The sequence below is a fragment of the Caldovatus aquaticus genome (assembly GCF_019458025.1).
In the GTDB taxonomy this organism is placed as follows: Bacteria; Pseudomonadota; Alphaproteobacteria; order Acetobacterales; family Acetobacteraceae; genus Caldovatus; species Caldovatus aquaticus.
This window is the reverse complement of record NZ_JAHZUY010000002.1, coordinates 1-53835: the sequence shown is the minus strand read 5'-3', so window position 1 is coordinate 53835 and position 53835 is coordinate 1. Positions and strand designations below refer to the sequence as shown.

Genomic DNA, 53835 nt, shown 5'->3' with positions numbered 1-53835 from the left:
GGTGCCAAACAGGGCGCGGGACGACCGGAGCGGAGAGGAGGGGCGCATGGCCTCCTACGACCTTGTGCTGCGCGGCGGGCAATGCGTGCTGCCCTGGGGCATCGAGGAGCTCGACGTCGGTGTGCGCGACGGCCGCATCGCCGCGCTCGGCGACCTCGGCGCCGCCGCGGCGGCCGAGGTGCTCGACTGCCGCGGCCTGCACGTGCTGCCCGGCCTGATGGATCCGCACGTGCACCTGCGCGATCCCGGCGACCCCGCGGTGGAGACGATCGCGACCGGCACCCGCGCCGCCGTGCTCGGCGGCCTCACCGCGGTGTTCGACATGCCGAACACCACGCCGCCGGTTGACGGGCGCGAGCGGCTCGACCGGAAGCGCGATTACGTGCGGGGCCGCGCCTTCTGCGACATCGGCCTCTATGTCGGCGCCACCCGGACCAACATCAACGCGCTCGCCGAGCTCGAGCTCCAGCCCAATGTCTGCGCGATCAAGGTCTTTGCCGGCTCCTCCACCGGCGATTTGCTGGTCGCGGACGACGAGAGCCTGGAGCGCGTGATGCGCGCCGGCCGGCGGCGCATCTGCTACCACTCCGAGGACGAGTACCGCCTGCAGGCGCGGCGCACGCTCTTCACCCCCGGCATGCCGCACCGCAACCACATGGCCTGGCGCGACGTCGAGACCGCCTTCCTCGGCACCCGCCGCCTGATGGCGCTCGCCCGCAAGACCGGACGCCCCGCGCACATCCTGCACGTCAGCACCGCGGAGGAGCTGGAGTATCTCAAGGACTTCCGCGACATCGCCACCGTCGAGGTGCTGATCAACCACCTCAGCCAGACCGACGAGGCCTACGAGCGGCTCGGCGGCTACGCGGTGATGAACCCGCCGATCCGCGACGCGCGCCACCGGGAGGCCGCGTGGGCCGCGGTGCGCGACGGCACGGTGGACTGCATCGGTTCCGACCACGCGCCGCATTCCCGCGCCGCCAAGGAGCGGCCCTGGCCCGACACCGCGGCGGGGCTGACCGGCGTGCAGACGCTGGTGCCGCTGATGCTCGACCACGTGAACGCCGGGCGGCTGTCGCTGACGCGGCTCGTCGACCTGATGTGCGCCGGCCCGGCGCGGGTCTATGGCGTGGTCGGCAAGGGGCGGCTCGCCGCCGGCTACGACGCGGACTTCACCGTCGTGGACCTGAAGAGGAGGCGCGTGATCGAGGAGAGCTGGATCGTCTCGCCCTGCGGCTGGACGCCCTTCGCCGGGCAGGAATGCACCGGCTGGCCGGTGATGACGATCGTGCGCGGGCAGGTGGTGATGCGCGAGGACGAGGTGCTGGGCCCGCCGCGCGGCGGCCTGGTGCGCTTCGCCGAGGCGCGGGGCTTCTGATGGCGCCGGACTCGCTCGCCCCGGCGTCCGCCGCGCCGGCCGGCGCGGTCGCCGCGGTCGAGGCGGCGATCGCCGGACGCCGCTCGATCCGCGCCTTCCTGCCCACCCCCGTCCCGCGCGAGCTGGTCGAGCGCCTGCTCGACCTCGCCGCGCGCGCGCCCTCGGGGAGCAACATGCAGCCCTGGCGCGCCTACGTGCTGACCGGCGAGCCCAAGCGCCGCCTCTCGGAAGCCCTGGTCGCCGAGCACCTCTCCGGCGCCCCGGAGGAGGCGGAATATCCCTACTACCCGGAGGAGTTCTTCGAGCCCTACCTCTCGCGCCGGCGCAAGGTCGGCTGGGACCTCTACGGCCTGCTCGGCATCAAGCGGGGCGAGAGCGAGCGCATGCGCCGCCAGCACGCGCGCAATTTCGCGTTCTTCGGCGCGCCGGTCGGCATCGTCTTCACCATCGACCGGCGCCTCGCCATCGGCTCCTGGCTCGACTACGGCATGTTCCTGCAGAACCTGATGGTGGCGGCGCGCGCGCACGGGCTCGACACCTGTCCGCAGGCGGCCTTCGCGCGGCGCCACCGGACGATCCGCAGGCATCTGCCGATCCCCGACACGGAAGCCGTGGTGTGCGGGATGTCGCTCGGCTACGCCGATCCGGACGCGCCGGAGAACGCGCTGGTCACGGAGCGCGCACCGGCGCGGGAGTTCGCCGCCTTCCTCGGCTGGGCGTAGGATGGCCGCGCCCGCGATCCGCTTCACCGAGGCGCCGGCGACGCTGCCGCGCGGACGGCGCGTCTACGCGGTGGGCGACGTGCACGGCTGCGCCGCGCGGCTGGCCCGGCTGCACGCGATGATCGCCGAGGACCTGGCGCGCCGCCCCGTCGCCGCGCCGCTGCTGCTGCACATCGGCGACTACGTGGACAAGGGCGAGGACAGCGCCGGCGTGATCCGCCGGCTGCTCGGCGGCCCGATCCCGGGCGTTCCCACCGTCAACCTGCTCGGCAACCACGAGCGGATGATGCGCCAGGCGCTCGCGGGCGACCCCGGCGCGCGCGCCGACTGGCTGTGGTGCGGCGGGCGCGAGACGCTCGCGAGCTACCGCCTCGACCCCGAGGCGCCGGGCGCGGCCTGGGCGGCGGCGCTGCCGCCCGCGCACCGGGCCTTCCTCGAGCGCGGCCTCGCCCTGCATCACCGCGAGGGCGGCTATCTCTTCGTCCACGCCGGCCTGCGCCCCGGCATTCCGCTCGCGGCGCAGAGCGAGGACGACCTGCTTTGCATCCGCCACGACTTCCTGCTCTCCGAGGCCGACCATGGCGTCGTCGTCGTGCACGGCCACACCGCGCGTTTCGCGCCGGAGGTGCGGGAGAACCGCATCAACCTCGACACCGCCGCCTGGTCGGGCGGGCCCTTGACCTGCGCCGTGCTGGAGGGCGACCGGCTCGGCTTCCTGTTCGCGTGAGGCGCTTCCCGCCGCGGCGTTCCGCCGGCGGGTCCGGGGCGCCGGCGCGGCCGGTCGCCGGTCACCTTCCGCGGTCGAGGGAGCGCGCCCGGCGGGCGAGGGCCCAGCAGCAGGCGGCGGCGATGCCGAGCAGCGCCTCGCCGCCATCGCTCGCCGATCGCCCGGACTCGGCGATGACGCGGAGAAATCCTTGCGCCGCCGCGAGTCCCGCCCCGCCGTCGCGCGCGGCCGGAGCGAGCTCGGCCAGAGCCGTCCCGAGCGCCTGCCACAGCATCCCCACCGAGAAGGTGCAGAGCGCGCAGCGGGCGAGGTCCCTCGCGAGCATGGACGACGTCCTCCTGTCGTGTCCCGCTCAAGGGATAAGGTCGCATCGCTTGCCAGCGGGTTAGCGCCGCGTGCGCACGGCGGGAGCCGTCCGGCGCGCCGCTCGCCGTGACCGCCGCCCCACGAGAGCCGCGGAGACGAGCCCCTGCCGCGCAGGCCTGCGCGGCGCGGAGGCGAGGAGGCACGTCCGGCCCGCTCTCGCGCCGGAGGGGTAGAGGACCCGGGAACGCGCACGGCACCGGAACCGCGAACCTCCCGGTCCGCGATCCGGACATGCCCCGGCTGCTGCACGATGATCCCGCGACCGGCGAGCGGGCGACGCTGCGCGAGGTGGCGCGCCGGTGGGTGGCGCTCGACGTGGACGGCCTGCCGCTGCCCGAGGGCACCGACCCGCGCGACCTCGCCGCCTGCGCGCGCGCCGTGCTGCCGCGCCTGCCGCCGGCCTTCCGCGCCGCGCGTTGCCTCATCCAGGCGACCGCCTCGCACGGCATCAAGCCCGGCGCGCGGCTGCGGCTCTGGTTCTGGTTGGACCGCCCGGCGCGCGGCGTCGAGTTGGCGACGTGGCTTGCCGGCGCCCCGGTGGATGCGAGCGTGTTCCGCCCCGCGCAACCGATCTACACGGCGGCGCCGCTGTTCGAGGGGCGGCGCGATCCGCTGCCCGCGCGGCTGGCGCTGCTTGATGGCGCCGAGCCGGCGGTGCGGGTGCCGCCGGCGGCGTTGCTGACACCGACGCCGCCCCCACCGCGCGCGCCGCGCCCGCACGCGGCGGACGATGATGCCGGCGCCCGCGCGCTCGCCTGGGCGCGCGCGCACATTGCGGCGCAGCGCGAGGGGGCACGGCACGACACGGCGCTCAGCGTCGCGGGGTGGCTTGCGGCGCTGGCGCGGCGCGGCGAGGTGGCGCCGGAGGCCATCGCGCGCGCGGTGGCCGACGGTCTGGCGGAGGCGGGGAAGGACCGCGCCGAGGGCGAGCGCATCGCCGCCTTCGCGCTGGCGAAGGAGGGCCTGGCGCGATGACCGACGCGACCCTTCTCCCCGATGCCGAGGCGCCGGACGCCGAGGCGACCGAGGCCACCCGCAGCGCCGACGCGCCCGCCCTGCCGAGCGGCTTCGCCATGCGCCGCGATGGGCTCTACTGGTTCCCGCCCGAGGATGACGCGCCGCCGCTGCAAGTGTGCGGCCCGCTGACGGTGGCGGCGCTGACGCATGACGGCGAAGGGCGCGACTGGGGCGCCCTGCTGCAATGGTTGGACGGCGACGGGCGCGCGCACGAATGGGCGATGCCGCGCGCGATGCTGGCCGGCGACGGCACCGAGCTGCGCGCGCATCTGCTCTCGCGCGGCCTGTTCGTCGCGCCCGGGCGCAGGGCGCGCGAGCGGCTGGCCGAGTATCTGATGCGCTCGGCGCCGGCCGCGCGGGTGCGCGTGGTGGGGCGGCTCGGCTGGCACGTCGGCGCCGACGGCCGCCGCGTGTTCGTGCTGCCGGACGAAACGCTCGGGCCGCCGGGCGCCGAGCGGGTGATGGTGCAGACCGAGCGGCCGGAGGCGCTGCCGCCGCTGCGGCGCGCCGGCGCGCTTGCGGACTGGCAGCGCGCGGTGGCGGCGCCGGCGGTGGGCAACTCGCGCCTCGCCTTCGCCATCGGTGTCGCCCTCGCGGCGCCGCTGCTCGGGCTGCTCGACGCCGAGGGCGGCGGCTTCCACCTGCGCGGCCCCTCTTCGTCGGGGAAGTCCACGGCGCTGCACGCCGCCGGCTCGGTCTGGGGCGGCGGCGGGCTGCGCGGCTGGGCGCGGTCCTGGCGCTCCACCGACAACGCGCTTGAGGCGGTGGCGGCGGCGCACAACGATCTGCTGCTTTGCCTCGATGAGCTTGGCGAGTGCGAGCCGGAGGCGGCGGCGGCGGCGGCCTACATGCTCGCCAACGGCTGCGGCAAGGGCCGCGCGGCGCGCGATGGCGGGGCGCGGCGCGCCGCCGAGTGGCGCACGTTGTTCCTGTCCTCGGGCGAAGTCGGCTTGGGCGACCGGCTGGCCGAGGCGCGCGGCGGGCCCCGGCGGCTGCGCGCCGGGCAGGAGGTGCGCGTGCTCGACATTCCCGCCGAGGCCGGGCCGCACGGCCTGTTCGAGACGCTGCACGGGCACGCCAGCGGCGCGGCGCTGGCGGATGCGCTGCGCGAGGCGACGCGGCGCTGCTACGGCACGGCCGGCCGCGCGTGGCTTGCGGTGCTGGCCGCCGACCCGGAGGGCAGCGCGGCGCAGGCGCGCGGGGTGGTGGACGCCTTCCTGCGCAAATACCTGCCGGCCAAGGCTGGCGGGCAGGCGCGGCGCGCGGCGGGGCGCTTCGCGCTGGTCGCGGCGGCGGGCGAGCTTGCCATCGGCGCCGGCATCCTGCCCTGGCCGCCGGGCGAGGCGAGCGGGGCGGCGGCGGCCTGCTTCAAGGCGTGGGTCGCCGCGCGCGAGGCGGGCGCCGGCAGCGCCGAGGACGCGCAGGCGCTGGCGCGGGTGCGGCAGTTCCTGATCGCGCACGGCGCCTCGCGGTTCGAGACGGTGGGCGAGGGCGGCGAGCCCTCGGGCGAGCGCATCGTCAACCGCGCCGGGTGGCGGAAGCGCGGCGACGATGGGCAGTGGCGCTTCTGGATCGCAACCGAGACATGGCGGGGCGAAGTCTGCGCCGGGCTTGATCCGCAGGCGGCGGCGCGGGCGCTGCTCCGGCGCGGGTTCATCGTCGCCGGCGAGGGCGGGCGCTTGACACAGAAGCCGCGCATCCCGGGCCTTGGCCCGACCCGGGTTTACGTGGTGCGCGCCGACATTCTGGCCGAGTGATCGGCGGCGGCATGACCATTCCGCGCGGGGACGGCGGGGACAGCGGGGACACGGCGCTTTCTCCGGGGTTTGGCGTGTCCCCGGCGGCGGGGACACGGCGGGGACAGCGGGGACACGGCGCGTGGGGACGGAATGCTTGTCCCCGGTGTCCCCGCCCGTCCCCCGGGCGCGGGGACGCGGGATTGCGGCCTATGTCTAGGCCGTCCCCGGTGTCCCCGGTGTCCCCGCCGAAAACAACATGGGCTTCACACGATGGCACCGGCGGCGCGTGACCTACTCGCCGGCTGGCGGGCATGGCGGGCGGCCGAGGCGGCGGCCGAGGGGGCCGCGCGGGCGCCCGGGGCGGCGGCGCTGCTCGCGGCGGCCGAGGCGGCGGCCGAGGCGCTGGCGGCCGGGCCGGGCGAGGGGACGCACGATGCCGCCGAGCGCGCGGCGCTGGCGGCGCACTACGCCGAGGCGCCGGCATCGGCGCCCCACCGACCGGGCGATCCGGACCCGCTGCGGGAAGAGCTTCTGCGCATGGCCCGTATCGACGGTAAATCTTCCCGCGAATCCGCGCGAGAAGGCGAAATCGTCCTCTGGCCCTGGCAACGCTGCCTCGCCTGCGGCGGCCATCGCTGGCGGCGCCCGGCGCGCCCGGGCGCCCGCTGGCGCTGCCTCGGCTGCGGCGCGGCGGGCGGCGGATGACCGCCGCGCCCGCCCTGCGCGCCCTCGCCGGGCGCGTCGCGCGGCTCGCGCCCGATTGGCAGCGCCCGGAGCGATTCTACGAGCAGCGCAGCGCGCTGGCGGGCGCCCTGCGCGCCCTGGCCGAGCAGGCGCCGCCCTGCGCCTGCCCGGCGGAGGGGCTGCGGCGGCGGGCGGTGGCGCTGCGCCAGGCGCTGGCGGCGGCGGAAGCCGAGCGCGACCGGCTGGCGCGGCTGCTCGCCTCCGCCCGCCCCCCGGCGCGCCGGCGGCGCGGCGCCGATCCGCGACAACCGCCGCTGCCGTTCTGAGGCGCCGCCGTTTCTGAGGCGGCGGGGAGGCGCGGGTCCTTCCCGGCGGGCGCGAGATGCGGTCGGCGAAGGCGCGACGGTCGGCTAGGCCGAGCTCCCGCCTAGGAAGCTACCGCCTAGGGAGCTACCGCCTAGGGTGGCATCAGCCCCGCTGCCGTTCTGACGTGCGGCCGTTTCTGAGACCGCTGGTCGGTTTTTCTGGGCGTGGGCGAGGGGCGGGACGCGCCTCCTCGATGGGGGAGAACCAGCGTGGGGCGCCCAAGGCTGTCTTGGCGGGTCCGCTAGGGGTCCGCGGCGGGGAAAAGGTCTGTGGAAAAGTCCGCTAAGTGCTGGTGCCGACACCCGGATTTGAACCGGGGGCCTACTGATTACGAATCAGTTGCTCTACCGCTGAGCTATGTCGGCACGCATCCGCCTAGATAGCCGCGCCGCGGCCCGCCGGCAACGCCCTCGCCCCCGTCGCGCCCGGCGGGCGCCCCCGTGCTACATCCAACCATCGCCCGGGGCGCACCATGCTTCGCTTCCTCCTCCCTCTCCTGGTTCTCGCCCTCGCCGGCGCCGCCCTTGCCTGGTGGCATGCGCTTCCTCCGGCCGTGACCATCGCGCTCGCCACCCAGGGGCCGGCCGTCGAGGCGGCCTACGCCACCGGCAGCGTCGAGCCCGTGCACTGGGCCAAGGTCGGTCCCGTCCTGCGCGCGCGCGTCGCCGAGGTGCTGGTCGAGGAGGGGGCCACCGTCGCGGCCGGCCAGGTCATGGCCCGGCTCGACGACCAGGAGGCGCGCGCCCGCCTCGAGGAGGCCAACGCCCGCGCCGCCCTCGCCGCCGAGGAGCTCGCCCGCGTCCGCCCCCTGGTCGCGAGCGGCGCCGTCTCGCGCGCCGAGCTCGACCGCCGCGAGAGCGAGGCCCGCGCCGCGCGCGCCGTCGCCGAGGCCGCCGCCCGCCGGCTCGAGGACTACACGGTGCGCGCCCCCGCGGCGGGCGTCGTGCTCCGCCGCGACGTCGAGGCGGGGGAGGTGGTGGACACCGCCGCCGCCCTGTTCTGGGTCGGCGCGCCGCGCCCGCTCCGCGTCACCGCCGAGGTGGACGAGGAGGACATCGCCCGCGTCGCCCCCGGCCAGCGCGCGCTGCTGCGCGCCGACGCCTTCCCCGGCCGGGTGCTGGAGGCACGGGTGGCGCAGATCACGCCGATGGGCGACACCACGCGCAAGTCCTACCGCGTGCGCCTCGCCCTTCCCGACGACACGCCGCTGCTGATCGGCATGACCGTGGAGGCCAACATCGTGCTCCGCGAGGACCCCGAGGCGGTGCTGGTCCCGCCCGGCGCCGTCGCCGAGGGCGGCCGCGTCTTCGTCGTCGAGAAGGAGACCGTGCGCCTCCGCCGCATCGAGCGCGGCGTGGAGGGGCCGCGCGCGACCGAGGTCCGTCGCGGCCTCGCCGCGGGCGAGGCGGTGGTGCTCGCCCCGCCCCGCGGCCTGCGCGACGGTCAGCCCGTCCGCCTGGCGCCGTGAGGCTGCTGCTCGATCTCGCCCGCGGCATGCTGGCGCGGCGGCGCCGGCAGACGCTGGTCTCGGTGCTCGGGGTCGCGCTCGGCGTCGCCTTCTTCATCGCCACCGCGGCGCTGATGCGGGGCTTCCAGACCTACTTCGTCAGCCAGATCATCGACGTCGCGCCGCACATCACGATCAAGGACGAGCTGCGCGACCCGCTGCCGCAGGCCGCCACGCTCGCCCATCCTGAAGGGGCGGTGGCGGTCGCCGGCGTGCGGCCGCAGGACCGCGTGCGCGGCATCCGCGCCGCCGGCGACAAGCTCGCCATGCTCGAGGCGATGGAGGGCGTTGCCGCGGCGCCGGTCCTCACCGGCCAGGCGCTGCTCCGCTACGGCTCGCGCGACGTGCCGGTGACGATCGTCGGCATAGATCCGGCGCGGCACGCGCGCGTCTCCAACATCCAGAAGGACATGACGCAGGGGCGGCTCGAGGACCTGCGCGCCACCGCCAACGGCCTGATCATCGGCGAGCCGCTGGCGCGGCGGCTCGGCGTCTCGCTGGGCGACACCATCGCCGCGGTCTCGCCGCGCGGGGTCGCGCTCTCGATGAAGGTCGTCGGCCTGTTCCGCACCGGCATCCAGACGCTCGACCAGCAGCAGGGCTACGCGCTGCTCAAGGTCAACCAGGTCCTGCAGGACCGGCCGAACGTGGTCAACCAGATCCAGATCCGCCTGCGCGACGTGACGCGGGCCGAGCCGCTGGCGCGCGCGATCGAGGCCCGCTTCGGCGACCGCACCGAGAGCTGGGAGGAGCAGAACAAGAACTTCCTCACCGTCTTCGTCATCCAGAACGCGGTGATGTACAGCGTGACCGGCGCGATCCTCCTGGTCGCGGCCTTCGGCATCTTCAACATCATCTCGACCGTGGTGTTCGAGAAGACGCGCGACATCGCGATCCTGAAGTCCCTCGGCTTCACCGAGCGCGACATCCAGCTCCTGTTCCTGCTGCAGGGGCTGTTCGCCGGCCTGCTCGGCGCGGTCCTCGGCTGCGTGCTGGGCGCCCTGATGATCGAGGGCCTGGCGCAGGTGCGCTTCGGGGTGGAGGCGCCCTCCGGCACCGACCGCTTCATCCTGGCCCGCGACTGGCGGATCTATGTGCTGGCCTCGGTCTTCGCGATGCTCGCCGCGGGGATCGCGGCGGTGATCCCGGCCCGGCGCGCGGCGCGGCTCGACCCGGTGCAGATCGTGCGCGGGGCGGCGTGAGCGCGGCCGCCCCGGAGGCCCCGCCGCCGCCGCTCCTCGCCGCGGAGCGGGTGACGCGCGTCCTGCCCGAGGGCGTGACGCTGGTCGCCGACATCACGCTCCGCTTCGCGCCGGGCGAGTTCGTCGCCATCACGGGCCCCTCCGGCTCCGGCAAGTCGAGCCTGCTCTACCTGCTCGGCCTGCTCGACCGCCCGACCGGGGGGCGGGTGCTGATCGAGGGCCGCGACACGGCGGCGCTCTCCGCCGAGGAGCTCGCCGCGCTGCGCCTCGCGCGGATCGGCTTCGTCTTCCAGTTCCACTTCCTGCTGCCGGAGTTCAGCACCCTCGACAACGTGCTGATCCCGATGCGCCGGCTCGGCCGCCTCGGCATGGCGGCCGCGCGCGAGAGGGCGATGGGGCTCCTCGCCGCGCTCGGCCTCGAGGCGGCGGCGACGAAGCTGCCGGAGCAGCTCTCGGGCGGCATGCGCCAGCGCGCCGCGATCGCCCGCGCCCTCGCCAACGACCCGGCGCTGCTGCTGGCCGACGAGCCGACCGGCAATCTCGACACGCGGAACGCCGCGGCGGTGTTCGACATCTTCGAGCGGCTGGCGCGCGAGGAGGGGCGCACCGTCATCGTCGTCACCCACGACCTCGACCTCGCCCGTCGTGCCGCGCGGCGCGTGCATCTGCTGGACGGGCGCGTGGTCAGGGACGGCCCCGCCGCGGCCTGAGAGCGGACCGCGGACGGCGGGATACGGCCGGGCGCGTGAGTCCGCGCGGCAGACGACGCGCTCGAGCCGTTGCCGCACGCCCCGCCGGGCGGAAACGGCGCGAGGCGCGCACCACCGCCGGGCCGCGAGCGCACGGACGCGACCGGGGGACGCCGGCCGCCCGCCCGCGCGGCGGGATCCCCTCAGTAGCCGTAGTAGTAGTAGTAGTAGCGCGGCCTCGGGTAGTAGTATCGCGGGGGCGGCGGCGGATAGTAGGCCGGACCGCCGTAATAGCCGTAGTAGCTCCGCCGCTGGTTCTCGGCGGCGATCGCGCCGCCGGCGAGCCCGGCCGCCGCACCGATGCCGGCGCCGAGCAGCGCCGTGCGCGCCGGGTCCACGCGCCCGTAGGGATCGGTGCAGCCCGCCGCCAGCACCGCGCCCGCGAGGGCGGCGACGGTCATCAGCCTGCGCATCGGGCTCCAACGCATCGGTTCGTCCTCCTCGTCCTCCCTGCCAGATGGCCGGGCCGCCGGGCGTTCCGGCGGCACGATGGTGTCGGATTCGGGGCAGCCTCGGGACGCCCGCCCGCGCTCCTTGCCGCTCAATTGCCGGTACCGACCTCGGGCGTGCCACGCTGCTGGAGATAGCGGCGGATATAGGTGTCCCCGCTCACCGTAGGCGGGGCGTGCGCCTGGGGCGGCGGACCAGGCCGGATGCCCGGCGGCGGCCGCATCGCGGCGGCGGGGGGAGCCGGGGGAGGCGCGAACGGCCGCCCACCGCCCGGACCGGCCACGGCGGGCGGTGGCGCCGGGGGGCGCCGGCGTGGCGCGGCGATGCCCGGCGGCGGGGGAGGCAGGTAGCGATAGGACGGCGGCCCGTAGCGGTAGGGCGGCACGGCGAAGTCGTAGGGGCGGTCGTAGAAGCGGCCGCCATACGGCAGGTAGCCCGGTCCGTAGCGGTAGCCGCCATAGTCGCCGTAGTAGCCGCCGTCGTCATAGACCTCGGCGCAGCCGCCGGCGGCGAGCGCCAGCCCGCTGGCGAGCGTCAGCCGGACGAGATGTCGCATGGACGGATCCTCGGGCGGCTACAGCCCCGGTGTCCCGCGGGGTTCCGTGCGCGGGGCGCGGGCGCCGGCGGTCAGCCGCGTCCGCCGGAGAAGGCGTTGAAGGTCTGCAGCGTGTAGGTGTCCTTCACCCCCGGCACGGTCTGCAGCCGCTCGACGACGAACAGGCCGATGTCCCGGTCCGGCTCGAGGTAGAACTTGCCGATCAGGTCGTACTGGCCGGAGATGGAGTGCATCTCCGACAGCTCCTCGATCGTGTCGGCCATCTCGCGCGCCACGCGATAGGCCTGCCCCATCTCGCATTTGATCATGACGAATATCGGTCGCATGGTTTTCTGGCCGCTTCGCTTGTGATCGGCTCGCTTCTTCCCTCGCGCCTCCCCGCTGCCCGCGCGGGCCGTCCTGGGCAGTCGGCGGCGGGAGCCGGGGTCCGGCCTGCTCCCGCGGGCGCCGGGCGTTGCGGGAGGCCGGCCCGCATCGCGGCGCGGTCATCCGGGCACGCCGGGGCGAGCCTAGGCGGGACCGGGCGGGCGCCGCAACAGCGTCGGCGGGGCGCCGGACGGACGGCAGCGTGCCGGCACCGGCGCCACCGAGGCTTCCCGTCGTGCCGCGGCGGCCGGCGCCCGCCGGGCGGAAGCGCCACCGCGTCAGCGCCCAATCCCGCCGAGCGCCGTGCGCAGGCGCCCGATCCAGGCGGCGTCCCTGGCGCCGACCGCCAGCACGGCGCGCGCGCCGTCGCCCGCCACCGCCAGCGCGGCGACGGTATCGGGCGGGGCGGTGCGCGTCAGGCGCCGGGCCAGCCGGTCGAGCATCGGCGCGAGGGCCTCCCCCGCCCTGGTCCGCTCGACGGAGAGGACGACAAGGTGCCAGCCCGCGGCCCTGGGCAGGGCGGCCAGCGCGCCGCGCTTGAGGAAGGCCGTGAGGTCCGCGCCCTCCGGTGCCCGGTGGATCGCCTTCGCGTCGTAGTGGGCGCGGCCCCGATAGACCCGGACACGGACGGCGCGGCTGTCGTCCGGTTCGCCGCCAGGGGTGTGCATCGCGGAAGCTTACCCCGACGGCGGCGCGCGGCGATGCGGAATCGCGCGGCCGGCCGCCGGTCGTCCCGGAGCTGCAGGGCCGGCGCGCCCCGCCCGACGCATGTCGCCGAAGCGCAACACCGTGGCGGGAATGGCACGAAACGGCATCGTGCCGGCTGTCCTGCCGGGCCGGGAAGGGCCACTCTGTGGTGCGCAATCCACTGCGCGACGGCACTGCGCGGCGCCGGCCGGGAGAGCGGGCCTGGAGACCCCCGGCGGAAGGCGGCTGCGCGCCTGGCGCGCCACGAGGGGCGGGTCATGGGCAACGGGGAACTGGCACGGCTGCGGACGGCGCTGCGGCGGCTCTGGGCCTGGCTGACAGGCTCCGGCTACCGGCCGGAGCGCCGCTACATGCGCGGCGGGGCGCGCCGCGGGCAGCCCTCCTGACGGCGTCCCGGCGGGCCGCCCCGGCCGCCGAGGCATCCCGGCCGGTGGCGTACCGATCGCGCGCCGGCGTATCCTCTCGCGCTGTCGCGCCCCGTCCGGAAGGCGCAGGGGGCGCCGGCCCGTCCAGGGAGGAGACCGATGTCCGAGCCGACGTCCGGGAAGAAGGGCGCCGCAGACCCGTTGCCCGCCGCGCCGCGGTCGCGCCGCGCGGCGCTCCTCGCCTGGGCCGGGGCCGCCGTCGCGCCGTTCGGCGCCAGGCCGGCGCTCGGGCAGGGGACGACCGCGGCGCCCTGGCCCTCCCAGCCGGTGCGCTACATCAACCCCTATCCGGCCGGCGGGCCGACCGACACGCTCTCGCGCCTCTGGTGCGCCAGGATGAGCGCCCTGACAGGCCAGCAATTCGTCGTGGACAACCGCTCCGGCTCGGCCGGCAACGTCGGCGCGACCGTCATCGCGCGCGCCGCGCCGGACGGCTACACCATCGGCCTCGGCGGCATCGCCACCCACGCCATCGCGCCGACGCTCTACGCCGCGCTCCCCTTCGACCCGGCGAAGGACTTCACCTTCCTCTCGGGCCTCTGGCGGCTGCCCAACCTGCTCGTCATCAACAACGACCTGCCGGCGCGCAGCGTGCCGGAACTGATCGCGCTGCTGCGCGCCAATCCGGGACGCTACTCCTACGGCTCGGCCGGCTCCGGGACGACCATCCACCTCTCGGGCGAGCTGTTCAAGAAGCTCGCGGGCGTGGACGTGATCCACGTGCCCTATCGCGGCACCGCGCCGGCGATGGTGGACCTCATCGCCGGGCGCATCCACATGATCTTCGACAACATCCCGACGGCGCTCGCGCAGGCGCGCGAGGGCAAGGTGCGCCCGCTCGCCGTCACCACCGCGCAGCGCAGCCCGGTGGTGCCCGACATCCCGACCATGGCCGAGTTCCTGCCCGGCTACGAGATGACCTCCTGGACCTGCGTCTGCGGCCCGGCCGGACTGCCGGCGCCGGTGGTCGCGCGGATCTCGGCCCTGGCGCGGCAGGCGCTGGAGAGCGAGGATCTCCGGCGCGCCTTCGCCGGGCACGGCGCGACGGCCTGGTGGACCTCGCCGGAGGACATCGCCGCCCACCGCGCCGCGGAGCAGGAGCGTCTGGCGCCGCTGATCCGCGCCATCGGCGCGCGCGTGGATTAGGCCGTCACCGCCGCCGCCCTGGCGGCGGCGCCTGCGCGCCGTCGGCGCGCGCCTGGATTGGGCCGCGACGCCCCGCGGCGCCGCATCACGAAACGCGGCGCGACATGATGGCGCAACGCACCCTTCCTAGAGTGGCTCCCGGCATCCCCCGACACCGGCAGGGGGATGGCCGCGAGACCGGCCGGGCCTGAGGCCGCCGCGCTTGGCGGGCGGGCGGCCGCTCGCAACGCCGCGCCCTGGGAGGAGCCCCTCATGGACGACGCCGCCTGCACGCCCCGCCGGCGCGGCCGCACGCGCCTCTTCCTGGCCGCGACGGTCCTCGGCGCCGGTGCCGCTCTGGCCGCGGCGCTCGGCGCCGCCGCGCAGCAGGGGGCGGGCGGGAGCCACGCCGCGCCGCAGCACCGGACCTCCCTGCCGATGCGCGCGCCGGAGCTGCCGCCCGAACTGGCGGCGGTGCGCGATGCCCTGCGCAAGTACGAGGACCCGGTCGTCGCCGTGCGCGACGGCTACTTCTCGACGCTCGGCTGCGTCGAGTACGCCGAGGGCGGCATGGGGGTGCATTTCCTGAACGCCGCGCTGCTCGGTCCGACCCCGGATCCCATGCGCCCGCAGATCCTGGTGTACGAGCCGGCCGGGAACGGCCACCTGCGCCTGGTCGCGGCGGAGTGGTTCGTGCCCCTCGCCACCGGCGTCGCGGAGCGCCCGAGCCTCTTCGGCCGGCCCTTCGACGGGCCGATGGAGGGGCACGAGCCGCTGATGCCGCGCGCGCTGCACCACTACGACCTGCACGTCTGGCTGTTCAAGGAGAACCCGGCCGGGCTGTTCCACGCGGTGAACCCCACCGTGGGCTGCGCCGGCCATGCCTATGCGCAGATGGAGGAGCCGCCTCCGGCCGTGCCGCACCATCCCCGGCGCTAGCGCGGATCGCGGACGGCGGGAAACGGCCGGGCGCGCGACTCGGCCCGACAGACGACGCGCCGGGGCCCCTGCCGCGGGCGCGGGCACGGCCGGGCGCAGGCGGCCCTGGGTGTTCGCGCGTCAGGCCGGCGGCGCCCTCAGGCCGCCGCCATCCCCGCGATCGCGCCGGCCGCCAGCGCCCACAGCGGGCTCCAGCGCGTCAGCCAGACGAACAGCGTGGTGCCGAGCGCGAGCGCCAGCGTGACCGCGCCCTGGTGCGCCGCCTGCGCCAGCACCACACCGCTCGCGAGATTGAGGCCGAGCGCGATCGGGATCAGCCCGGCCTGCGTCACCCGCACCCAGGCGAGGCCGGCGAAGCGCGCCCTGAGCCGCCCGAGCGCCAGCGCCAGCAGCGCCGGCGGCCCGACCATGGCGAGCGTCGCCACCGCAAGCCCGGCGAGGCCCGCGACCTGCCAGCCGATCAGGCTCACCACCATCATGTTCGGCCCCGGCGCCGCCTGGGCGAGGGCGAACAGGTCCATGAAGGCGTCCGCCGCGACCCAGCCGCGCACCTCCACCACCTGGCGCCGGATCTCGGGCAGCACCGCGATCGCCCCGCCGATCGCGACCAGCGACAGCGGCGCGAAGGTGAGGGCAAGCTGGACCAGCAGCGCGAGGGTGCCGCCCGTCATCGCCCCGGCCCCCGCTGCGGCGCCGCCCAGGCGGCGAGGATGCCGAGCGGCGCGAGCGCCAGCACCACCGCGAGCAGCGGCAGGCGCAGCAGGCCGACGGCGGCGAAGGCGCAGGCGCCGACCGCGGCGAGGGCGAGGCTCGGCCGCAGCCGGGTGGCGATCTTCAGCGCCGTGCCGATCGTCATGCCGGCGGCGGCGGCGGCGAGGCCGTCGAGCGCGCCGACGACCAGCGGCTCCGACCCGTAGCGCGCGTAGAGCCCGGCGATGCCGAGCAGCGGCACCAGCGGTCCGCCGAGGATGCCGAGCAGGGCGAGCGCCGCCCCGGCCGCGCCGTGGAAGCGGTCGCCGACCATCACCGCGCAGTTGAGCGCGTTCGGGCCCGGGAGGATCTGCGCGAGACCGAGATACTCCGCGTATTCCTGCTCGCTCAGCCAGCCGCGCTCCTCGACCAGCACGCGGCGCGCCCAGGCGTTGGCGCCGCCGAAGCCGGACAGGCCGATCTGGAGGTAGGCGAGGAAGAAGGCGAGGCGGCCGGGGGCGGGGCGGGGCGGGCGGTCGGGGCGGTCGTGTCCCTCGGGGTGCCGGTCCGGCAATGGTGCGGTCATCGGGGTCCCTCGCGGCTCGCGGCCGAGAGGACACGGACGCGCGGCGCGCGGCAAGGGCGGCGCGGCGCGGCCGGCCATCGCGGCCTGGAGCCCTTTCGCTCGGCTCCACGCGCGGCGGCTCCGGCCCGTGCCGGTCGGGCCGACCCGCGCGCGGCTGTCACCCCGCACCCGTGCCCGGCGGCGGAGGGCACGAGGGCGCGACCGGGCCGGCGGCGGCCCCCGCCCGTTGCCTGCCAAGCCGCTCCGCGCCCGCCGTCGCCTTCCGCCGTCCGCGCCCGGCTCCCGGCCCTAGCCGCCGTCGGGCGGCGCCGGCGGGTCGTCCGGCCGCGGCGCCGCCGCGCGCGCCAGGCGGTCGTTGACGGCGAGGCCCAGCCCGTGCGCGGGGATCGGCATCACGGCGATGCGCTTGAGGCCGCGCCGCGCGCCCTCGGCGTCCAGCCAGCGCAGCCCGGCGAACAGCCGCGCCGCCGCCTCGCGCAGGTCGCCCGAGTCGCTCAGCGACCACACCGCCCCGGCGCCGGGCAGCGGCGGGCCGAAGGCGAGCAGCGCCTCGTCCGGCGCCACGGAGGTGGCGTTCAGCCGCAGCGGCAGCGACGGCGCGTAGTGCGAGGCGAGCAGCCCGGGCGCGCGCCGCGCCGCCGCGCCGGCTTCGGGGGGCGGGGCGCGGCCGACCGGCCCGATCACCGACTCGATCGCCTCCAGCGGCACGCCGCCGGGGCGGAGCAGGACCGCGCCGTTCCCGCTCAGGTCGAGCACGGTGGATTCCAGCCCGACCGGGCAGGGCCCGCCGTCGAGCACCGCGGCGATCCGGCCGCCCAGCTCCTCGAGCACCGCCTCGGCCGTGGTCGGGCTGACGCGGCCGGAGCGGTTGGCCGAGGGGGCCGCCACCGGCCGGTCCACGCGCCGCAGCAGGTCGAGCGCCAGCGGATGCGCCGGCACGCGCACCGCGAGCGTGTCGAGCCCGGCGCTGGCGAGGAGGTCCACGCGGCATTCCGCGCGGCGCGGCAGCACCAGGCTGAGCGGACCCGGCCAGAACGTCGCCGCCAGCGCGCGCGCGCGGGCGTCGGGCCGGACGTCGGCGAAGGCGGCGTCGGCGCTCGCGTAATGGCAGATCAGCGGGTTGAAGTGCGGGCGGCCCTTGGCCTCGAACACCGCGGCCACCGCCCGGCCGTTGCACGCGTCGGCGCCGAGGCCATAGACCGTCTCGGTGGGGAAGGCGACCAGCGCGCCCGCGCGGAGCAGCGCGGCGGCGCGCGCGGTCTCCTCGGGCCGCAGCCGCTCGGTCATCGCGCCGCCGCCGGATCGGCGCCGGTGCAGACGAAGGCCGGATTCTCCCAGCCGGGCTTGCCGTAGAGCAGGGGGCCGCCCGCGTCCTCCAGCCGCCGCACCGTGCCGCCCGCCGCCTCCAGCACCGCCTGCGGCGCCGCGGTGTCCCACTCGCTGGTCGGGCCGAAGCGCGGATAGAGGTCGGCCGCGCCCTCGGCGATGCGGCAGAACTTCACCGCCGAGCCGATGTGCACCACGCGCGCCACGTGCCGGCCGGCGAGGAAGGCGGGAAGGCGCGGGTCGTCGGCGTAGTGCCGGCTCGCCATCACGGTCAGGCCCTCGGGCGGCGGGGAGCGCACCGCGATCGGGCGGCGCGGGCCGCCCGCCTCCTCCTTCCAGGCGCCGCGGCCGACGATGCCGCCGAACAGCTCGCCCGTCGCCGGCACCGCCACCGCGCCGAGCACGGCGCGGCGCGCCGCGACGAGGCCGATGTTGACGGTGAAGGCCTCGCGCCCGGCGGCGAATTCGCGCGTGCCGTCGAGCGGGTCCACGAGCCAGAAGCGCGCCCCCGCCGCGTCCGGGGTGGGCGCGGTGCCGGCCTCGACCTCCTCCTCCGCGACCACGGGGATATCCGGCGTGGCGGCGCGCAGGCCCTCGACGACCAGGGCCTCGGCGATGCGGTCGGCCTCGGTGACGGGGCTGCGGTCGGCCTTGCGCGCGACGGCGAAGCCGGCGGCGCGCACGGCCATGATCGCGGCCGCCGCGCGCCGGGCGAGATCGGCGGCGAGTTCGAGCAGGGCGGCCTCGGTGTCGGCGGTCGCGGTCATGGCGCGACGCTCATGGCGGGGATGGCGCCGTGCGGCAAGGCCGGGGCCGCGGGAGGGGAAGGGAGCCCGCCGCCGGCCGCGGCGCCCCGGCCGCCCCTGCGCCGCACGGCCCGCCCGCGTGCGCGCGCGCACGTCCCGTGCGGGAGGGGCGCGCGCGGCGACGCGGTTGCCCCCCGCGCGCCGCGAATCTTGCGGCAGGTCAACGTTGCGCTGGCGGCGGCCGCCTTAGCAGTCCCGCGGTGGCACGTGCCACCTGGAACGGATGCCAGCGAGATGATGTGGAAGACGATCGGAGCGGTCGCCGCGGCGGGGATGCTCGCCCTGGCGGCGGGTGCCACGCCGGCGGCGGCGCAGGAGGCGGTGCGCGGCAAGCGCGCGGGCGACCTCGTCCTCGGCCTCGGCGTGATCGGGGTGCTGCCGGAGAGCGGCGGCAGCGTCGCCGCCATCGGCGGCACGCCGGAGGCGTCGGACTCCGCCACGGCGCAGCTCGACCTCACCTACTTCCTCACGCCGAACATCGCCCTGAACCTGATCGCGGCGACCACGCGGCACGACGTGGAGGTGCGGAACTCGGCGGTCGGCACGGTGGACCTCGGCCATGTCTGGGTGCTGCCGCCGACCCTGACCCTGCAGTACCACCCGCTGCCGCGCTCGCGCGTCAGCCCCTATCTCGGCCTCGGCGTGAACTACACGGTGTTCTACGGCGAGGGCGGCGGGCGGCACCCCGCGGTCACCGGCGTGGACATCCGCAACGGCTGGGCGCTCGCGCTGAATGCCGGGCTGGACGTGGAGATCGCGCCGAACTGGCTGTTCAACCTCGACGTGAAGCGGCTGCAGTTCCTCGAGCCCGACGTGCGGGTGAACACCGTGGTCGGCCGCATCGACGCGAATGCCGAGCTGAACCCCTGGGTGATCGGCGCTGGCGTGCGCTACCGCTTCTGAGCGAGGGCGTCCGGGCCGGGCGGCGGCCGGGGGCATCCCCGCGCCCGCCGCCCGCCCCGGCGTCGCCACGATTCCTACCCCGCAAGACCCCGGTCCGACCCCGCCTCCGCCACGATCGCCGCGCAGACTCCGCGCCGCGGGCACGGAGAAGCGGTTTCCCGTCCCCGGCAGGAGGATCCGCCATGATCCGCACGTCCTTCGGCAAGCGTCTCGGCCTGGCCGGGCTGCTCGGCATCGGGCTCGTGTCCCTCGGCGGGGCGGTGGCGCCGCTGCCGGCCGCCGCGGGCGACTGGCACCGCCCTGGCTATGGCTCCGGCTACGGCTCCGGCTACGGCTATGGCTATGACCGGCCGCGGCCGCCCTACGGGCCGGGCTGGGGGCACGCCGCGACGCCCGGGCTCGACCGCCACCGCTGGCGGCAGGAGCAGTGGCAGCGCTACGGCGAGGCGACCGGCCGCATCGCGCCGTGGGAGTCCCGGCGCATCGACCGCGCCCAGGCCGGTCTCGCCCGCCACGAGGCCTGGGCCCGGGCGGACGGCATCGTGACGCCGCACGAGCGCTGGGAGCTGCGCGAGCACGCGCGCCGGGTGGACGATCTCATCGCGCGGTCCATGCGCAACGGCTACGGCTACCGCCACGGCTGGTAGGCGGGGCGATCGCCGGCGGCGCCGGCCGGTTCCGCGGACGCCGCCGCTGGCCCCCGGCGCGCGGCCTGTTAGAGTGCGGCCCCTCTTCGGCACCGAACCCCCGCTTGCCGTACGGAGCCCGCATGCTCGAGATCGTCTTCGTCAAGCCCGACGCCCTGCCGCGGAGCGGCGCCCTCGTGCTGCCCCTCGCGGAAGCGGAAGGCGCCGCCGCCGCGCCGCCGCCGGGAGGACTGCGCCAGCGCGCCGAGGAGGCGACCGGCGGCGCCATCGGGCGCGCGCTGGAGGCGGCCGCCTTCAAGGGCCGCAAGGGCCAGACCGCGACGGTCTGGGCCCCCGGCGCGGGGCTTTCCCGGGTGGTCGCGGTCGGCCTCGGCAAGGCCGCCGAGCTGTCGGCCGAGGCGGCGGAGGCCGCCGGCGCCGCGCTGCAGCCCGCGGTCGCGAACGAGGCCGAGGCCGTCGTCGCGGCCGAGCATCTCCCGCCCGCGCTTGCCGTCGCGCTGGCGATGGGCGCCGTGCTGCGCGCCTACCGCTTCGACCGCTACCGCACGAAGGAGCAGGAGGAGGACAAGCCGAAGCTGCGGCGCCTCGCGATCGCGACCGCCGACCCCGACGCGGCCAGGGCGGCCTGGGCGGGGCAGGAGGCGGTGGCGAAGGGCGTCTATCTCGCGCGCGATCTCGTCTCCGAGCCGGGGAATGTGCTCACTCCGGCAGAGATGGCGGAGCGCTGCCGGCAGCTCGAGCCGCTCGGCGTCGAGGTCGAGATCCTCGGGCCGAAGGAGATGAGGAAGCTCGGCTTCGGCGCCCTGCTCGGCGTGGCGCAGGGCTCGGCGAACGAGCCGCGCACGGTGGTGATGCGCTGGCTGGGCCGCTCGGGCGCCGGCAAGGGCGGGAGCAACGGCGCCGCCGCCGCGGAGAAGCCGCTCGCCTTCCTCGGCAAGGGCGTCACCTTCGACTCCGGCGGCATCTCCATCAAGCCCGCGCAGAGCATGGAGGAGATGAAGTGGGACATGGCCGGCGCCGGCGCGGTGGTCGGCCTGATGGCCGCGCTTGCCGGACGCAAGGCCAGGGCGGACGTGGTCGGCCTCGTCGGCCTGGTCGAGAACATGCCCTCCGGCACCGCGCAGCGGCCCGGCGACGTGGTGAGGAGCTACTCCGGCCAGACCATCGAGGTGATCAACACCGACGCGGAGGGGCGGCTCGTCCTCGCCGACCTGCTCTGGTACTGCCAGGAGAAGTACGAGCCGCGCTTCATGGTGGACCTCGCCACCCTGACCGGCGCGATCATCATCTCGCTCGGGCACGAGCACGCCGGGCTGTTCAGCAACGACGACGAGCTGGCGCAGCGCATCCTCGCCGCCGGCAAGGCGGTGGGCGAGAATTGCTGGCGCATGCCGCTCGGCGAGGCCTACGACAAGCAGCTCAAGTCCGACATCGCCGACATGAAGAACGTGGGCGGGCGGCCCGCCGGCTCGATCACCGCGGCGCAGTTCCTGCAGCGCTTCGTCAACGGCAAGCCGTGGGCGCATCTCGACATCGCGGGCACCGCCTGGGCGAGCAAGGAGAAGGGCAGCACGCCGAAGGGTGCGAGCGGATTCGGGGTGCGGCTGCTGGAGCGGCTGGTCGCCGAGCACTACGAGGGGTGAGGGCGGCGGCACGGGCGGCGGCCGCGCCCGGCCGGCAGGGGACGCCAGGGGCGGGATGCTGAAGGTCCGGCTGCACCGCGCGCCGCCCGAGGGCGCGGCGCTCCGCGTCCTGCCGCTGGCCGAGGGCGCCGCCGTGCCGGAGCCGTTCCGCGCCGCGGCCGCCGCCGCGCGCTTCACCGGCCGCGCCGGGCAGGCGCTGCACTGCCTCGTCCCCGAGCGCGCCCTCCTCGTCGGCGCCGGCCCCGCCGCCGCGCCGCTCGACTTCGCGCGGGCGGGCGGCGGGGCGGTCGCGCAGGCGGACGAGGAGACGCGGGCGCTCGCGCTCGATGCGCGCGGCCTGCCGCCCGAGGCCGCGGCCGCGCTCGCCGCCGGCGCCTGCCTGCGCGCCTGGCGCTGCGACCGCTACCGCACCAAGGACGTGAAGCCGGGCCTCGAGCGGCTCGACCTGGTCGTGGACCGGCCGCACGCCGTCGCGCCGGCGTGGGAGCGCGCCGCGGCGGCGGTGCGCGGCTGCCTGCTCGCGCGCGACCTGGTGGCGGAGCCCGCGAACCACCTCACCCCGGCGCTGTTCGCCGAGCGGATGGAGCGGCTCGCGGAAGATGGCCTCGCGGTGGAGGTGCTGGGGCCGAAGCGGCTCGCGAAGCTCGGCTTCGGCGCGCTGCTCGCGGTCGGCGGCGGGTCGGCGAACCCGCCCCGCCTCGTCGTGCTGCGGTGGAAGGGGGCGGGCGGCGCGGCGCCGGTCGCCTTCGTCGGCAAGGGGATCTGCTTCGACACCGGCGGCCTTGCGCTCAAGCCCGCCGAGGGGATGGAGGAGATGCGCGCCGACATGGCCGGCGCGGCCGCCTGCGCGGGGGCGATGCTGGCGCTCGCCCTGCGCCGCTCGCCGGCGCCGGCGGTCGCGGTGCTGGCGCTCGCCGAGAACGCGATCGGCGCGGCGAGCTACCGGCCGGGCGACGTGCTGCGCACGCTCTCCGGCCGCACGGTGGAGGTGCTGGACACCGACGCGGAAGGGCGGCTCGTGCTCGCCGACGCGCTGCACTACGCGGCGACGCGGCTCGCGCCGCGGGCGATCGTGGACCTGGCGACGCTGACCGGGGCGATCGTCACCGCGCTCGGCCACCACCGCGCCGGGCTGTTCGCGACCGACGCCGCCCTCGCCGCGCAGGTCGCCGCCGCCGGAGAGGCGGTGGGCGAGCCGGTCTGGCCGATGCCGATCGGCGAGCGCCATCGCGAGGACCTGCGGAGCGACATCGCCGACCTGCGGCAGTGCGCGCCGCACGGCAGCGGCGCCTGGGGCGGGCGGTTCCTGCCGGACGCCTGCCACGCCGCCGCCTTCCTGCGCGCGTTCGCCGAGGGCGTGCCCTGGGCGCATCTCGACATCGCGGGCGTCGCGCTGCGCAAGGAGGCGGACGCCCTCGGCCCCGAGGGCGCGAGCGGCTTCGGCGCGCGGCTTCTGGATGCGCTGGTGGCGATGCGCTTCGAGGAGGGGAAAGGCTGACGCGCGGCGCCGCGGGCTGGTATTCTGGACTGCCCCCGGATGGGGATCGCACAGGGAAGGAAGGGACCGAGCCTCCGATGCGCGTGCGCCTCGTCCTCGCCGCTGCCGCCAGCGTGGCCGCCGCGTCCCTCGCGCCGGCCGCCGCGGGGCGGGCGCAGGCGAGCGGCCCCTGCGTGCGGCTCGGCGGCGAGAGCGCGCCCGGCGCGATCGAGGCGGCAGGCTGCGCGGTGCGGTGCGAGCAGGGCCGGGGCGCCGCGACCGCGCTGCGCCTGGCGGATGGCCGGGACTCGACCGCCCTGTTCCTGCCCGCGCGCGACCTGCCCGGGCGCTCGCTGCGGCGCGCCATCGTCGCGCGGGACACGCCGCCGCCCTCCTTCGGCGCCGTGGCCAGCCACGCGACCGCCGAGCCCGGCGGGACCGTGCCGGTCGAGACCCGGGTGCGCCTGACCGGCCTGCCGGCCCGCGAGCCGCCGCTGCCCGCCTGGTGCCGGCCGCGCTGCGACGGCACGGCGCCGGCGCCCGATGGGGGCGGCCCGGGCCGCCCCCGCCCCTAGCGGCCGCGCCCTCCGCCGCATCGCCCATGGCCGAGATCGGCTTCTACCACCTCACCCGCACCACGCTGGAGCAGGCCCTGCCGAAGCTGCTCGGCCGCGTGCTCGCCCTGGGCGGGCGGGCGGTGGTGCTGTGCGGGGAGGAGGAGCGGCTGCGCGCGCTCGATGCCGCGCTCTGGCTCTGCGCCGATCCCGACTGGCTGCCGCACGGCACGAAGGAGACGGGCCATGCGGAGCTGCAGCCGATCTGGCTGACCGCGGAGGACGCGCCGGCGCCGAACGGGGCGCGCTTCCTGTTCCTGGTCGAGGGCGCCGAGAGCGCGCGGCTGCACGAGTACGACCGCGTGCTGGACCTGTTCGACGGCACGGACGAGGCGGCGGTGGCCGCGGCGCGGCGGCGCTGGGCGGCGGCGAAGGCCGCGGGCCACGCGCTGACCTACTGGCAGCAGGGCCCGGGCGGCTGGGAACGGAAGGGCTGAGGCGAGGCGCCGCGGCGCGCGCCGGGCCGGGTCAGGTCAGGTCAGTCGTCGGCCCCCATCGCCCCGGCGCCGCCCGTCGCGGCGGGCGCGGCGCCGCCGGTCCCGGACGGGCGCTGCGCGGCGGTTGCGCGAACGCGCGGCCGGCCGGCGACGGGCGCGATCAGCGCGCGGCGCTCCTCGAGGCCCGTCGCGTCCCAGTGCCGCCGGGCCTCCTCCGGCGTGTCGGCGCGCGGCGGGCGGGCGCGCCGCAGCCGCTGCGCCACGCGCGCCTGCTGCGGCGGCGTCAGCTCGTCGAAATGGTGCGCGAGCCAGGGGTTGCGGCGCACCACCTCCGCGGTCGGCGGCGGCGCCGGGGGCGGCGGCGCGTGGCGCGCGCAGGCGGCGAGCGGCGCGGCGGCGCGGGTCGCCGCGCGGCCGCGGCGCATCGCCGTCGGGCCTCAGCGCCCGACCGCGTAGCCCTGCATGCCGCGCGGATTGGCCCCGGCGAGGATCTGCCCGTCCGGCTCGCGCCGCGCGCCGGTGAGGCGCCCCTCGGACCACTCGCCGCCCATCTCGGCGCGATGCCCGCGCGCCTGCAGCTCCGCCAGCACCTCCGGCGGGTAGCGGCCCTCGATCACGACCTTGCCGGGCCTGGCGCCGCGCGGCCAGAAGCTGCTGATCCAGTGCTCGCAGTGGAAGCTCGGCAGGTCGATCGCCTGCTGGATGCCGAGGCCGTGGTGCAGCATCCGCAGCAGCATCGTGGCCTGCCACTGGTCCTGCTGCTCGCCGCCCGGCGTGCCGTAGCTCATCCACGGCCTGCCGTCGCGCAGCACCAGCGAGGGCGAGAGGGTGGTGCGCGGGCGCTTGCCCGGCTGCAGGCCGTTGGGGAGCGACTCGTCGAGCCAGAACATCTGGCAGCGCGTGCCGAGACAGAAGCCGAGCTCCGGGATCGCCGGCGAGGACTGCAGCCAGCCCGCGGAGGGCGTGGCGCTGACCATGTTCCCCCAGCGGTCGATCACGTCCACGTGGCAGGTGTCGCCGCCCGAGGCGCCGAGACGGGCGACGGTCGGCTCCCCGCTGCCGGCGGCGGCGGCCATCGCCTCGGCCCGGCGCACCGCGGCGGCGTAGTCGGGGGTGCGCGGGGTGCGGCCGTCCGGGCTGCCGGGGCGGAATTCGAGGCTCGCGCGCTCGCCGATCAGCTTGCGCCGCTCGGCGTTGTAGGCGGGGGAGAGCAGTGCCGCCATCGGCACGTCGGTGAAGGCGGGGTCGCCGTACCAGGCCTCGCGGTCGGCGAAGGCGAGCTTCTGCGCCTCGACCACGGTGTGGAGGAAGGCGGCGCCGAGCGGGTCCATGGCGCCGAGGTCGAAGCCCTCGAGCAGCGCCAGGGTCTGCAGCAGCGCCGGCCCCTGGCTCCAGGGGCCGCACTTGAGGACGGTGTGGCCGCGGTAGTCGAAGGCGAGGGGCGGCTCGATCGTGGCCTGCCAGCCGGCGAGGTCGTCGGCGGTGATCAGGCCGCGATGGCGGCGGCCGGAGGTGTCGAGCGCCTCGAAGCCGCGGGCGAAGCGGTCGATCGCCTCGGCGACGAAGCCGCGGTACCAGGCGTCGCGCGCCGCCTCGATCTGGCGCTCGCGGTCGGTGCCGGCGGCCTCGGCCTCGCGCACGACGCGCTCGTAGGTGTCGGCGAGGGCGGGGTTGGCGTAGAGGCCGCCCGGCTCGGGCCCGCCGTTCCGCAGCCACAGCGCGGCGGAGGTCGGCCAGGCGCTCTCGAACAGCGGGCGCACCGTCTCGATCGTGGCGCGCACGCGCGGCACCATGTGGGCGCCGTTCCGCGCGTAGCCGATCGCGTATTCCAGCACGTCGCGCACGCGCCAGGTGCCGTGCTCGCGCAGCATCAGCATCCAGGCGTCGAAGGCGCCGGGGACGGGCGCGCAGAGGAACCCGGTGCCGGGAACGAGGTCGAGGCCGAGCTCGCCCTTGAGCTTCGCCACCGTCATCGCGCGCGGCGCCGGCCCCTGGCCGCAGATCACCTGCTGGGTGCCGAGCCGCGCGCTGTGCAGGAGGATCGGGCAGTCGCCGCCGGGGCCGTTCAGGTGCGGCTCGACGATCTGCAGCGTGAAGCCGGCGGCGGCGGCGGCATCGAAGGCGTTGCCGCCGCGCTCGAGCACGGCCATGCCGACCTGGCTCGCGATCCAGTGGGTGGAGGCGACGGCGCCGAAGGTGCCGGCGATCTCGGGACGGGTGGTGAACATCGGGTCGCGGTCCTCCGGGGCGGAGCCTGGGAACTGGCTACGCGCACCGGAGCGGCCGCGTCAATTCGGCGCCGCCGCGCCGCGTCCGCGTTCACGCTCCTGCAACCCGGTCCGCGTTCTCCTCGGCCTGCAGGTCAGGGGGCCTGGTCGGGCGCAGGAGGCGTGGGAGGCAGTCCGCGGCCGGATGGCGGTCTTCACCTTCACCAGTGTCGCCGGCACGCGGATCGCCTTCGATCCGGCGCGCGACCAGCTCGCCTTTTCCTCCGGCTTCAGCGCCGCCGGGCTGAGCCTCTCGGTCAGCGGCGCCGACCTGCTCGTCTCCCAGGCCGGGCTCTGGGTGCTGCTCGGGGGCTGCGCCTCCGCGACGCTCGGCGATGCCGCCTTCGTCTTCGCCGACGGCAGCGTGGCCCGCTTCGACGCGGCCGGCGCGCAGTTCCTCGCCGGGGGGACGGGGGACGACCGTCTCTCGGTCGTCCAGGGCGGGGCGGACTCGGCCGATGGCGGGGCGGGCGACGACAGGATCGTCGCCGGCACGGCGCTCGACGCCGCGGATCGGCTCGACGGCGGCGCGGGCACGGGCGACACGCTGGTTCTCGCGGGACCGCTCGACGTCACCCTCGGGCCGGCGACCGTTACCGGGATCGAGCGCATCCTCGTCGGCAGCGGCGGCGCGGTGCGGCTGGTGCTGGACGATGCGGCCGCCGCCTCGGCCACGCCGGCTCCGGGCGCGGTGTTCACGGTGGACGCTACGGGCCAGCGCCAAGCCGGCGATGCGCTGGTCCTGGACGGCGGGGCCGTGGCCGGCACCGCCCTGGCGCTGCTCGGCGGGGCCGGCGCCGATACGCTCGCCGGCGGGGGCGGAGCCGACCGGCTCGAGGGCGGGGCGGGGAACGACAGCCTCTCGGGCGGGGCCGGCGCCGATACGCTCGCCGGCGGCGGCGGGGCGGACCGGCTGCGCGGCGGGGCGGGGGCGGACCTGTTCCTCGTGCTCGAGCCGGGTGCCGCGCAGAGCGCGCCGGCGGCCCCGGACCTGATCCTCGACTTCGAGGGCGCCGCGACCGCGGGCGGCGACCTGATCGCGCTGCCCGCCGCGATGCGCCTCGGCCGCGCCCTCGCCTTCAGCCTGGGGCCGGTCGCCTTCGACTTCGGCGGCTATGGCGGCCCGCCGCAACTGCCCGAGCCGCTGATCGGCGACGGCTTCGCCGACCTAGTATGGCGCCACGACCCGACCGACGCGACCGCGCCCTTCCGGATCTGGCTCGACGCCGACGACGACGGGCGGATCGGGCCGAACGACGTCCTGCTGCGCCTCGCCCCCGCGGCCGGCGAGGCGCCCGTCGCGCTCTGCGCGGCGGATTTCCTTGCCGAGATCGCGGGCTGGCACGGCACCCCGGGCGCCGATTCCCTCGCCACGGGCGGCCTCGACGACAGCGCCTGGGGCGAGGGGGGCAACGACACGCTCGCGGGCGGCCTGGGCGCCGACCAGCTCTGGGGCGGGGCGGGGGACGACAGCCTCCTCGGCGGCGAGCATGGCGACATCCTGCGCGGCGGCACCGGCAGCGACACGCTGCAGGGCGGCGAGGGCTTCGACACCCTCTACGCCGAGGACGACGATCCCTGGCTGCGCGACGCGCCCGAGCAGGGCAACCTGCTCGACGGCGGCGCGGGCGACGACCTGCTGGTCGGCGGCGGCGGGCTCGACACGCTGCGCGGCGGTGACGGCAACGACACCCTGTTCGGCGGCGGCGGGACCACCGTCCTGGACGGCGGCGCCGGCGACGACCTGCTCTACGACCTCGGCGGCAACGACACCTTCGCGGGCGGCGCGGGCCATGACCGGATCAACGGCGGGCCCGGCGACGACCGCATCGCGGGCGGCGACGGCAACGACACCCTGGCCGGCGGTCCCGGGAGCGACACGCTCGCGGGCGGCCTCGGCGCCGACCGGTTCCTGATCGAGGTGCAGCTCGCCGGGGCGCCCGCCTCCAGCGGCCAGGCGCCGGACCTCCTGGAGGACTTCACCCCCGCGCAAGGCGACCGGATCGCCTTCGATTCGCCGGACGGGTTCGTGATGACGCCCGAGGGGCCGATGCCGCTGCTCTGGTGCGGCGCGGCGTTCCCCGGCCCGCCGCTGGACGCCACCGGAAGCGCCGCGCCGCCGCTCGGCTTCGTGCTTCCGGGCAAGGACGTCGGCAACGGCCACGTGCAGGTCTTCTGGCTGCCGGTGGCCGAGAACGGAGTGGCGGCGGGCGGGTGGCTGGTGGCCGACCTGGATCGCGACTCGCTGCTCGGCGCGCAGGACATGGTGGCGCGGATCCGCGGCACCAGCGTGCTGAGCCAATCCGGCTTCCTTCCCGGCACCTTCCTCGCGAGCGCCGGCGGGCCGGGGAACGACAACCTGGCCGGCGGGGCCGGCGCCGATCAGATCTTCGGACTGCTCGGCAACGACACGCTCGCGGGCGGTGGCGGCAACGACCGGCTGGAAGGCGGCGCGGGCTCCGACTTCCTGCTCGGCGGGGCCGGCGCCGACCAGCTCTGGGGCGGCACCGGCGCCGACACGCTGCGCGGCGGCGAGGGCGAGGACGAGCTCTTCGCCGAAGGCGACGAGAACGGCGAGTCCGACGCCGCGACGGATCGCAACCTGTTGCTCGGCGAAGGCGGCGACGACCGGCTGTATGGAGGCGGCGGCGCCGATACGCTGCGGGGCGGCCTTGGCCGCGACCTTCTCTATGGGGGCGAGGGTGCCGACCGCCTGGAGGGCGAGGCGGGCGACGACACGCTGCTGGGCGGGGGCGGGGCCGACACGCTCTACGGCCTTGGCGACGCCGACCTCCTGGAGGGCGGGGCGGGCGCCGACCTGCTGGTGGGGGGCGACGGCGCCGACCGGCTGGCGGGCGGGGCGGAGGCCGACCGGCTGTTCGGCGAGGCCGGCGCCGACACCCTGCTGGGCGGGGAGGGGAACGACTGGCTGAGCGGCGGGGACGGCGCCGACGAGCTGGCGGGCGAGGCGGGCGACGACACGCTGGCGGGCGGGGCGGGCGACGACCTCTACCGCCTCGACGCCACGCGCGACCGGGTGGTCGAGGCGGCCGGGGGCGGGGCCGACACGATCGTGCTCGAGGCCGGCGAAGGCTGCTCCCTGCCGGCCGAGGTCGAGGCGCTGGTGCTCGGCGCGGGCAGCTACGGGGTCGGCAACGCGCTCGCCAACCTGCTGGTCGGCAACGACGCCGCCAACCGGTTGGTCGGCCATGGCGGCGACGACACGCTGTTGGGCGGGGGCGGGGCCGACACGCTCTACGGCCTTGGCGACGCCGACCTCCTGGAGGGCGGGGCGGGCGCCGACCTGCTGGTGGGGGGCGACGGCGCCGATCGGCTGGCGGGTGGGGCGGAGGCCGACCGGCTGTTCGGCGAGGCCGGCGCCGACACCCTGCTGGGCGGGGAGGGGAACGACCGCCTGAACGGCGGGGAGGGGCGCGACACCTTCCTGATCGCCCGCGGCGGCGGCACCGATACCATCACGGACTTCCTCCCCGGCGGCGACCAGATCGAGCTGCGCGGCACCGCGATCCAGTCCTTCGAGGCGCTGCTGGCGGCATCGCAACAGGTCGGCGCCAATCTCGCGGTCGCGCTCGGCGGGGGCGAGGCGCTGGTGCTGCTGAACGTGCAGAAGAGCGCCCTGCTGCCGGCGGATTTCCTGTTCGCGCCGTGATCCGGCGGCCGCCGGGCCGGGGCTCCGCACCTTTCCGGGGATCGTCCCGTTTCCCATCTTGGCTGCCACCGTGGGGCGAGGAGGCGGATCCATGACGGCGACGCACGAGGCGGCGGAGGGGCAGGAGGTGGCGACGCTCGGCGGCGGGTGCTTCTGGTGCCTCGATGCGGTCTATCGCGAGCTCGCGGGCGTGAGCCGCGTGGTCTGCGGCTACGCCGGCGGGCAAGTCCCCAACCCCACCTACGAGCAGGTCTGCGGCAAGGCGACCGGGCACGCGGAGGTGGTGCAGATCGCCTTCGACCCGCAGGTCGTCTCCTATGCCGACCTGCTGCGCGTGTTCTTCGCCATCCACGACCCGACGACGAAGGATCGCCAGGGTGCCGATGTCGGGCCGCAGTACCGCTCGATCATCCTCTACCACTCCGAGGCGCAGCGCCGCACTGCGGAGGCGGTGATGCGCGAGGTCGGGCAGGCCGGCGTCTGGGACGCGCCGCTGGTGACGGAACTGGTGCCCGCGGCGGAGTTCTGGCCGGCCGAGCCGGAGCACCAGGACTACTTCGCGCGCAACCCGTGGTCCGGCTACTGCCGCGCGGTGATCGCGCCGAAGGTGGCGAAGTTCCGCAAGACCTTCGCCGGGCGGCTGAAGCGGTCCCCGGCGGCCTGAGCGCGGCCTCGCCTCAGCCCAGGTACTGCAGGTCGCCGTCCACGCTCAGCGCCTGGCCGCTGATGGTGGCGCCGAAGGGCGAGCAGAGATAGAGCGCCATGTTGGCGATGTCGTGCGGCGTCACGTAGCAGCGGAGCGAGGCCGCGGCGAGCAGCTTCTGCTCCTGCTCGCGGAACGGCACGCCGAGTGCCTGCGACTTCGCCTCGATGACGCGGCGGATGCGCTCGCCGGCGACCAGGCCGGGCAGGATCGCGTTCACCCGGATGCCGTCCGGGCCGAGCTCAGCGGCGAGCGACCTGGTGAAGCCGACCACGCCCCATTTCGCCGCGGCGTAGGGGCTCCGCAGCGGGAAGCCGAACTTGCCCGCCGCCGAGGAGAGGTTGATGATCGCCCCGCCGCCGGCCGCCCGCAGCGCCGGGACGGCGCGGCGGGCGCAGTGGAACATCGCGGCGAGGTCTATGCGCAGGGTCCGCTCGAGATCCTCCGGCGCCACGTCCTCGACCCGCGCCGTCGGGCCGGCGATGCCGGCGTTGTTCACCAGCACGTCGAGGCCGCCCAGGCGGTCCACCGCGGCGTCCACGAAGCCCTCGCACTCCGCGACCTCGGCCATGTCGGCGCGCAGGCCGGGGTGCGGGCAGGCGGCGAGCGCCTCGGCGTCCACGTCGCAGACGAACACCCGCGCCCCGCGGGCGGCGAAGCAGTCCGCCATCACCCGCCCGATGCCGCCGGCGCCGGCGCTGATCGCCACCCGAAGCCCGCTAAGGTCCACCGGCAGCGGCGTGGAGGCTCCTTCGATCATGCGCATTCCCTCTCGTCTCCCGATCGGTGCCGTCGGCGCAGCGTAGCGCAGACCCGGCGCAAGGCACGAGTCGGGCTCGCGGCGGCGCGGGTTCCGGGGTATCCTTCCGGCTGCGTTCCGCGGAGCCGGTGAGGGAAGCCCTGCCGATGTCGGGTGCGAATCTGGTCCTGATCGTCCTGGCCCTGCTGGCGGTCCTGACGCTCTGGAAGGGCATCAAGCAGGTGCCGCAGGGCGAGGTCTGGACCGTCGAGCGCTTCGGCGCCTTCACGCGGCTGCTGCATCCCGGCCTCAACTTCATCGTGCCCTACATCGACGCGATCGGGCACAAGATGAACGTGCAGGAGGTGGTGCTCGACATCCCGGAACAGGACGTCATCACGCGCGACAACGCCACGGTGAAGGTGGACGGCATCGTCTACTACCGCGTCATGGACCCGGCCAAGGCGGCCTATCAGGTCCAGGATCTCCAGGTGGCGCTGACCCAGCTCGCCATGACCAACATCCGCGCGGTGATCGGCGAGATGGACCTCGACCAGACGCTTTCCTCGCGCGACCGCATCAACTCCTCGCTGCTCGCGATCCTCGACGGGGCGACCGACCCGTGGGGCGTCAAGGTCAGCCGTGTCGAGATCCGCAAGATCGAGCCGCCCGAGAACCTGATCCGCGCCATGAACCTGCAGATGACCGCGGAGCGCGAGCGCCGCGCCACGGTGGCGCGCGCCGAGGGCGAGCGCGAGGCGGAGATCAAGCGCGCCGAAGGACAGAAGCAGGCGCTGATCCTCGCCGCCGAGGGACGGCGCGAGGCCGCCTTCCGCGACGCCGAGGCGCGCGAGCGCCTCGCCGAGGCCGAGGCCAACGCCACCCGCATGGTCGCCGAGGTCGCGACCGGAACGGGAACGGACGCGCTGCGCTACTTCATCAGCGACAAGTACGTGCGGGCGTTCGAGCAACTGGCGCAGAACCAAGCGCAGAAGCTGGTGATCGTGCCGATGGAATCCACCGCGCTCGCGGGCGGCATCGCCCAGGCCCTGGAGCTGCTGCGCGGGACGGGCGGAGACGGGGGCGCGCCTCCGCCGGGCGGCGGGCCGCGCCGGCCGCCGTCCCGCCCGGGCGGCGGATCCGCCACCGCGTCGCCGCCGCCGGCGCCCGCCTCGTCGCCTCCGCCGCCCGGCCCCGCGACGAGCCAGCCCGTCGCCACGCCGCTGTCGGCGCCGGGCTCGCCGTGGGGCCGGGCCTGAGGCCGCCCGATGCGCGACGGGCTTCCGCTCGACCCCGCCCTGCTCTGGATCCTCGCCGGCCTGGTCCTGCTCGCGGCGGAGGTGGTGCTGCCCGGCATCTTCCTGCTCTGGATCGGCCTGGCGGCGATCGGCACCGGCCTCTACCTGCTGGCGGCGCCGGCGGCCGGGTTCGCCGATGCGGTGGTGGTGTTCCTGGTGCTGCTCGCCGCCGGCGTCGCCCTGGCCCTGCGGCTGCGCGGCAGCAGGGCGCCCCGCCCGCGGGTGAACACCCCCGATGCCGGCCTGGTCGGCCGCACCGGGCTGATCGTCGCGGCGGCCGGCCCCGAGCTGCGCGTGCGGGTCGGCGACAGCGACTGGCCGGCGCTGCCCGCCGGCGGCGCCACGCTGCGCGAGGGCGAGGCGGTGCGCGTGGTCGGCGTGCGCGGCACCGCGGCGGTGGTCGAGCCGCTGGCCGCGGCGGCGCCGTCCGGCGCCGCCTGAGCCCGGCCGCCGCCCGGGCCGCGCCCCGTTCGCGGGTCTGGATCTGGCCCCCCTTTCCTGTTGAGATGGATCAACGCTGCGCGGGCGGAAGGGGCGCATGAGCGTCGCGCCCCGCCGCGATTCCGCCGGCTGGCCGAGGAGCCGATGCGCCGCCGTCTTTCGATCCTGTTCGCCTTCCTCCTGGTCACGGCCGCCCTCGCCGGCGGCGCCTGGACCCTGCGCGGTCGCCCGCTCGAACTCCCCGTCGCCGTCGAGGAGCGCGACGTGCCGATCCGCGTCTTCGGCCTCGGCACGGTCGAGGCGCGCGTGCTCTCCCGCGTTGGCTTCGAGGTCGCCGGGACCCTGGTCGCGGTCGAGGCGGATCACGGCGACCGGGTCGCCGCCGGCGCCGTGCTTGCCCGTCTCAACCCGGCGAGCCAGGAGGCGCGCGTGGCGCGCGCCGAGGCGCAGCTCGAGAACGCCGAGGCGCAGCAGCTCCGCGTCGCCGCCGCCTACGAGCGGGCGCAGGTCCTCGCCCGCCAGCGCGCCGCCACGGCGCAGCGGCGGCGGGAACTCGCCGCCCGCGGCAACGCCCCGCTCGAGACCGCCGAGCAGGCGGAGACGGAGGCCGCCGCGGCCCAGGCCGACCTCGCCGTGGCGCGCGCCGATCTCGCCGTGGCGCGGGCGGCGCTGGCCGATGCGCGGGCGGCGCTGCTCGCCGAGCGGACGGCGCTCGCCAAGCATGTGCTGACCGCCCCCTTCGACGCCGTGGTGATCGCCCGCCACCGCGAGCCGGGCGCGGCGCTCGCCCCCGGCGAGGCGGTGTTCACCCTCGTCGAGCCGGGCAGCCTGTGGGCGCTCGTCTACGTGGACGAGGGGCGGGCCGGGGCGATCCGCGAGGGGCAGCCGGCCGAGGTGCGGCTGCGCTCGCTGCCGGGCGAGACGTTCTCCGCGCGCGTCGCACGCATCGGCCTCGAGAGCGACCGCGTGACCGAGGAGAGGCGCGTCAACCTGCGCTGCGAGCGCTGCCCGCCGCAGCCGATCCTCGGCGAGCAGATCACCGCCGAGATCGAGACCGGCCGCCTGCCCGCCGCGCGACTCGTGCCGGAGGCGGCGATCGAGGGCTTCGACGGCGCCGCGGGCCGCGTCTGGACGATCGAGGGCGGCGCGCTCGCCCGGCGCGAGGTGCGCTTCCTCGCCCGCACGCTGGATGCGCGCGCGGCGCTCGACCCCGCCTCGCTGCCCGCCGGGGCGGAGGTGGTGACGCGGCCGGTTCCCGGCATGCGCGAGGGGCGTGCGGCGCGCGCGGCGGGGGCGCGGCCGTGAACCTCGCGCTGCGCGACATCCGCCACAACCTCGGCCGCTTCCTGCTGACCTGCCTCGGCCTCGGCCTGCTGCTCGGCGTGGCGCTGGCGATGGTCGGCATCTACCGCGGGGTGGTGGAGGATGCGCTGTCCCTGCCGCGGGCGCTCGGCGCGGACCTCTGGGTGGTGGAGGAGGGCACGCGCGGCCCCTTCGCCGAGAGTTCGCGCATCCCGGGCGACGTGCGCGAGGCGGTGGCGCGGCTGCCCGGCGTGCGCGAGGCCGGGGCGGTGACCTTCCAGACCGCGGAGGTGACGCGCCCCGGCGGCGGGGTGCTGCGCCTGCAGCTCGTCGCCTACGAGCCGGACCGGCCCGGCGGCCCGCCGGTGCTGACCGCCGGCCGCGGCATCGCCCGCGGGCGGTTCGAGATGGTGGCCGACCGCCGCGCCGGCCTGCCCGTCGGCGCGACGCTGGAGATGGGCGGGCAGCGCTTCCGCGTGGTCGGGCTGACGGAGGGCGCCGTCTCCTCCGGCGGCGACCCGCTCGCCTGGATCACGCTGCGCGACGGGCAGGAGCTGCAGTTCCGCCTCGCCCCTCCGGCGGCGCGGCGCCAGCTCGCCGCCGGCGGTGGCACTGCCGGGACGGACACGGTGAACGCCGTGATCGCCCGCGTCTCGCCCAACCAGCGCGTCGAGGCCGTGGCCGAGGAGGTGCGCCGCTGGAAGCACCTCTCCGCCCTCACCGCGGCCGAGCAGGAGGAGGTGCTGACGCGCAGCGTGGTGGCGCGGGCGCGGGTGCAGCTCGGCATGTTCACCGTGGTGCTGCTGATCGCCTCGGCCGTGGTGGTGGCGCTGATCGTCTATACCCTGACCCTCGACAAGCTGCGCGAGATCGCGACCCTGAAGCTGATCGGCGCGCGCGACCGCACCATCGTCGGGCTGATCGTGCAGCAGGCGATGGCGCTCGGGATCGTGGGGCTGGCGGGCGGCGCGTCGCTGCTGTTCTCGGTGAAGGACTTCTTCCCGCGCCGGGTCGCGCTGGGGCCGGAGGAGGTGACCGGCTTCGCCCTCCTGGTGGCGGCGATCTGCCTGGTCGCCAGCCTGCTCGGCGTGCGGCTCGCGCTGCGGGTCGAGCCCCAGCAGGCGCTCGGCGGGTGAGCATGGGCGGGACCGCATCCCCTCCGCTGGTCGTGCTGGAAGGCATCGCCAAGGGATTCGGCGAGGGCGAGGCGCGGGTGCAGGCGCTCTCCGACATCACGCTCTCGGTCGAGGCGGGGACGGTGGTCGGGCTGCGCGGGCCCTCGGGCAGCGGCAAGTCCACGCTGCTCAACCTGATCGCCTGCATCCTCGAGCCCGACGCGGGAAGGCTCGCGCTCGCCGGCGAGACGGTGTGGGAGGGCGGGCGCTACCGCCGGCGCGACCTGCGCGCGCTGCGGCGCGAGAAGATCGGCTTCATCTTCCAGTTCCACAACCTGCTGCCTTTCCTGGATGCGACCGACAACGTCGCGCTGGCGATGACGCTCGCCGGCGTAGGGCTCGCCGAGGCGCGGCGGCGGGCGCGGGAGCTGCTCGACTACCTGCAGGTCGGCCGCCGCGCGACGGCGATGCCGGCAAGGCTCTCGGGGGGCGAGGCGCAGCGCGTCGCGATCGCGCGGGCGCTGGCGAATCGCCCGCGCATCATCCTCGCCGACGAGCCGACCGCGGCGCTCGATTCCGAGCGGGCGCGGGTAGTGATGGACCTGCTCCGCCAGGTCGCGCAGGAGCAGCAGGCGGCGATCCTGGTCGTCACCCACGACGAGAAGATCTTCGACCGTTTCGATCGCCTGGTGAGCCTGCGCGACGGACGGATCGAGGCCGAGCTGGTGCCGGCGAAAGCGGCCTGATGGTGCGCCCCGGCCCCGCGCGGTATGAAATGGGCAAGAGGCGCGAATTCGCGCCCAGAACGGAGATCCCCCGGCATGAACGAGACGCGCAAGAAACCGGCCGCCATCCTGCCCGGCGAGCATTGGATCGTTGTCGCCAACGGCAGCCGGGCCAAGGCGTACGTCAAGCGCGCGAGCGAGTCCGGCTACGACCTGGTCGCCGAGTGGGACGAGCCCGAGGCGCGCATGCGCGACGCGGATCTGGGCGAGGACCGTCCGGGCCGGGCCTTCCCCGGCGGCCCCGGCCGACGCGACGCGGCCGCCGGCGGCCGTCCCGGCATGGTCCAGCGCAGCGGCATGGAGTGGGACCGCATCGACGACAGCCCGAAGGAGCACGCGAAGCGCAACCTGATGCATCGCATCGCCGAGGACATCACCGCCTCCCTGCGCAGCGGCGCCATCAAGGGGGTGGCGCTGGTGGCGCCGGGCCGGCTGCTCGGCCAGCTCCGGGAGCACATCCCCAACGACCTGCGCCCTGCCGTGCTCGCCGAGCACGAAGGGGACCTGACCCAGCTTCCGACGGCCGAACTGTTCGAGCATCTGGACCGCCTGCGCCGCGGCGTCTGACCGCGGCGCGCGGGTCCGCCCCCGCCGCGCGGGCAGGCCGTGTGGCGGCCGGGGCGCCCTTGAACCGGCGGGACCGGCGGGCCAGTTTCGCCGCATGGACCACCCGCATCCGCCGCGGCATCGCCGCCCGCCACCCGTGCTCGACCTCACCCCCGAGGGCGAGTTCCGCGACGCCGCCCCCGGCGCCGGCGCGCGCGGCGCCTCGGCGGTGGACCGCGCGCTCGCGCGGATCGGCGGCGTCGCGCTGCTGCTGGCGCTGGCCGCGGGCGGGCTGCTGCTGGTCTCGCTCGCGCTGCTGTTCATCGGCCTGCTGCTGCCGGTGGTGGTCGTGCCCGGCGCGGTCGGCGCGGCGAGCCTGTGGTGGCGGCTGCGCCGCCTGCGGTGCGCGGCTGCCGGCGGCACCGCTGCCGCAAGCGGCCTGCGGGTCGTGGTGATCCGCCCCCGCTGAGGCGGGACGCCAGCGCAGGGCGGGCGCCGGTTCCGGCCGCCCGCAACCGGTCCTCTGGAGCGGATCGCGGACGGCGGCGACGGGCGGGGGCGTGAATCCGCCCGGGAGGCGACGGGCCGGAGCCGTCGCGGCGGGCACGGGCGGGCGGAACCGGCTCTAGCCGGCGGCCTCCGCCGCGGCGATCGCCGCGGGGCGGCCGGCGTCCTCGGGGCGCAGGCCGCAGACCTCGGCGAGCAGGGTGAAGCTGCGCCGCCGCGCCTCCGGGTCGTGGCAGGCCGTCACCACGGCGAACTCGGCGATGCCGCCATGCGCGGCGGAAAGGGCCTCCAGCTTCGCGCGCACCTGCTCCGGCGCCCCGACCAGGGCGCGGGCGCGCATCCGCGCGACCCGCGCGCGCTCGGCCTCGGAATAGGCGTAGGCCTCGGCCTCCTCGACGCTGGGCAGGGGGACGAACAGGCCGCGGTCGCGCATCAGCCGCCACAGCTCGCGCGAGCGGAACAGGCGCAGCGCCTCGGCCTCGGTGTCGGCGACCAGGCAGAACACGCCGAGGCCCGGATGCGGCGCGGCGAGGCGGCCCCGCCGGCCGGGATGCGGGCGGAACTGCTCGCGGTAGAGCGCGATCGCCTGCTCGCTGCCGCCGCCGTCGGCGAAGAAGTGGGCGAAGCTGTAGGGGAGGCCGAAATAGGCCGCGACCTGGGCGCCGAAGTCGCTGCTGCCGAGCACCCAGACCTCCGGCCGCGTCTCCACCACGGGCTGGGCGACGACGGTGCGGAAGGGGTGGTTCTCCGGCAGCCCGTCGCCGAGCCAGCCGAGCAGTTCCATCACCTGCGCCGGGAAGCGGTCGGCGGCCTGGGCGGCGTCGGGGTTGAGCGCGAAGGCGGTGCGCCCGTCGCTGCCCGGCGCTCGGCCGATGCCGAGGTCTATGCGCCCCGGCGCGATCGCCTCCAGCACCCGGAACTGCTCCGCGACCTTGAGGGCGGAGTAGTGCGGCAGCATCACGCCGGCGCTGCCGACGCGGATGCGCCGCGTCGTCGCGGCGATGGCGGCGGCGAGGATCTCGGGCGCGGTGCCGGCGAGCGCGCCGCTGTTGTGGTGCTCCGACATCCAGAAGCGGCGGTAGCCGAGCGCCTCGGCGTGGCGCGCGAGCGCGAGCGTCTCGCGGATCGCCTCGCCGGGCGTGCGGCCGGAGGCGACCATGGACTGGTCGAGGATCGAGAGGGTGAAGGGCGGCGGGGAGGGCATCGGCGGTCTCCTCGCCGGCCAGGGTGGCGCGGCGGGGCGCCCGGGTCGAGGGGCGGGCGGCGGGCCGGCCCCCTCAGGCGGGACCGTCCGGCTCGACGCGGCCGCGCCGCTGCAGCCGGAGCGCGACGAGCCAGCACAGCAGCGCCCAGGCGGCGCCGAGGGACCAGCCGGCGAGCACGTCGGTCGGCCAGTGGACGCCGAGATAGATGCGGCTCGCCCCGACCAGCAGCGTCGTCAGCACCGCCATCGCCAGCACATAGGCCTTCACCCGCCGCCGCGGCTCGATCCGCATCAGCAGCGCGCCGAGGGTGAGCCAGGTGACGGCGGAGAGCATGGCATGGCCGCTCGGGAAGCTCGCCGTGTACACCGCGGCCGCGTGCGGCACGAGGTCGGGGCGCGGGCGTTCGAAGCCGAGCTTCAGCAGGGAGCTGAGCAGCGCGCCGCCGGCCACGGCGACGAGCACGAGCCGCGCCGCCGCGCGCCGGCGCGCCAGCGCGAGGTAGCCGGCGACGGCAAGGGTGGCGAAGCCGAGGATCGCGGTGCTGCCGAGCGCGGTGACGTCGCGTGCCGCCTCCTCGAGCCAGCGCGGGCCGGCCGGATCGGAAGGGTCGGCGCGGGCGCGCAGCGCGAGCAGCACGGCGCGGTCGAAGGCGCGGGTCTCGCCCTCCAGCACCGCCTCGGCGAGCGCGAAGAAGGCGAGCAGCGCCAGCGCGGCGGCGAGCACGCCGAGCAGGGCGCGCAGCTCGCCCGGGCCGGGGCCCGGCCGGAAGCGCCGGACCGGCGCGGCGGCGCCGGGCTGGGGAGGGCGAGGGTCCATCCGGCGGTCGCTCCTCCGCCGCGCCGCTCAATGCGCGACGCGGCCGAACACCGCGCTCAGCAGCGCGAACAGCGCCGCGCCGGCGAGGAAGCCGACCAGCGTGCCGTTCATCCGCACGTACTGCAGGTCGCGCCCGACGCGCAGCTCGATCTTCTCCACCACCGTCGCGCTGTCCCAGCCCTGCACCACCTCGGCGATGAATGCCGCGAGGTGCAGGCGCGCGGCCGGCAGGAGGGCGAGCAGGACGCGCTCGGTGCCGCGGTTGAGCTGCTCGCGCGCTGCCTCGTCCTCGGTCAGGAGGCGGCCGGCATTGGCGAGGGCGGCCTCCAGCGCCGCCACGGTGCGGCCGGAAGGGTCGGCGGCGTCGGCCTCCAGCGCCGCGCGCAGCCGCGCCCAGACGTCGCCGAGCCAGGTCGCCACCGCCGGGTTGGCGAAGGCGCCGCGCAGCGCGCGGCCGATGGCGGCGGCGCGCTCCGGGTCGGTCTCGAGGCGCTCGATCTCGGCCTGCACCCAGGCGTCGAAGGCGGCGCGGAGGTCGCTGTCGCTCGGCTCGACGCGGGCAAGCTGCTCGTTCACCGCGGCGAGGACGCGCCGGGCGATGGCCGCGCCGGCGAGCCAGCCGACCAGCGCCCCGCCCTCCGCGCGCACCCGCGCCGCGATCGCCTCGCGGAGCTGCTCCTCCTTCTCGGCGAGCAGCACCTTGATGCGCGCGAGCACGAGGTCGAACACCTCCTGGTGGCGCCCGCTCGCGACCAGGGCGCGCAGCGCCCGGGCGAGGAGCCGCGCCGCGGCAGGGCCGCCGAGCCAGCGCGGCAGCAGGCGCTGGGCGAGGCGCCGGGCGCGGCCGTCCTCGAGGCTCGCCAGCACCCGCGGCAGGCCGGCGGCGAGGGCGGCGGCGGCGGGCCGGATCGCCTGCGGGTCGGTGAGGAAGCCGCGCAGGATGGCGGCGAGGTCGAGCCGGCCGATGACGCGGTGCAGCTCGGCCTCGGTGAAGACGTGGTTGGCGACGAAGCTGCCGAGCGCCCGGCCGAGCCGGTCCTTCTGGCGCGGGATGATCGCGGTGTGCGGGATCGGCAGGCCGAGCGGGCGGCGGAACAGCGCCGTCACCGCGAACCAGTCGGCGAGGCCGCCGACCAGCCCGGCCTTGGCGCCGGCCTGGAGCAGGTCGGTCCCGTAGCCGGGCGGCAGGCGGTAGGCGAGCAGGGTGAGGCCGCCCATCGCGACCAGCAGCCCGGTCGCGATCGCGCGATGGCGGGCAAGGGCGCGGCGGAGCTCCGTCTCGGGATCGGCGGGGACGGACCGGGGCGCGGGGGGGCGGCCCTGCATGGACCGCGGTTCTACCGGGCAGGGTGGCGCTTGCCCAGGCGCGCCCGTATGTTACATGATAACATCATGCGCAGGCCGAGCTCCTGGACCGATCCGCTGGCCCTCTCCGCCGGCGCCGGCGCGCGGCTCGGCCTCGCGGGCGGGACGGCGGCCCTGCTCTGGCTCGGCGTCCTCTGGGCGATGGCGGCGTGAACGCGATGGCGGCTCCCGAGATCCGGCTCTGCGACGTCACCGTCTGCCACGGGCGGCGCCCGGCGGTGCACCACCTCTCGGGCCGCTTCGCCCCGGGCAGCCTGACCGCGCTGGTCGGGCCGAACGGGGCGGGCAAGACGACGCTGCTGCGCGCCATCGCCGGGCTGCACCGGCCGGAGGAGGGCCGCATCGAGCGGCCGGCGGGGGCGCGCGTCGCCCTGCTGCCGCAGCAGGCGGCGCTCGACCGGCAGTTCCCGATCGCCTGCCTCGACGTGGTGATGCTCGGCCTGTGGTCGGCGGTGGGACCGTTCCGCCGCGTGCCGCGCGCGCTGCGCGACCGGGCCGCCGAGGCGCTCGCGGCCGTCGGCCTCGCCGGCTTCGCGGCGCGCCCGGTCGGCAGCCTCTCCGCCGGGCAGTTCCAGCGCGTGCTGTTCGCGCGGCTGCTGGTCGAGGACGCGCCGGTGATCCTGCTCGACGAGCCGTTCAACGCGGTGGACGCGCGCACCGCGGCCGACCTGCTGCGGGTGGTGAAGCGCTGGCACGGCGAGGGGCGGACCGTGGTCGCGGTGCTGCACGACCTCGACCTGGTGCGGCGCGAATTCCCCGAGACGCTGCTGCTCGCGCGCGAGCCCATCGCCTGGGGGCCGACCGCGGAGGCGCTTTCCGCCGCCAACCGCCTGCGCGCCCGCCGCATGGCCGAGGCCTGGGCCGCCGAGGCCGAAGCCTGTCCGCGCGGCGAGCGCCTGGCCGCCTGAGCCGGACCGGCCCGCGCTCCGCAAGGCGCCTCCGCCCTGCCGTACGACCTCCTCCTTGCCCCCTTCGCCGAGTTCGGCTTCCTCCGCCGGGCGCTGGTCGGCTGCCTGGCGCTCTCGGTGGCCGGGCCGCCGCTCGGCGTGTTCCTCGTGCTGCGGCGGATGAGCCTGATGGCCGACGTGATGGCGCATGGCGTGCTGCCGGGCATCGCGACGGCGTTCCTGCTCGCCGGCCTCTCGGTGCCGGCGCTCTGGCTCGGGGGGCTGGTCGCGGGCCTTGCCGTGGCGGTCGGGGCGGGGGCGCTGTCGCGCGCGACCGGGGGGCGGGAGGACGCGGCGCTCGCCGGGCTCTATCTCGTCGCGCTGGCGCTCGGCGTGGCGCTCGTCTCGCTGCGCGGCGGTCCGGGGGACCTCACCCACCTGCTGTTCGGCAGCGTGCTCGGCGTGGACGACCCGGCGCTGCTGCTGATGGCGGGGACGGCGACGCTGACGCTGTTCGCGCTCGCCTTCGCCTGGCGGCCGCTGGTGCTGGAGTGCTTCGATCCGGGCTTCGCCCGCGCCGTCGGCGCGCGCGGCGCGCTCTGGCACCTGGCGTTCCTCGCGCTCGTGGCCCTCAACGTGCTGGCGGCGTTCCAGGCGCTGGGGACGCTGATGGCGGTGGGGCTGATGATGCTGCCCGCGGTCGCGGCGCGGCACTGGGCGCGCGAGGTGGCGGGGATGACCTATGCCGCGGTCGGCATCGCCGCCGCATGCTCGGCGCTCGGCCTGCTGGCCTCCTACCACCTCGACCTGCCGAGCGGGCCGGCGATCGTGCTGGCGGCGGGGCTGGCCTGGGCGGCCTCGGTGCTGCTCGGGCCGGTGGACGGGCTGCTGGTGCGGCTCCTGCGCCGGCCGCACCTCGCGGGCTGAGCGCGGCTACGCGCGCTCGGGGGTTCGCGCCGGGTGGGGACGGCGCCGCCGGCCGCGCTGCACGCGCGCCCGTTCCCGCCGCGACGCCGCTTCCTTGCCCACGGCGGCGGACCTCGCCGCCAGCGCCGCCGCGACCGCGATGGCGAGGCTGGCGCGGCCGGTGCGCGCTCTCCCTGCATCGCCCGCTGCCTCTCCGAGCCGGCGGCCTCGCCCGGCGGTCGGCTTGCCGGGCTGTCGCCGCAGGCGCGCGCGGCGCGAGGCGGCGGGCCCGGCCGGACCACGACAGGGGCCGCGGCCGGCGGGCGCCGGGGGGCGGCCAGGAATCGACACCGCCCGGTGGCTCCTCTATCCGGCCCCCATCCGGCAGGCGTCACAGGGGAGGGCGCGGGAGGCGCGCATGACGATCCGGCGAGCGGAGAAGGGGGAGCGGCCGGGCGGCGCCGTTGGGGCCGGCCGGGCGGTCTGGGCCGCCGGCCGTGCGGGGGGCGGGGTAGGCCTCGGCGGGGCGGGACCGACCGCGGACAGCGCGCGCCCGGGGGAGGCGCGGGCCAGGCGGGCGGACACCGGCCGGGCCGGCGGACGGCTGGTCGTGGCGGCCCCTGCCGGCCTCGGCGCGGCCCCGGCGGTGCGCCGCGGGCGGGCGTGGCTTCGCCGTCCGGGCGGCGATCCGTCTCGGGGGACGAACGGGCGGCGGGCCCGGGGTGCGTGCGGGCGGGCCGCAACCGCCGGGACGGCCGCGCTGCCGTGAGCGAGGCCCCGAGCCCTCCACAGGGCCGCCGCGCCCCGGACATGCTGCGCCGCTGGCTGCGTTCGGTCGGCTTCACCCTGCTGCTCAGTCTGCTGGTCGCCGCGGGGGTGGCGGGGGGCGGCCAGATCTCCCCCGCCGTGGTCCTCGGCGCGGCCGGGATCGGGCTCGGCGTGCTCTACTACCTGTTCCCGCACGGGATGCATTTCGCCTTCGGCACCGCGAACGGGTTCGCCGTGTATGCGTGCCTCTACGTCTTCATGGGGCGCGCCGGCTTTCCCGACGCCGCGGACTGGGCGAAGGCCGTGGGCTTCCTGCTGCCGATCGCGGCGTTCCTCGCCGCGGTCTGGGTGCGGTGCGGCGCGCTGCGCGGGCTGGCCGAGGCGGAGCGGCCGCTCGACGTGGCGCACCTGCCGCGCATGATGCGCTTCCTCGTCGCGCTCGGCGGGATCGGCGTGGTGTCCATGCTGGCGCCGGAGCCGCGCATGTCGGCCACGGCGCAGACCGTGTCGCTGCTCGCGGCGATGGCGGCGGTCGCGGCGGTGGTCGCCGCCTCGGTGCGCGACGTGGTGCGGCTGCTGGTGGACGTGGCGCTGATCTTCGAGACGGTGGGGGCGCGGATCGGCCGCCTCGCCGTGCCGATCACGGCCTTCGTCTCGGTCTACGCGCTGCTGGTGATCACCTTCGCCTCCTTCTACCGCATCGCCGACGGCCTCAGCCCCGCGCCGATCTTCGCCAGCGCCGAGGGCCCGCTCCGGCTGGACTTCGCCGACGCGCTGCACTTCTCGGTCGCGACCCAGAGCACGGTCGGCTATGGCGACATCCGGCCGGTCGGGGACGGGGTGCGGGTCCTGGCCAGCCTGCAGGTGCTGCTCGGCCAGTTGCTCCTGCTGTTCGGCTTCGCCGAGATCATGCGGGGCTCGCGCACGCGATGGCGCGAGGATGGCGACGGCGACCGCCGGGAGGGTTCGTGACCGGCCGCCCGGCAGGGGAGGCGGTCCGGGCGCGGACCGGGCCGGGGGCCGCCGTCTCGCGCGGGCGTCGCGCCGGCCCCGCCGGACGGCGGCCAGGGGCTGCCCTGGCCCCGCCAGGGGGATGGCGCGATGCCGCCGCAATCGGCGGCGAGGCTGGCGGCGCGGCGGGGACGGGAATGCGGGCGCGAAGGAGAGGGCGGGCGTGACGATGGCGACGGGCGCGGCGCAGGAGTTCTGGCGCGGCAGGCGGGTGCTGGTGACGGGCGGAGCCGGCTTCCTCGGCTCCGGCCTCTGCCACGCGCTGGCGGCGCGCGGGGCGCGGGTGACGGCGCTCGACGCGATGCTGCCGGACGGCGGCGCCAATCCGGCGAACCTGGAGGGCGCGGGGGTGCTGCTGGTGCGCGGCGACATCCGCGACGCCGAGCTGCACTCGCTCTGCCAGGGGATCGACGTGCTGTTCAACCTGGCGGCGCAGACCAGCCACATGGGCGGGCAGCGCGACCCGGTGGCGGACATCGAGATCAACGCGGTGGCCCAGGTGCGGCTGATCCAGGCGATGCGCGAGGCGGCGCCGCGGGCGGTGGTGGTGCACGCCTCGACCCGGCAGTTCTACGGCCGCCCGCAGTACCTGCCCGTGGACGAGAAGCACACGGTCAACCCGCCGGACGCGAACGGCGTCTCCAAATGGGCGGGCGAGCAGTACTGGCTGCTCGAGCACCGCGTGCACGGCCGCCCGGTGGTGTCGCTGCGCCTGACCAACTGCTACGGGCCGCGGCTGCGCATCAGGGACGCGCGGCAGACCTTCCTCGGCATCTGGATCCGGCGCGTGCTGGAGGGCGAGCCGTTCGAGGTCTGGGGCGGGGAGCAGCTCCGCGACCTCGCCTATCTCGACGACGTGACCGACGCCTTCCTGCGCGCCGCCGAGCAGGCGCGGCGGCCGGAGGTGGCGGGGCGGGTGTTCAACATCGGCGGCTCGCCCCCGCTCCGCCTGATCGAGCTGGCGGACCGGCTGATCGCCGCCAACGGCGGCGAGGGGAGCTACGTGGTCAAGGAATTCCCCGCCGACCGCGCGCCCATTGACATCGGCAGCTACGCCGCCGACGACCGCGCCTTCCGCGCCGCCACCGGCTGGTGGCCGCGCGTGGATGTGGACGAGGGGCTCAGGCGCACGCTGGAATGGTACCGGCCGCGCCTGGCCGACTACACGTGAGGCCGCCGCGATGACCGAGACGATCCCGCAGGCCGATCCCGGCGCCGGATACCGCGCCGAGAAGGCCGAGATCGACGCCGCCGTGGCGCGCGCGCTGGCGAGCGGCTGGTACATCCTCGGCCAGGAGGTCGCGGCCTTCGAGCGCGAATTCGCCTCCTGGCTCGGCCAGGGCCGCGCCGTCGCCTGCGCCAGCGGCACCGACGCGCTGGCGCTGATCCTGCGCGGCCTCGGGATCGGCCCGGGCAGCACGGTGGCCACCGTCTCGCACACCGCAGTCGCCACCGTCGCCGCGATCGAGATGGTCGGCGCGACGCCGCTGCTGCTCGACATCGAGCCCGACCACTACACCATGGACCCGGACGAGCTCGCGGCCGTGCTCGAGGACCCGCCGCCCGGGCTTCCGCCGATCCGCGCCGCGATCGTGGTGCATCTCTACGGCCAGGCCTGCGACCTCGGGCCGATGCTCGCCGCCTGCGAGCGCAACGGCGTGGCGCTGATCGAGGACTGCGCCCAGGCGCACGGCGCGACCTGGCGGGGGCGCCGGCTCGGCACCCTCGGCCGCGCCGCGGGGTTCAGCTTCTATCCGACCAAGAACCTCGGCGCGCTCGGCGACGGCGGGGCGCTGGTGACGGAGGACTGGGAGCTCGCCGAGCGTATCGCCGCGATCCGCCAGTACGGCTGGAAGGAGCGCTACGTCAGCGCGATGGTCGGCGTGAACAGCCGGCTCGACGAGCTGCAGGCGGCGATCCTGCGCGCGCGCCTGCCGCGTCTCGACGCCGGCAACGCGCGGCGGCGGGCGATCGCCGCCGCCTACGACGCGGCGCTCGCGGGCGGCCCGATCGCCCCGCCGGCGCGGCGCGAGGGCTGCGAGCACGTCTTCCACCAGTACGTCCTCCGCACCCCGGAGCGTGCCACGGTGCAGGCGCGGCTGCGCGCGCAGGGGATCGGCACCGGCATCCACTACCCGGTGCCGGTGCACCTGCAGCCGGCCTACCGGGGCCGCGTGCCGCTCGGCCCCGCCGGCTGCGCCGAGACTGCGCGCGCGGCCGAGGAGGTGCTGAGCCTGCCGATGTTCCCCGAGCTCACCGACGCGCAGGTGGAGCGCGTCTGCGCGGCGCTGCGCGGGCTGGCCGGCTAGGGCGGATCGCGGACGGCCGGAGACGGCCGGGAGCGTGAGTCCGCTCGGCAGACGACGCGCCGGAGCCGTTGCCGCGCGCCCCGGTTCGCGGCAACGATCCTGGCGCGTCGTCCGCGGGGCCGTTTCGCGGTCCCCGATGCTGCGGGCGGCCCGCGATCGGCTCCAGGATGCCGCGCGGCGCCGTCGCCCGCGCCGCGTCCCCGGCGACGGGATGTCGGGGCCTGGGCTCCACGGAACGGGGGGCGACATGGCGAGTGGGAACGGCGTCGCGGCGCGCCGCCGCCTGGCGGCCCTCGGCATGGCGGCCGGCGTGGCGACCGGCGCGGCGGTGCGGCCGCTTCCGGCCGCGCCTGCGCGCAGCGGGGACGCCGCCGCGGCCCGCTTCCCCGACCGGCCGGTGCGCATCCTCGTCCCCTTCGCCGCCGGCGGCACCACCGACCTGATCGCGCGCGCCCTCGCCGAGCGCCTCGCCGCCCGGTTCGGCCAGCCCGTGGCCGTGGACAATTGGGGCGGCGGCGGCGGTGCCGTGGCCGGCGAGACCTTCGCCCGCTCCGAGCCGGACGGCCACACCCTGCTCGTCGCCACCGCCTCGCTGATCGCGATCAACAAGGCGCTGCGGCCGGATCTCCCCTTCGATCCGGAGACGCAGTTCGTGCTGATCGCGATGCTCGCCCAGCAGCCGAACGTGCTCGTGGTCAACCCGCGCGCGCTGCCGCAGGTGCGGACGCTGCCGGAGCTGATCGCGCAGGCGAAGGCGCGGCCGGGGCAGTTGACCTACGCCTCCGCCGGCGCCGGCACGCAGCTCCACCTCACCGGGGCGATGCTTGCCGCCGAGGCCGGGATCGCCATCGTGCACGTGCCCTATCGCGGCGCCGGCCCGGCGCTGGCCGACCTGATCGCCGGGCAGGTGACGATGATGTTCGACGGCCTCGGCAGCGTGCTGCCGCATCTGCGGGCGGGGACGCTGCGCGCCGTCGCCGTCGCCGGGGAGGCGCCGCATCCGGCGCTGCCGGGGGTGAAGCCGGTGGCGGCGACGCTGCCCGGCTTCCTCTCCGTCAACTGGACGGGGCTGTTCGGCCTGCGCGGCACCCCGGAGCCGGTCGTGGAGCGGCTTGCGGCGGAGACGCGGAAGGCGCTGGAGACGCCGGAGGTCCGCCGCCTGTTCGCCGAGCGCGCCTTCGACCCGATGCCCATCCCCCGCGCGGCGCTGCCCGTCTTCCTCGAGGCCGAGCGGCGACGGTGGGGCGAGGCGGTGCGCCGCTCCGGCGCGCGGGTGGAGTGAGCGGGGACGGGGGCGGCGCGGGCCAGGGCCTTGTCCCGGATCTTGCCGGCCGGGCCGGGGTCGGCTCTGCGGCAGGGTTCGCCGCGGGCCGGTGCCGCGGTCCGCGGCGGGGCCGCCGCGGGCGTCTGCGCCGATGCGCGGGGCGGGCGCGCCGCGCCGTGCGCCGGCTCGCCTGCCGGGCCGGCCGGGCCGCCGCGCCCCGGGATGGAGCGCGGAAGCGCCCGAGCGCGCGCCGGGTGGCGATCTGCGGCTCGGGGGTCTTGCGGGGATCGGGCCGAGGGCCGCCGCTCCGCCCGGCATGGTGGCCTGCCTCCGCGGGACGGCGGCGCGGACCGGGGGACGCCGGCCGGCGCGGACCCGCGGCGCGCGCCGAAACCGAGCGGCCGCGTCGGGTTCCGGGACCGCGGCGGACGCGGTGCGCCGCCGGTGCGGGCCTCTCGCGGCTACCGTCGCGGCCGCCTCTCCCCGCCGCCGGCGGCGCGCCCGGGCATGGCCGCGCCCGGCACGGGCGCCGGCAGCGTGCGGCAAGGGGCGGGGCGATCGCGACCGGCCTTGCGCTGGCGGACCGCACCGGGCCCGGGACATGCCGCCGAATGTTGCTTCCCCCTTTTCCGTCGAAAATGCATTATGCGGAACGGATGGCCGGTCGTTGCGCCGGCGGGGGGCGCAAGGACGGCATGCCCGTAGTCCTGATTCTCGACGACCGGGTCACCAACCGGAACATCTACTCGCGTCTCGCCGCCTCGGTCGGGGCGGGCGTCACGGTGCAGGCGTTCGGCGACGCCGAGGAGGCGCTGGACTGGATCGAGCGCAACCCGGTGGACCTGATCATCACCGACTACAAGATGCCGCGCATGGACGGCTCGGAGTTCGTCCGCCGCGTGCGCGCCAAGCCGCCCTGCGTGGACGTCCCGATCGTCGTCATCACCGCCTACAACGATCGCAGCTACCGTCTCAGCGCGCTGGAGGCGGGGGCGACCGATTTCCTGCTCAGCCCGGCCGACCGCTACGAGTTCACCACCCGCGTCCGCAACCTGCTCGAGCTGCGGCGGCAGCAACTTCTCGTCAAGCAGCGCGCCCATACGCTGGAGCGCGAACTCGAGAGGAGCGAGCGCTCGCGCGAGGCGCTGCTGCGCAACAGCCGCGAGGCGCTGGCCCAGGTGATCGACACGGTGCCCGCCATGATCAGCGCGACCGACCGCGACGGTCGCTGCGTCTTCGTCAACGCCTACCATGCGGCGCTCGCCGGCGCGACGCCCAACGACCTGGTGGGCCATGACCCCGGCGAGCCCTTCGGGCGCGCGCATGCCGAGCGCAGCCGCGCCCTCGACCGGCTGGTGTTCCAGTCGGCCGAGCCGCTGCCCAGCTACGAGGAGGAGGTCCTCGACGCCAACGGCGTGCGCCGGGTGTTCCTCACCACCAAGGCGCCGCTCCGCGACGCCGAGGGGACGGTGGTGAGCGTGCTGACCACCGCGCTCGACATCACCGACCGCAAGCTCGCCGAGAGCCGGCTGCGCCACCTCGCCCACCACGACGGGCTGACCGACCTGCCGAACCGGGTGCTGCTGCGCGAGCGGCTGCAGCGCGAGCTGGCGCGCGGGCGGCGCGGCGGGCGGGGCTTCGCGCTGCACATCCTCGATCTCGACCGCTTCAAGGCGGTCAACGACGCGCTCGGCCACCACCTCGGCGACCGGCTGCTGTGCCAGGTGGCGGACCGGCTGCGCGCGCTCGCGCGCACCGGCGACACGGTGGCGCGGCTCGGCGGCGACGAGTTCGCCATCCTCCAGGTCGGGGTGGACGATCCGGAGGACGCCGCGGCGCTCGCGCGGCGGACCATCGCCGCGCTGGCCGAGCCGTTCCTGGCCGACGCGCAGGAGTTCCGGCTCAGCGCCAGCATCGGCATCACCTTCCACCCGCGCGACGGCACCGACGCCGACGAGCTGCTGCGCAACGCGGACCTCGCCATGTACCAGGCGAAGGAGGAGGGGCGGGACGTGTTCCGCTTCTTCGCCGCCGACATGGACCGCCGTGCGCGCGAGGCGATGGCGCTGGAGGGGGAGCTGCGCGCGGCGCTGGCGCGCGGCCAGTTCGTCGTGCACTACCAGCCGCAGGTCAACCTCCGCACCGGCCGGATCGTCGGCGCCGAGGCGCTGCTGCGCTGGCACCGCCCGGGCGGCACCCTGACGCGCCCCGGCGACTTCCTTGCGCTCGCCGAGGAGACCGGGCTGATCGGGCCGATCAACGAGTGGGTGCTGCGCACCGCCTGCGCCGAGGCTGCCGCCTGGCAGCGCGAGGGGCTGCGGCCGCTCCGCGTCTCGGTCAACCTCTCGGCGGTGCAGTTCCGCAAGCACGACGTGCGGCGCCTCGTCGTCTCGGCGCTCGAGGCGAGCGGGCTCGATCCGGTGCTCCTCGACCTCGAGCTGACCGAGGGCATCCTGCTCGAGAACGACGAGACGGTGGCGCAGGTGCTGCGCGACCTGCGCCGGCTCGGCGTGCGCTTCTCGATCGACGATTTCGGGACCGGCTATTCCTCGCTCAACTACATCAAGAACTTTCCGGTGGACCGGTTGAAGATCGACCAGTCCTTCATCCGCAACCTGCGCACCGACCCGTCCGACACCGCGATCGTGCGCGCCATCATCAACCTCGGCCACAGCCTCGGGCTCGGCGTCATCGCCGAGGGGGTGGAGACGGTCGAGCAGGTGACGCAGCTGATCGCCGAGGGCTGCGACGAGATCCAGGGCCACTACTACAGCCACCCGGTCGGCACGCAGGAGCTGCAGGCGCTGGTGCGCCGCATGAATGGCGTCTCCGCCGCGCCGCCGCGCGACCGGCAGGCCGGCGACGGCGCGGACGGGGATCGCGGCGCGCCATGACCGGCCGGGGCGAGGGACGGGCCCGTCCCGGCTGGCGCCGCCTTGCGACCTTACGGCGCGGGACCGAGGGCCCCATATCGGCGCCGTCCGTGGGACACGTCGCATGACCGCAACGACCGCCGCTTCCGAACCGGGCCGGGCCGGGGCCGAGCCGCCGCGCGGGCCGTGGGCCCGCCTCGCGGCGCGCCTCGCCAACCGTCCGGACACCGAGCACGAGATGAGCCGCAACCGGCTCGTCTTCGCTCTCCTGATCGCGATCTACGCGGCGATCCTCGGCGGCGAGGCGAGCGGCGTGCTGCTTTCCGTGCTCGCGGTCTATGCCGTCCTCGCCTTCGGCGTCCTCGCGCACCTGGTCGCCCGGCCGGGCATCTGCCAGCCCCGTCGCGCGGTCGCGCTGCTGCTCGACATGGCCTTCCTCTCCGCCGTGCTGCATCTCGGCGGCGAGGCGCTGGCCCTGTTCTTCTTCATCTACCTCTGGGTCATCCTCGGCAACGGCTTCCGCTTCGGCATCCCCTGGCTGCGCGCCGGCATGGCGACGGGGCTGCTCGCCTTCGGCGCGGTGGTGCTGACCACGCCGTTCTGGTGGGACCAGATCCACCTCTCGATCGGCCTCTGGCTCGGCATGCTGGTCGTGCCGGCCTATGCCGGGACGCTGATCCGCAAGCTCGAGCAGGCGCGCCAGCAGGCCGAACAGGCGAACCAGGCGAAGACCCTGTTCCTCGCCAGCGTCAGCCACGAGCTGCGCACCCCCCTCACCGCCATCATCGGCATGGGCGGGCTGCTCGCCGAGACGCGGCTCGACCCGGCGCAGCAGGAGATGACGCGCACCATCGGCGGGGCGGCGCGCTCGCTGCTCGGGCTGATCGACGGCATCCTCGACTTCTCGCGCATCGAGGCGGGCGACGTGCGGGTCGAGACGGTGGAGTTCGACCTGCTCGACCTGCTCGACGAGGTGCGGCGGCTGGTCGCGGTGACGGCGGCCGAGAAGGGCCTGACACTGGCACTGCACGTCACGCCGCGCACGCCGCTCCGGCTGCGGGGGGACCGGCGCCATCTGCAGGAGGTGCTGACCAACCTCGCCGGCAACGCGGTGAAGTTCACCGCCGCGGGCAGCGTCGTGATCGCCGCCGACCTGGCCCGCGCGGAGCCCGGGGGCCGCCGGACGCTCCGCTTCGAAGTGAGCGACACCGGCATCGGCATCGCGCCCGAGGCGCTGGAGCGGGTGTTCGAGAGCTTCACCCAGGCCGACCCCTCGATCCTCAACCGCTACGGCGGCACCGGGCTCGGGCTGGCGATCTGCCGCCGCCTGGTCGAGCTGCACGGCGGCCGGATCGGAGTGGAGAGCCAGCCCGGCGTCGGCAGCACCTTCTGGTTCACCTTCGCCCTCGAGTCCGCCGAGGCCGAGGCGGCGGAGGCGGAGCCGGCCCTGCCGGAGGGGACCGGCGTGCTGCTCCTCGCCGGCGGACCGGCGGCGGTGCTCGAGGCGCGCCTCGCCGCGCTCGGTGTCGGCTGCCGTAGGCTCGGCAGCGTGGCGGAGGCGGTGGCGCTGCTGCGCGCCCCGGCGGGGCGGGGGGCGGGGGCCGCGGGGCGGCAGCGGCCGATCGTGGTGCTCGATCCGCGCGGGCTCGGCGCGGACGCCCATGCCATCGCGGCGACGCTGCACGGGGCCCGCGCCGGCACGGCGGCCGGCGGCGAGGCCGACCGGCTGCGCATCATCCTGGTGGACGAAGTGGCCGCGCATCCTGGCGCGGAACTGCCGCGGGCGCTCGCGATGCGGCGGGACTTCGTCGCCATCGTGCCGCCCGAGCCCGATGCCGCGACGCTGCGCCGGGCCTTGCGGATCGCGGGCGCCGGCGCGGCGGCTGCACGTGCTGGTGGCCGACGACAACCGCGTCAACCGCCGGGTGATCGAGCGCATCCTGGAGAGCGCCGGCCACACCTGCCAGCTGGTGTCGAACGGCGAGGAGGCGCTGGACGCGCTCGAGGCCGGCGCGTTCGACCTGGTGCTGATGGACCTCAACATGCCGGTGATGGACGGCATCGAGGCGGTCAAGCTCTACCGCGTGATGGCGCTCGGCCAGCCGCATGTGCCGGTGATCGCGTTGACCGCGGACGCCACGCCGGAGGCGACGGCGCGCTGCCTCGAGGCGGGCATGGATGCCTGCGTCATCAAGCCGGTGGAGCCGTCGCGGCTGCTGGAGGTGATCGAGTCGGTGACCGGCGGCGGGGCGCCTGCGGCGGGCGCTGCGCCGCGGCCGGCCGAGCCTGCCGCCGCGCCCGCGGCCGCGCCGCCCCCCAAGGCGGAGGCGCCGGCGGCGAAGGAACCGACGGTCGCGGAGATCGCGTCGCATCCGCGGTTCCGCCCCGCCGGGCCGCCCCCGGCGATCGACGAGAACACCCTGGCCGATCTGGAGGCGCTCGGCGGCCCGGACTTCCTCGCCGGCGTCATTGACGACTTCCTCGCCGAGGCCGAGAGCCTCATGGAGGAGCTGCGGAGCGCGGCGGCGGCAGGCGAATCGATGCGCTTCCGCCAGCAGTCGCACGCGCTCGGCAGCGGCGCCTCGAACATCGGCGCGCGCGGCCTGAGCGAGCTGTGCCGCACGGGCCAGCAGATGCGCACCGCGGAGATCGCCGCGCGCGGCCCCAGCCACATCCGGCGGCTCGAAGCCGAGTTCGAGCGGGTGCGGCAGGCCTTGGCGCCCTACCGGACGGGGCAGACAGCGCGGCCGGGCGAGGCGGGGGGCGGCAAGCCGCGCTAGGGCCTGTTAGAGCTTGAGCCAATCGGCTGTAGCGGCGAGGCAGAGGACGCCGAGAAAGGAACGGGCGGTCTTTTCATAGCGGGTGGCAACCGCACGCCACTCTTTCGGGCGTGCCCACAGGTT

General features: G+C 76.5%; 53 protein-coding genes, 1 tRNA gene and 2 pseudogenes. 39 read left to right on the top strand and 17 right to left on the bottom strand.

Annotated elements, in window-relative coordinates; all coding sequences use genetic code 11:
- Positions 1-46: 46 nt before the first annotated feature.
- The 3 genes from K1J50_RS01190 to K1J50_RS01180 are packed head-to-tail and all read left to right on the top strand — an operon-like array spanning position 47 to position 2827.
- Entirely contained in the window at positions 47-1378 is a 1332-nt protein-coding gene (locus tag K1J50_RS01190) for a dihydroorotase (RefSeq protein WP_220115601.1), read from the top strand.
- Positions 1378-2100, top strand: a complete 723-nt coding sequence (locus tag K1J50_RS01185; protein ID WP_220115600.1) for a nitroreductase — start codon at positions 1378-1380, stop codon at positions 2098-2100. The genes K1J50_RS01190 and K1J50_RS01185 overlap by 1 nt, the downstream gene beginning before the upstream one ends.
- 1 nt (position 2101) lies before the next feature.
- Positions 2102-2827 (top strand): metallophosphoesterase, encoded by a 726-nt coding sequence (locus K1J50_RS01180; protein ID WP_220115599.1) that lies wholly within the window; start codon positions 2102-2104, stop codon positions 2825-2827.
- Between the two features lie 61 nt (positions 2828-2888).
- Here K1J50_RS01180 and K1J50_RS01175 read toward each other — a convergent pair whose 3' ends face one another.
- Positions 2889-3152, bottom strand: coding sequence for a hypothetical protein (locus tag K1J50_RS01175; RefSeq protein WP_220115598.1), 264 nt, complete (start codon positions 3150-3152; stop codon positions 2889-2891).
- A gap of 272 nt (positions 3153-3424) precedes the next feature.
- Between K1J50_RS01175 and K1J50_RS01170 the strand changes: the two genes are divergently transcribed.
- The 4 genes from K1J50_RS01170 to K1J50_RS01155 all read left to right on the top strand — a co-directional run bounded on the left by K1J50_RS01170 (position 3425) and on the right by K1J50_RS01155 (position 6959).
- Complete coding sequence (locus K1J50_RS01170) at positions 3425-4168, top strand: hypothetical protein (protein WP_220115597.1); 744 nt, start codon at positions 3425-3427, stop codon at positions 4166-4168.
- Complete coding sequence (locus K1J50_RS01165) at positions 4165-5967, top strand: DUF927 domain-containing protein (protein ID WP_220115596.1); 1803 nt, start codon at positions 4165-4167, stop codon at positions 5965-5967. Before K1J50_RS01170 ends, K1J50_RS01165 begins: the two co-directional genes overlap by 4 nt.
- 252 nt (positions 5968-6219) lie before the next feature.
- On the top strand, positions 6220-6654 hold the full coding sequence (locus K1J50_RS01160) for a hypothetical protein (RefSeq protein ID WP_220115595.1): 435 nt from the start codon (positions 6220-6222) through the stop codon (positions 6652-6654).
- A complete protein-coding gene (locus tag K1J50_RS01155; RefSeq protein ID WP_220115594.1) occupies positions 6651-6959 on the top strand; it encodes a hypothetical protein in 309 nt (102 codons plus the stop codon). The genes K1J50_RS01160 and K1J50_RS01155 overlap by 4 nt, the downstream gene beginning before the upstream one ends.
- Before the next feature lie 330 nt (positions 6960-7289).
- Here the strand turns inward: K1J50_RS01155 and K1J50_RS01150 are convergent.
- Positions 7290-7364, bottom strand: a tRNA-Thr gene (locus K1J50_RS01150).
- Positions 7365-7471: 107 nt separating this feature from the next.
- Between K1J50_RS01150 and K1J50_RS01145 the strand changes: the two genes are divergently transcribed.
- Genes K1J50_RS01145 through K1J50_RS01135 form a run of 3 tightly spaced genes read left to right on the top strand, consistent with a single transcriptional unit; the run spans position 7472 to position 10418 of the window.
- Complete coding sequence (locus K1J50_RS01145) at positions 7472-8467, top strand: efflux RND transporter periplasmic adaptor subunit (RefSeq protein ID WP_220115593.1); 996 nt, start codon at positions 7472-7474, stop codon at positions 8465-8467.
- Positions 8464-9708: an ABC transporter permease gene (locus tag K1J50_RS01140; protein WP_369413495.1), complete on the top strand. Its 1245-nt coding sequence runs from the start codon at positions 8464-8466 to the stop codon at positions 9706-9708. Before K1J50_RS01145 ends, K1J50_RS01140 begins: the two co-directional genes overlap by 4 nt.
- Positions 9705-10418, top strand: a complete 714-nt coding sequence (locus K1J50_RS01135; RefSeq protein WP_220115592.1) for an ABC transporter ATP-binding protein — start codon at positions 9705-9707, stop codon at positions 10416-10418. The genes K1J50_RS01140 and K1J50_RS01135 overlap by 4 nt, the downstream gene beginning before the upstream one ends.
- A 182-nt stretch (positions 10419-10600) precedes the next feature.
- On the opposite strand, the gene K1J50_RS01130 is transcribed toward K1J50_RS01135, so the two are convergent.
- The 4 genes from K1J50_RS01130 to K1J50_RS01115 all read right to left on the bottom strand — a co-directional run bounded on the left by K1J50_RS01130 (position 10601) and on the right by K1J50_RS01115 (position 12497).
- Entirely contained in the window at positions 10601-10885 is a 285-nt protein-coding gene (locus K1J50_RS01130) for a hypothetical protein (protein WP_220115591.1), read from the bottom strand.
- A 113-nt stretch (positions 10886-10998) separates the two neighbouring features.
- The gene (locus K1J50_RS01125; protein WP_220115590.1) at positions 10999-11463 is read right to left on the bottom strand and encodes a hypothetical protein; all 465 of its coding nucleotides are present in this window, start codon (positions 11461-11463) and stop codon (positions 10999-11001) included.
- Between the two features lie 71 nt (positions 11464-11534).
- Positions 11535-11789 carry an Lrp/AsnC ligand binding domain-containing protein gene (locus K1J50_RS01120; RefSeq protein ID WP_220115589.1) on the bottom strand — a complete coding sequence of 85 codons (255 nt, stop codon included), beginning with the start codon at positions 11787-11789 and terminating at the stop codon, positions 11535-11537.
- 318 nt (positions 11790-12107) lie between these two features.
- Positions 12108-12497, bottom strand: a complete 390-nt coding sequence (locus K1J50_RS01115) for a hypothetical protein (RefSeq protein ID WP_220115588.1) — start codon at positions 12495-12497, stop codon at positions 12108-12110.
- A 297-nt stretch (positions 12498-12794) separates the two neighbouring features.
- Between K1J50_RS01115 and K1J50_RS18890 the strand changes: the two genes are divergently transcribed.
- From K1J50_RS18890 to K1J50_RS01105, 3 genes are all read left to right on the top strand, one after another.
- A complete protein-coding gene (locus tag K1J50_RS18890) occupies positions 12795-12923 on the top strand; it encodes a hypothetical protein (RefSeq protein WP_255574798.1) in 129 nt (42 codons plus the stop codon).
- A 138-nt stretch (positions 12924-13061) separates the two neighbouring features.
- A complete protein-coding gene (locus K1J50_RS01110; protein ID WP_220115587.1) occupies positions 13062-14108 on the top strand; it encodes a Bug family tripartite tricarboxylate transporter substrate binding protein in 1047 nt (348 codons plus the stop codon).
- Positions 14109-14360: 252 nt separating this feature from the next.
- On the top strand, positions 14361-15026 hold the full coding sequence (locus K1J50_RS01105; RefSeq protein WP_220115586.1) for a hypothetical protein: 666 nt from the start codon (positions 14361-14363) through the stop codon (positions 15024-15026).
- Between the two features lie 137 nt (positions 15027-15163).
- Here K1J50_RS01105 and K1J50_RS01100 read toward each other — a convergent pair whose 3' ends face one another.
- The 4 genes from K1J50_RS01100 to cysQ form a co-directional block, all read right to left on the bottom strand.
- Positions 15164-15697, bottom strand: a complete 534-nt coding sequence (locus K1J50_RS01100; protein WP_220115585.1) for a chromate transporter — start codon at positions 15695-15697, stop codon at positions 15164-15166.
- Positions 15694-16302, bottom strand: coding sequence for a chromate transporter (locus K1J50_RS01095; RefSeq protein WP_220115584.1), 609 nt, complete (start codon positions 16300-16302; stop codon positions 15694-15696). The genes K1J50_RS01100 and K1J50_RS01095 overlap by 4 nt, the downstream gene beginning before the upstream one ends.
- A gap of 288 nt (positions 16303-16590) precedes the next feature.
- Entirely contained in the window at positions 16591-17589 is a 999-nt protein-coding gene (locus tag K1J50_RS01090; protein ID WP_220115583.1) for an L-threonylcarbamoyladenylate synthase, read from the bottom strand.
- The gene (gene cysQ, locus K1J50_RS01085) at positions 17586-18395 is read right to left on the bottom strand and encodes a 3'(2'),5'-bisphosphate nucleotidase CysQ (protein ID WP_220115582.1); all 810 of its coding nucleotides are present in this window, start codon (positions 18393-18395) and stop codon (positions 17586-17588) included. Before cysQ ends, K1J50_RS01090 begins: the two co-directional genes overlap by 4 nt.
- A 273-nt stretch (positions 18396-18668) precedes the next feature.
- On the opposite strand from cysQ, the gene K1J50_RS01080 reads away from it, so the two are divergent.
- The 6 genes from K1J50_RS01080 (at position 18669) to K1J50_RS01055 (ending at position 24155) form a co-directional block, all read left to right on the top strand.
- Positions 18669-19337, top strand: coding sequence for an OmpW/AlkL family protein (locus tag K1J50_RS01080; RefSeq protein WP_255574797.1), 669 nt, complete (start codon positions 18669-18671; stop codon positions 19335-19337).
- 182 nt (positions 19338-19519) lie between these two features.
- Positions 19520-19984, top strand: coding sequence for a hypothetical protein (locus K1J50_RS01075; protein WP_220115581.1), 465 nt, complete (start codon positions 19520-19522; stop codon positions 19982-19984).
- A 122-nt stretch (positions 19985-20106) separates the two neighbouring features.
- The gene (locus tag K1J50_RS01070) at positions 20107-21627 is read left to right on the top strand and encodes a leucyl aminopeptidase (RefSeq protein WP_220115580.1); all 1521 of its coding nucleotides are present in this window, start codon (positions 20107-20109) and stop codon (positions 21625-21627) included.
- A 55-nt stretch (positions 21628-21682) separates the two neighbouring features.
- Positions 21683-23125: a leucyl aminopeptidase gene (locus K1J50_RS01065; protein ID WP_220115579.1), complete on the top strand. Its 1443-nt coding sequence runs from the start codon at positions 21683-21685 to the stop codon at positions 23123-23125.
- Between the two features lie 77 nt (positions 23126-23202).
- Positions 23203-23679: a hypothetical protein gene (locus K1J50_RS01060; RefSeq protein ID WP_220115578.1), complete on the top strand. Its 477-nt coding sequence runs from the start codon at positions 23203-23205 to the stop codon at positions 23677-23679.
- A 26-nt stretch (positions 23680-23705) separates the two neighbouring features.
- The gene (locus tag K1J50_RS01055) at positions 23706-24155 is read left to right on the top strand and encodes a DNA polymerase III subunit chi (RefSeq protein WP_220115577.1); all 450 of its coding nucleotides are present in this window, start codon (positions 23706-23708) and stop codon (positions 24153-24155) included.
- Between the two features lie 41 nt (positions 24156-24196).
- On the opposite strand, the gene K1J50_RS01050 is transcribed toward K1J50_RS01055, so the two are convergent.
- Both K1J50_RS01050 and K1J50_RS01045 read right to left on the bottom strand, forming a co-directional pair.
- On the bottom strand, positions 24197-24580 hold the full coding sequence (locus K1J50_RS01050; RefSeq protein WP_220115576.1) for a hypothetical protein: 384 nt from the start codon (positions 24578-24580) through the stop codon (positions 24197-24199).
- 12 nt (positions 24581-24592) lie between these two features.
- On the bottom strand, positions 24593-26383 hold the full coding sequence (locus K1J50_RS01045) for a gamma-glutamyltransferase family protein (protein ID WP_220115575.1): 1791 nt from the start codon (positions 26381-26383) through the stop codon (positions 24593-24595).
- A gap of 184 nt (positions 26384-26567) precedes the next feature.
- Here K1J50_RS01045 and K1J50_RS01040 point away from each other — a divergent pair, with 184 nt between their 5' ends.
- Positions 26568-30092, top strand: coding sequence for a calcium-binding protein (locus K1J50_RS01040; RefSeq protein WP_304502897.1), 3525 nt, complete (start codon positions 26568-26570; stop codon positions 30090-30092).
- 91 nt (positions 30093-30183) lie between these two features.
- The gene (gene msrA / locus K1J50_RS01035; protein WP_220115573.1) at positions 30184-30756 is read left to right on the top strand and encodes a peptide-methionine (S)-S-oxide reductase MsrA; all 573 of its coding nucleotides are present in this window, start codon (positions 30184-30186) and stop codon (positions 30754-30756) included.
- A gap of 13 nt (positions 30757-30769) precedes the next feature.
- On the opposite strand, the gene K1J50_RS01030 is transcribed toward msrA, so the two are convergent.
- Positions 30770-31555 (bottom strand): SDR family oxidoreductase, encoded by a 786-nt coding sequence (locus K1J50_RS01030; RefSeq protein ID WP_255574796.1) that lies wholly within the window; start codon positions 31553-31555, stop codon positions 30770-30772.
- Positions 31556-31701: 146 nt separating this feature from the next.
- Between K1J50_RS01030 and K1J50_RS01025 the strand changes: the two genes are divergently transcribed.
- The 7 genes from K1J50_RS01025 (at position 31702) to K1J50_RS00995 (ending at position 37490) form a co-directional block, all read left to right on the top strand.
- A complete protein-coding gene (locus K1J50_RS01025; RefSeq protein ID WP_220115572.1) occupies positions 31702-32793 on the top strand; it encodes an SPFH domain-containing protein in 1092 nt (363 codons plus the stop codon).
- 9 nt (positions 32794-32802) lie between these two features.
- The gene (locus K1J50_RS01020) at positions 32803-33273 is read left to right on the top strand and encodes an NfeD family protein (RefSeq protein ID WP_220115571.1); all 471 of its coding nucleotides are present in this window, start codon (positions 32803-32805) and stop codon (positions 33271-33273) included.
- Between the two features lie 144 nt (positions 33274-33417).
- Positions 33418-34578, top strand: coding sequence for an efflux RND transporter periplasmic adaptor subunit (locus K1J50_RS01015; RefSeq protein ID WP_220115570.1), 1161 nt, complete (start codon positions 33418-33420; stop codon positions 34576-34578).
- Positions 34575-35711: an ABC transporter permease gene (locus tag K1J50_RS01010; protein WP_220115569.1), complete on the top strand. Its 1137-nt coding sequence runs from the start codon at positions 34575-34577 to the stop codon at positions 35709-35711. The genes K1J50_RS01015 and K1J50_RS01010 overlap by 4 nt, the downstream gene beginning before the upstream one ends.
- Before the next feature lie 2 nt (positions 35712-35713).
- The gene (locus tag K1J50_RS01005) at positions 35714-36436 is read left to right on the top strand and encodes an ABC transporter ATP-binding protein (protein WP_220115568.1); all 723 of its coding nucleotides are present in this window, start codon (positions 35714-35716) and stop codon (positions 36434-36436) included.
- Between the two features lie 75 nt (positions 36437-36511).
- Positions 36512-37042 (top strand): host attachment protein, encoded by a 531-nt coding sequence (locus K1J50_RS01000; protein ID WP_220115567.1) that lies wholly within the window; start codon positions 36512-36514, stop codon positions 37040-37042.
- 94 nt (positions 37043-37136) lie between these two features.
- Complete coding sequence (locus K1J50_RS00995) at positions 37137-37490, top strand: hypothetical protein (protein ID WP_220115566.1); 354 nt, start codon at positions 37137-37139, stop codon at positions 37488-37490.
- A 156-nt stretch (positions 37491-37646) separates the two neighbouring features.
- Here K1J50_RS00995 and K1J50_RS00990 read toward each other — a convergent pair whose 3' ends face one another.
- The 3 genes from K1J50_RS00990 to K1J50_RS00980 form a co-directional block, all read right to left on the bottom strand.
- Complete coding sequence (locus K1J50_RS00990) at positions 37647-38732, bottom strand: LLM class flavin-dependent oxidoreductase (RefSeq protein ID WP_220115565.1); 1086 nt, start codon at positions 38730-38732, stop codon at positions 37647-37649.
- Between the two features lie 73 nt (positions 38733-38805).
- The gene (locus tag K1J50_RS00985) at positions 38806-39549 is read right to left on the bottom strand and encodes a phosphatase PAP2 family protein (RefSeq protein WP_220115564.1); all 744 of its coding nucleotides are present in this window, start codon (positions 39547-39549) and stop codon (positions 38806-38808) included.
- Between the two features lie 27 nt (positions 39550-39576).
- Positions 39577-40875: a DUF445 domain-containing protein gene (locus K1J50_RS00980; RefSeq protein WP_220115563.1), complete on the bottom strand. Its 1299-nt coding sequence runs from the start codon at positions 40873-40875 to the stop codon at positions 39577-39579.
- A gap of 66 nt (positions 40876-40941) precedes the next feature.
- On the opposite strand from K1J50_RS00980, the gene K1J50_RS18880 reads away from it, so the two are divergent.
- From K1J50_RS18880 to K1J50_RS18865, 11 genes and pseudogenes are all read left to right on the top strand, one after another.
- Positions 40942-41067, top strand: coding sequence for a hypothetical protein (locus K1J50_RS18880; protein ID WP_255574795.1), 126 nt, complete (start codon positions 40942-40944; stop codon positions 41065-41067).
- 5 nt (positions 41068-41072) lie between these two features.
- Positions 41073-41822, top strand: coding sequence for a metal ABC transporter ATP-binding protein (locus K1J50_RS00975; protein WP_220115732.1), 750 nt, complete (start codon positions 41073-41075; stop codon positions 41820-41822).
- 36 nt (positions 41823-41858) lie between these two features.
- Positions 41859-42728, top strand: coding sequence for a metal ABC transporter permease (locus K1J50_RS00970; RefSeq protein WP_220115731.1), 870 nt, complete (start codon positions 41859-41861; stop codon positions 42726-42728).
- Positions 42729-43472: 744 nt separating this feature from the next.
- Positions 43473-44447: a potassium channel family protein gene (locus K1J50_RS19480; protein ID WP_220115562.1), complete on the top strand. Its 975-nt coding sequence runs from the start codon at positions 43473-43475 to the stop codon at positions 44445-44447.
- A 208-nt stretch (positions 44448-44655) separates the two neighbouring features.
- Positions 44656-45657: an NAD-dependent epimerase/dehydratase family protein gene (locus K1J50_RS00960; RefSeq protein WP_220115730.1), complete on the top strand. Its 1002-nt coding sequence runs from the start codon at positions 44656-44658 to the stop codon at positions 45655-45657.
- A gap of 10 nt (positions 45658-45667) precedes the next feature.
- Positions 45668-46795, top strand: coding sequence for a DegT/DnrJ/EryC1/StrS family aminotransferase (locus K1J50_RS00955; RefSeq protein ID WP_220115561.1), 1128 nt, complete (start codon positions 45668-45670; stop codon positions 46793-46795).
- Between the two features lie 247 nt (positions 46796-47042).
- Entirely contained in the window at positions 47043-48077 is a 1035-nt protein-coding gene (locus K1J50_RS00950) for a Bug family tripartite tricarboxylate transporter substrate binding protein (RefSeq protein ID WP_220115560.1), read from the top strand.
- Between the two features lie 677 nt (positions 48078-48754).
- A complete protein-coding gene (locus K1J50_RS00945) occupies positions 48755-50953 on the top strand; it encodes a putative bifunctional diguanylate cyclase/phosphodiesterase (protein ID WP_220115559.1) in 2199 nt (732 codons plus the stop codon).
- Positions 50880-52331 (top strand): annotated as a pseudogene (locus tag K1J50_RS19475) (sensor histidine kinase); the annotation flags it as partial. The gene K1J50_RS00945 and the pseudogene K1J50_RS19475, both read left to right, overlap by 74 nt.
- Positions 52332-52593: 262 nt before the next feature.
- Positions 52594-53100 (top strand): annotated as a pseudogene (locus tag K1J50_RS19470) (response regulator); the annotation flags it as partial.
- Positions 53101-53433: 333 nt separating this feature from the next.
- On the top strand, positions 53434-53712 hold the full coding sequence (locus tag K1J50_RS18865) for an Hpt domain-containing protein (RefSeq protein WP_255574793.1): 279 nt from the start codon (positions 53434-53436) through the stop codon (positions 53710-53712).
- Between the two features lie 6 nt (positions 53713-53718).
- Here K1J50_RS18865 and K1J50_RS00930 read toward each other — a convergent pair.
- Positions 53719-53835 (bottom strand): transposase (locus K1J50_RS00930; protein WP_369413499.1); only part of this gene is annotated, 117 nt, incomplete at its 5' end.

Bases quoted from the DNA above. Each gene is read 5' to 3' on its own strand.
- K1J50_RS01090 (WP_220115583.1), bottom strand. From the start codon at position 17,589: ATGACCGAGCGGCTGCGGCCCGAGGAGACCGCGCGCGCCGCCGCGCTG.
- K1J50_RS01055 (WP_220115577.1), top strand. From the start codon at position 23,706: ATGGCCGAGATCGGCTTCTACCACCTCACCCGCACCACGCTGGAGCAG.
- K1J50_RS01065 (WP_220115579.1), top strand. From the start codon at position 21,683: ATGCTGAAGGTCCGGCTGCACCGCGCGCCGCCCGAGGGCGCGGCGCTC.
- K1J50_RS18865 (WP_255574793.1), top strand. From the start codon at position 53,434: ATGGAGGAGCTGCGGAGCGCGGCGGCGGCAGGCGAATCGATGCGCTTC.
- K1J50_RS01145 (WP_220115593.1), top strand. From the start codon at position 7,472: ATGCTTCGCTTCCTCCTCCCTCTCCTGGTTCTCGCCCTCGCCGGCGCC.
- K1J50_RS01175 (WP_220115598.1), bottom strand. From the start codon at position 3,152: ATGCTCGCGAGGGACCTCGCCCGCTGCGCGCTCTGCACCTTCTCGGTG.
- K1J50_RS01040 (WP_304502897.1), top strand. From the start codon at position 26,568: ATGGCGGTCTTCACCTTCACCAGTGTCGCCGGCACGCGGATCGCCTTC.
- cysQ (WP_220115582.1), bottom strand. From the start codon at position 18,395: ATGACCGCGACCGCCGACACCGAGGCCGCCCTGCTCGAACTCGCCGCC.
- K1J50_RS01080 (WP_255574797.1), top strand. From the start codon at position 18,669: ATGATGTGGAAGACGATCGGAGCGGTCGCCGCGGCGGGGATGCTCGCC.
- K1J50_RS01190 (WP_220115601.1), top strand. From the start codon at position 47: ATGGCCTCCTACGACCTTGTGCTGCGCGGCGGGCAATGCGTGCTGCCC.
- K1J50_RS00985 (WP_220115564.1), bottom strand. From the start codon at position 39,549: ATGGACCCTCGCCCTCCCCAGCCCGGCGCCGCCGCGCCGGTCCGGCGC.
- K1J50_RS01060 (WP_220115578.1), top strand. From the start codon at position 23,203: ATGCGCGTGCGCCTCGTCCTCGCCGCTGCCGCCAGCGTGGCCGCCGCG.
- K1J50_RS01125 (WP_220115590.1), bottom strand. From the start codon at position 11,463: ATGCGACATCTCGTCCGGCTGACGCTCGCCAGCGGGCTGGCGCTCGCC.
- K1J50_RS01185 (WP_220115600.1), top strand. From the start codon at position 1,378: ATGGCGCCGGACTCGCTCGCCCCGGCGTCCGCCGCGCCGGCCGGCGCG.
- K1J50_RS01075 (WP_220115581.1), top strand. From the start codon at position 19,520: ATGATCCGCACGTCCTTCGGCAAGCGTCTCGGCCTGGCCGGGCTGCTC.
- K1J50_RS00995 (WP_220115566.1), top strand. From the start codon at position 37,137: ATGGACCACCCGCATCCGCCGCGGCATCGCCGCCCGCCACCCGTGCTC.
- K1J50_RS00955 (WP_220115561.1), top strand. From the start codon at position 45,668: ATGACCGAGACGATCCCGCAGGCCGATCCCGGCGCCGGATACCGCGCC.
- K1J50_RS01100 (WP_220115585.1), bottom strand. From the start codon at position 15,697: ATGACGGGCGGCACCCTCGCGCTGCTGGTCCAGCTTGCCCTCACCTTC.
- K1J50_RS01165 (WP_220115596.1), top strand. From the start codon at position 4,165: ATGACCGACGCGACCCTTCTCCCCGATGCCGAGGCGCCGGACGCCGAG.
- K1J50_RS01160 (WP_220115595.1), top strand. From the start codon at position 6,220: ATGGCACCGGCGGCGCGTGACCTACTCGCCGGCTGGCGGGCATGGCGG.
- K1J50_RS01115 (WP_220115588.1), bottom strand. From the start codon at position 12,497: ATGCACACCCCTGGCGGCGAACCGGACGACAGCCGCGCCGTCCGTGTC.
- K1J50_RS01180 (WP_220115599.1), top strand. From the start codon at position 2,102: ATGGCCGCGCCCGCGATCCGCTTCACCGAGGCGCCGGCGACGCTGCCG.
- K1J50_RS01000 (WP_220115567.1), top strand. From the start codon at position 36,512: ATGAACGAGACGCGCAAGAAACCGGCCGCCATCCTGCCCGGCGAGCAT.
- K1J50_RS00945 (WP_220115559.1), top strand. From the start codon at position 48,755: ATGCCCGTAGTCCTGATTCTCGACGACCGGGTCACCAACCGGAACATC.
- K1J50_RS00980 (WP_220115563.1), bottom strand. From the start codon at position 40,875: ATGCAGGGCCGCCCCCCCGCGCCCCGGTCCGTCCCCGCCGATCCCGAG.
- K1J50_RS01030 (WP_255574796.1), bottom strand. From the start codon at position 31,555: ATGATCGAAGGAGCCTCCACGCCGCTGCCGGTGGACCTTAGCGGGCTT.
- K1J50_RS01130 (WP_220115591.1), bottom strand. From the start codon at position 10,885: ATGCGTTGGAGCCCGATGCGCAGGCTGATGACCGTCGCCGCCCTCGCG.
- K1J50_RS01020 (WP_220115571.1), top strand. From the start codon at position 32,803: ATGCGCGACGGGCTTCCGCTCGACCCCGCCCTGCTCTGGATCCTCGCC.
- K1J50_RS01105 (WP_220115586.1), top strand. From the start codon at position 14,361: ATGGACGACGCCGCCTGCACGCCCCGCCGGCGCGGCCGCACGCGCCTC.
- K1J50_RS01025 (WP_220115572.1), top strand. From the start codon at position 31,702: ATGTCGGGTGCGAATCTGGTCCTGATCGTCCTGGCCCTGCTGGCGGTC.
- msrA (WP_220115573.1), top strand. From the start codon at position 30,184: ATGACGGCGACGCACGAGGCGGCGGAGGGGCAGGAGGTGGCGACGCTC.
- K1J50_RS01155 (WP_220115594.1), top strand. From the start codon at position 6,651: ATGACCGCCGCGCCCGCCCTGCGCGCCCTCGCCGGGCGCGTCGCGCGG.
- K1J50_RS01005 (WP_220115568.1), top strand. From the start codon at position 35,714: ATGGGCGGGACCGCATCCCCTCCGCTGGTCGTGCTGGAAGGCATCGCC.
- K1J50_RS01045 (WP_220115575.1), bottom strand. From the start codon at position 26,383: ATGTTCACCACCCGTCCCGAGATCGCCGGCACCTTCGGCGCCGTCGCC.
- K1J50_RS00960 (WP_220115730.1), top strand. From the start codon at position 44,656: ATGGCGACGGGCGCGGCGCAGGAGTTCTGGCGCGGCAGGCGGGTGCTG.
- K1J50_RS18890 (WP_255574798.1), top strand. From the start codon at position 12,795: ATGGGCAACGGGGAACTGGCACGGCTGCGGACGGCGCTGCGGCGGCTC.
- K1J50_RS01070 (WP_220115580.1), top strand. From the start codon at position 20,107: ATGCTCGAGATCGTCTTCGTCAAGCCCGACGCCCTGCCGCGGAGCGGC.
- K1J50_RS00975 (WP_220115732.1), top strand. From the start codon at position 41,073: ATGGCGGCTCCCGAGATCCGGCTCTGCGACGTCACCGTCTGCCACGGG.
- K1J50_RS01050 (WP_220115576.1), bottom strand. From the start codon at position 24,580: ATGCGCCGCGGCCGCGCGGCGACCCGCGCCGCCGCGCCGCTCGCCGCC.
- K1J50_RS18880 (WP_255574795.1), top strand. From the start codon at position 40,942: ATGCGCAGGCCGAGCTCCTGGACCGATCCGCTGGCCCTCTCCGCCGGC.
- K1J50_RS01095 (WP_220115584.1), bottom strand. From the start codon at position 16,302: ATGACCGCACCATTGCCGGACCGGCACCCCGAGGGACACGACCGCCCC.
- K1J50_RS00990 (WP_220115565.1), bottom strand. From the start codon at position 38,732: ATGCCCTCCCCGCCGCCCTTCACCCTCTCGATCCTCGACCAGTCCATG.
- K1J50_RS01120 (WP_220115589.1), bottom strand. From the start codon at position 11,789: ATGCGACCGATATTCGTCATGATCAAATGCGAGATGGGGCAGGCCTAT.
- K1J50_RS01110 (WP_220115587.1), top strand. From the start codon at position 13,062: ATGTCCGAGCCGACGTCCGGGAAGAAGGGCGCCGCAGACCCGTTGCCC.
- K1J50_RS00950 (WP_220115560.1), top strand. From the start codon at position 47,043: ATGGCGAGTGGGAACGGCGTCGCGGCGCGCCGCCGCCTGGCGGCCCTC.
- K1J50_RS01015 (WP_220115570.1), top strand. From the start codon at position 33,418: ATGCGCCGCCGTCTTTCGATCCTGTTCGCCTTCCTCCTGGTCACGGCC.
- K1J50_RS01170 (WP_220115597.1), top strand. From the start codon at position 3,425: ATGCCCCGGCTGCTGCACGATGATCCCGCGACCGGCGAGCGGGCGACG.